Origin of the sequence: Janthinobacterium sp. AD80, from assembly GCF_002878455.1 — a bacterium.
GTDB lineage: Bacteria > Pseudomonadota > Gammaproteobacteria > Burkholderiales > Burkholderiaceae_D > Janthinobacterium.
This window is the reverse complement of sequence record NZ_NRDQ01000059.1, coordinates 1-57,671: the sequence shown is the minus strand read 5'-3', so window position 1 is coordinate 57,671 and position 57,671 is coordinate 1. Positions and strand designations below refer to the sequence as shown.

49 protein-coding genes, 1 tRNA gene and 1 pseudogene (1 of these 51 running past the window's edge) are annotated in these 57,671 nt (G+C 63.4%); 13 read left to right on the top strand and 38 right to left on the bottom strand.

The features are described from left to right. The 4 genes from queF to rapZ all read left to right on the top strand — a co-directional run. Positions 1–653, top strand: partial view of an NADPH-dependent 7-cyano-7-deazaguanine reductase QueF gene (queF, locus tag JaAD80_RS12900; protein ID WP_102294523.1) — the 3' portion only. It extends 190 nt beyond the left edge of the window; 653 of the gene's 843 nt are visible here — the last part of the coding sequence; the start codon falls outside the window, past its left edge; it ends in the stop codon at positions 651–653. A 358-nt stretch (positions 654–1,011) separates the two neighbouring features. Beyond that, entirely contained in the window at positions 1,012–1,494 is a 483-nt protein-coding gene (locus JaAD80_RS12895) for a PTS sugar transporter subunit IIA (RefSeq protein ID WP_071079718.1), read from the top strand. Positions 1,495–1,530: 36 nt separating this feature from the next. Further along, positions 1,531–2,466, top strand: coding sequence for an HPr(Ser) kinase/phosphatase (hprK, locus tag JaAD80_RS12890; RefSeq protein WP_034753337.1), 936 nt, complete (start codon positions 1,531–1,533; stop codon positions 2,464–2,466). Between the two features lie 258 nt (positions 2,467–2,724). Then, positions 2,725–3,588 (top strand): RNase adapter RapZ, encoded by an 864-nt coding sequence (rapZ, locus tag JaAD80_RS12885; protein WP_102294521.1) that lies wholly within the window; start codon positions 2,725–2,727, stop codon positions 3,586–3,588. Here rapZ and JaAD80_RS12880 read toward each other — a convergent pair. The 8 genes from JaAD80_RS12880 to JaAD80_RS12845 all read right to left on the bottom strand — a co-directional run bounded on the left by JaAD80_RS12880 (position 3,585) and on the right by JaAD80_RS12845 (position 10,309). Beyond that, positions 3,585–4,670 carry an enoyl-CoA hydratase/isomerase family protein gene (locus tag JaAD80_RS12880; protein ID WP_102294545.1) on the bottom strand — a complete coding sequence of 362 codons (1,086 nt, stop codon included), beginning with the start codon at positions 4,668–4,670 and terminating at the stop codon, positions 3,585–3,587. The genes rapZ and JaAD80_RS12880 overlap by 4 nt on opposite strands. Before the next feature lie 153 nt (positions 4,671–4,823). Continuing rightward, on the bottom strand, positions 4,824–5,183 hold the full coding sequence (gene hpf / locus JaAD80_RS12875; protein ID WP_102294519.1) for a ribosome hibernation-promoting factor, HPF/YfiA family: 360 nt from the start codon (positions 5,181–5,183) through the stop codon (positions 4,824–4,826). 69 nt (positions 5,184–5,252) lie between these two features. Further along, positions 5,253–6,731 carry an RNA polymerase factor sigma-54 gene (locus JaAD80_RS12870; RefSeq protein WP_102294517.1) on the bottom strand — a complete coding sequence of 493 codons (1,479 nt, stop codon included), beginning with the start codon at positions 6,729–6,731 and terminating at the stop codon, positions 5,253–5,255. A 4-nt stretch (positions 6,732–6,735) separates the two neighbouring features. Then, positions 6,736–7,491 (bottom strand): LPS export ABC transporter ATP-binding protein, encoded by a 756-nt coding sequence (gene lptB, locus JaAD80_RS12865; protein ID WP_102294515.1) that lies wholly within the window; start codon positions 7,489–7,491, stop codon positions 6,736–6,738. After that, complete coding sequence (lptA, locus tag JaAD80_RS12860) at positions 7,491–8,084, bottom strand: lipopolysaccharide transport periplasmic protein LptA (RefSeq protein ID WP_102294514.1); 594 nt, start codon at positions 8,082–8,084, stop codon at positions 7,491–7,493. The genes lptB and lptA overlap by 1 nt, the downstream gene beginning before the upstream one ends. 25 nt (positions 8,085–8,109) lie before the next feature. After that, positions 8,110–8,721 carry an LPS export ABC transporter periplasmic protein LptC gene (gene lptC / locus JaAD80_RS12855; protein ID WP_258002963.1) on the bottom strand — a complete coding sequence of 204 codons (612 nt, stop codon included), beginning with the start codon at positions 8,719–8,721 and terminating at the stop codon, positions 8,110–8,112. A 44-nt stretch (positions 8,722–8,765) separates the two neighbouring features. After that, on the bottom strand, positions 8,766–9,299 hold the full coding sequence (locus JaAD80_RS12850; protein WP_102294512.1) for an HAD family hydrolase: 534 nt from the start codon (positions 9,297–9,299) through the stop codon (positions 8,766–8,768). After that, a complete protein-coding gene (locus JaAD80_RS12845; protein ID WP_102294510.1) occupies positions 9,299–10,309 on the bottom strand; it encodes an SIS domain-containing protein in 1,011 nt (336 codons plus the stop codon). Before JaAD80_RS12845 ends, JaAD80_RS12850 begins: the two co-directional genes overlap by 1 nt. Before the next feature lie 108 nt (positions 10,310–10,417). Between JaAD80_RS12845 and JaAD80_RS12840 the strand changes: the two genes are divergently transcribed. Then, a complete protein-coding gene (locus JaAD80_RS12840) occupies positions 10,418–12,397 on the top strand; it encodes a monovalent cation:proton antiporter family protein (protein WP_102294508.1) in 1,980 nt (659 codons plus the stop codon). Here JaAD80_RS12840 and JaAD80_RS12835 read toward each other — a convergent pair whose 3' ends face one another. The 3 genes from JaAD80_RS12835 to JaAD80_RS12825 all read right to left on the bottom strand — a co-directional run bounded on the left by JaAD80_RS12835 (position 12,398) and on the right by JaAD80_RS12825 (position 15,658). After that, entirely contained in the window at positions 12,398–13,594 is a 1,197-nt protein-coding gene (locus JaAD80_RS12835) for a DUF484 family protein (protein WP_374755243.1), read from the bottom strand. It abuts the gene before it with no gap. 33 nt (positions 13,595–13,627) lie between these two features. Next, on the bottom strand, positions 13,628–14,479 hold the full coding sequence (locus tag JaAD80_RS12830) for an MOSC domain-containing protein (protein ID WP_102294507.1): 852 nt from the start codon (positions 14,477–14,479) through the stop codon (positions 13,628–13,630). Between the two features lie 120 nt (positions 14,480–14,599). Then, positions 14,600–15,658: a type II asparaginase gene (locus JaAD80_RS12825; RefSeq protein ID WP_180979408.1), complete on the bottom strand. Its 1,059-nt coding sequence runs from the start codon at positions 15,656–15,658 to the stop codon at positions 14,600–14,602. A gap of 192 nt (positions 15,659–15,850) precedes the next feature. On the opposite strand from JaAD80_RS12825, the gene JaAD80_RS12820 reads away from it, so the two are divergent. Beyond that, complete coding sequence (locus JaAD80_RS12820; protein WP_146012378.1) at positions 15,851–16,327, top strand: hypothetical protein; 477 nt, start codon at positions 15,851–15,853, stop codon at positions 16,325–16,327. Positions 16,328–16,362: 35 nt separating this feature from the next. Continuing rightward, positions 16,363–17,208 carry a MipA/OmpV family protein gene (locus tag JaAD80_RS12815; protein ID WP_258002962.1) on the top strand — a complete coding sequence of 282 codons (846 nt, stop codon included), beginning with the start codon at positions 16,363–16,365 and terminating at the stop codon, positions 17,206–17,208. A 12-nt stretch (positions 17,209–17,220) separates the two neighbouring features. On the opposite strand, the gene JaAD80_RS12810 is transcribed toward JaAD80_RS12815, so the two are convergent. The 12 genes from JaAD80_RS12810 to JaAD80_RS12755 all read right to left on the bottom strand — a co-directional run bounded on the left by JaAD80_RS12810 (position 17,221) and on the right by JaAD80_RS12755 (position 30,863). After that, positions 17,221–19,680, bottom strand: coding sequence for a TonB-dependent receptor (locus JaAD80_RS12810; protein ID WP_102294503.1), 2,460 nt, complete (start codon positions 19,678–19,680; stop codon positions 17,221–17,223). Between the two features lie 105 nt (positions 19,681–19,785). Then, positions 19,786–20,685: a siderophore ABC transporter substrate-binding protein gene (locus JaAD80_RS12805; protein ID WP_219726820.1), complete on the bottom strand. Its 900-nt coding sequence runs from the start codon at positions 20,683–20,685 to the stop codon at positions 19,786–19,788. An 85-nt stretch (positions 20,686–20,770) separates the two neighbouring features. Then, positions 20,771–21,541 carry an ABC transporter ATP-binding protein gene (locus JaAD80_RS12800; RefSeq protein WP_102294501.1) on the bottom strand — a complete coding sequence of 257 codons (771 nt, stop codon included), beginning with the start codon at positions 21,539–21,541 and terminating at the stop codon, positions 20,771–20,773. Continuing rightward, positions 21,538–22,488: an iron chelate uptake ABC transporter family permease subunit gene (locus JaAD80_RS12795; RefSeq protein WP_102294500.1), complete on the bottom strand. Its 951-nt coding sequence runs from the start codon at positions 22,486–22,488 to the stop codon at positions 21,538–21,540. Before JaAD80_RS12795 ends, JaAD80_RS12800 begins: the two co-directional genes overlap by 4 nt. Then, on the bottom strand, positions 22,485–23,423 hold the full coding sequence (locus tag JaAD80_RS12790; RefSeq protein WP_102294539.1) for an ABC transporter permease: 939 nt from the start codon (positions 23,421–23,423) through the stop codon (positions 22,485–22,487). The genes JaAD80_RS12795 and JaAD80_RS12790 overlap by 4 nt, the downstream gene beginning before the upstream one ends. Before the next feature lie 26 nt (positions 23,424–23,449). After that, positions 23,450–25,240: an ABC transporter ATP-binding protein gene (locus tag JaAD80_RS12785; protein WP_102294499.1), complete on the bottom strand. Its 1,791-nt coding sequence runs from the start codon at positions 25,238–25,240 to the stop codon at positions 23,450–23,452. Continuing rightward, entirely contained in the window at positions 25,234–27,006 is a 1,773-nt protein-coding gene (locus JaAD80_RS12780) for an ABC transporter ATP-binding protein (protein ID WP_102294498.1), read from the bottom strand. Before JaAD80_RS12780 ends, JaAD80_RS12785 begins: the two co-directional genes overlap by 7 nt. Positions 27,007–27,122: 116 nt before the next feature. Continuing rightward, positions 27,123–28,091: a FecR domain-containing protein gene (locus JaAD80_RS12775; RefSeq protein ID WP_102294497.1), complete on the bottom strand. Its 969-nt coding sequence runs from the start codon at positions 28,089–28,091 to the stop codon at positions 27,123–27,125. 3 nt (positions 28,092–28,094) lie between these two features. Then, positions 28,095–28,613: a sigma-70 family RNA polymerase sigma factor gene (locus JaAD80_RS12770; protein ID WP_102294538.1), complete on the bottom strand. Its 519-nt coding sequence runs from the start codon at positions 28,611–28,613 to the stop codon at positions 28,095–28,097. A gap of 193 nt (positions 28,614–28,806) precedes the next feature. Then, complete coding sequence (gene ychF / locus JaAD80_RS12765) at positions 28,807–29,898, bottom strand: redox-regulated ATPase YchF (RefSeq protein ID WP_102294496.1); 1,092 nt, start codon at positions 29,896–29,898, stop codon at positions 28,807–28,809. Between the two features lie 156 nt (positions 29,899–30,054). Beyond that, complete coding sequence (locus tag JaAD80_RS12760) at positions 30,055–30,288, bottom strand: helix-turn-helix transcriptional regulator (protein ID WP_102294495.1); 234 nt, start codon at positions 30,286–30,288, stop codon at positions 30,055–30,057. Continuing rightward, on the bottom strand, positions 30,288–30,863 hold the full coding sequence (locus JaAD80_RS12755) for a DUF2975 domain-containing protein (protein WP_102294494.1): 576 nt from the start codon (positions 30,861–30,863) through the stop codon (positions 30,288–30,290). Before JaAD80_RS12755 ends, JaAD80_RS12760 begins: the two co-directional genes overlap by 1 nt. A 117-nt stretch (positions 30,864–30,980) precedes the next feature. Here JaAD80_RS12755 and JaAD80_RS12750 point away from each other — a divergent pair, with 117 nt between their 5' ends. Further along, positions 30,981–32,084, top strand: a complete 1,104-nt coding sequence (locus JaAD80_RS12750; RefSeq protein WP_102294493.1) for a serine hydrolase — start codon at positions 30,981–30,983, stop codon at positions 32,082–32,084. A 13-nt stretch (positions 32,085–32,097) separates the two neighbouring features. Here JaAD80_RS12750 and pth read toward each other — a convergent pair whose 3' ends face one another. The 7 genes from pth to JaAD80_RS12715 all read right to left on the bottom strand — a co-directional run bounded on the left by pth (position 32,098) and on the right by JaAD80_RS12715 (position 38,280). Then, positions 32,098–32,682: an aminoacyl-tRNA hydrolase gene (gene pth, locus JaAD80_RS12745; protein WP_102294492.1), complete on the bottom strand. Its 585-nt coding sequence runs from the start codon at positions 32,680–32,682 to the stop codon at positions 32,098–32,100. 115 nt (positions 32,683–32,797) lie between these two features. Beyond that, the gene (locus JaAD80_RS12740) at positions 32,798–33,403 is read right to left on the bottom strand and encodes a 50S ribosomal protein L25/general stress protein Ctc (protein WP_102294491.1); all 606 of its coding nucleotides are present in this window, start codon (positions 33,401–33,403) and stop codon (positions 32,798–32,800) included. Positions 33,404–33,569: 166 nt separating this feature from the next. Further along, entirely contained in the window at positions 33,570–34,520 is a 951-nt protein-coding gene (locus JaAD80_RS12735) for a ribose-phosphate pyrophosphokinase (protein ID WP_034753270.1), read from the bottom strand. Positions 34,521–34,670: 150 nt separating this feature from the next. After that, a tRNA-Gln gene (locus JaAD80_RS12730) sits at positions 34,671–34,747 on the bottom strand. Positions 34,748–34,835: 88 nt separating this feature from the next. After that, positions 34,836–35,720, bottom strand: a complete 885-nt coding sequence (gene ispE / locus JaAD80_RS12725; protein WP_102294490.1) for a 4-(cytidine 5'-diphospho)-2-C-methyl-D-erythritol kinase — start codon at positions 35,718–35,720, stop codon at positions 34,836–34,838. Continuing rightward, positions 35,717–36,370, bottom strand: coding sequence for an outer membrane lipoprotein LolB (locus JaAD80_RS12720; protein ID WP_102294489.1), 654 nt, complete (start codon positions 36,368–36,370; stop codon positions 35,717–35,719). Before JaAD80_RS12720 ends, ispE begins: the two co-directional genes overlap by 4 nt. A gap of 125 nt (positions 36,371–36,495) precedes the next feature. Next, positions 36,496–38,280, bottom strand: coding sequence for a tetratricopeptide repeat protein (locus JaAD80_RS12715; RefSeq protein WP_102294536.1), 1,785 nt, complete (start codon positions 38,278–38,280; stop codon positions 36,496–36,498). A 167-nt stretch (positions 38,281–38,447) separates the two neighbouring features. On the opposite strand from JaAD80_RS12715, the gene mutM reads away from it, so the two are divergent. The 5 genes from mutM to JaAD80_RS12690 are packed head-to-tail and all read left to right on the top strand — an operon-like array spanning position 38,448 to position 44,820. Further along, on the top strand, positions 38,448–39,284 hold the full coding sequence (gene mutM / locus JaAD80_RS12710) for a bifunctional DNA-formamidopyrimidine glycosylase/DNA-(apurinic or apyrimidinic site) lyase (protein WP_102294488.1): 837 nt from the start codon (positions 38,448–38,450) through the stop codon (positions 39,282–39,284). Positions 39,285–39,294: 10 nt separating this feature from the next. Continuing rightward, complete coding sequence (locus tag JaAD80_RS12705) at positions 39,295–41,196, top strand: dynamin family protein (RefSeq protein ID WP_102294487.1); 1,902 nt, start codon at positions 39,295–39,297, stop codon at positions 41,194–41,196. Positions 41,197–41,231: 35 nt separating this feature from the next. Further along, the gene (gene mutY / locus JaAD80_RS12700) at positions 41,232–42,407 is read left to right on the top strand and encodes an A/G-specific adenine glycosylase (protein ID WP_258002961.1); all 1,176 of its coding nucleotides are present in this window, start codon (positions 41,232–41,234) and stop codon (positions 42,405–42,407) included. Then, on the top strand, positions 42,407–44,209 hold the full coding sequence (locus tag JaAD80_RS12695; protein WP_102294486.1) for a sensor histidine kinase: 1,803 nt from the start codon (positions 42,407–42,409) through the stop codon (positions 44,207–44,209). Before mutY ends, JaAD80_RS12695 begins: the two co-directional genes overlap by 1 nt. Next, positions 44,206–44,820 (top strand): response regulator transcription factor, encoded by a 615-nt coding sequence (locus JaAD80_RS12690; RefSeq protein WP_102294485.1) that lies wholly within the window; start codon positions 44,206–44,208, stop codon positions 44,818–44,820. The genes JaAD80_RS12695 and JaAD80_RS12690 overlap by 4 nt, the downstream gene beginning before the upstream one ends. Before the next feature lie 69 nt (positions 44,821–44,889). Here the strand turns inward: JaAD80_RS12690 and JaAD80_RS12685 are convergent, their stop codons facing one another. The 8 genes and pseudogenes from JaAD80_RS12685 to JaAD80_RS12650 form a co-directional block, all read right to left on the bottom strand. Then, entirely contained in the window at positions 44,890–48,105 is a 3,216-nt protein-coding gene (locus tag JaAD80_RS12685) for a molybdopterin dinucleotide binding domain-containing protein (RefSeq protein ID WP_102294484.1), read from the bottom strand. 10 nt (positions 48,106–48,115) lie between these two features. Then, positions 48,116–49,228 carry an NrfD/PsrC family molybdoenzyme membrane anchor subunit gene (nrfD, locus tag JaAD80_RS12680; protein WP_102294483.1) on the bottom strand — a complete coding sequence of 371 codons (1,113 nt, stop codon included), beginning with the start codon at positions 49,226–49,228 and terminating at the stop codon, positions 48,116–48,118. A gap of 3 nt (positions 49,229–49,231) precedes the next feature. Then, a complete protein-coding gene (dsrO, locus tag JaAD80_RS12675; protein ID WP_102294482.1) occupies positions 49,232–49,942 on the bottom strand; it encodes a sulfate reduction electron transfer complex DsrMKJOP subunit DsrO in 711 nt (236 codons plus the stop codon). A gap of 838 nt (positions 49,943–50,780) precedes the next feature. Beyond that, positions 50,781–51,917 carry a deoxyguanosinetriphosphate triphosphohydrolase gene (locus JaAD80_RS12670; protein WP_102294481.1) on the bottom strand — a complete coding sequence of 379 codons (1,137 nt, stop codon included), beginning with the start codon at positions 51,915–51,917 and terminating at the stop codon, positions 50,781–50,783. Between the two features lie 2 nt (positions 51,918–51,919). Next, on the bottom strand, positions 51,920–53,539 hold the full coding sequence (aroKB, locus tag JaAD80_RS12665) for a bifunctional shikimate kinase/3-dehydroquinate synthase AroKB (protein WP_374755242.1): 1,620 nt from the start codon (positions 53,537–53,539) through the stop codon (positions 51,920–51,922). A 99-nt stretch (positions 53,540–53,638) separates the two neighbouring features. After that, positions 53,639–55,825 carry an Ig-like domain-containing protein gene (locus JaAD80_RS12660; protein ID WP_102294479.1) on the bottom strand — a complete coding sequence of 729 codons (2,187 nt, stop codon included), beginning with the start codon at positions 55,823–55,825 and terminating at the stop codon, positions 53,639–53,641. A gap of 112 nt (positions 55,826–55,937) precedes the next feature. Continuing rightward, a pseudogene (locus tag JaAD80_RS12655) lies at positions 55,938–57,263 on the bottom strand (type IV pilus secretin PilQ); the annotation flags it as partial. Positions 57,264–57,352: 89 nt separating this feature from the next. Continuing rightward, the coding region (locus JaAD80_RS12650) for a pilus assembly protein PilP (RefSeq protein ID WP_180979405.1) at positions 57,353–57,671 on the bottom strand (319 nt) is incomplete at its 5' end.

Here is a 57,671-nt window from a genome sequence, read left to right as displayed (position 1 = left end):
AGCGCGGCAAGCCGCAGGTGGCCATCGCCAAGGTCAGCGCGCCGGCCGATTCGCCCAACATCATCGAATCGAAATCGTTCAAGCTGTACCTGAACTCCTTCAACCAGACCAAACTGGACAGCCCTGAAGCGCTGCTGGCCTTGCTCAAACAGGACTTGTCCAACGGTTTCGGCGCGCCCGTGCAGGTGGAACTGACCTTGCAGGAAGACTTCGGCAAGCTGAAAATGGGCGAGTTCGACGGAGTGCTGCTCGACCGCCTGGACCTGGAAATCACGCAATACACGCCTTCGCCCCTGCTGCTCAAGGCGGCCTTGGACGAAGCGCCCGTGGAAGAAAAACTCGTCTCGCACTTGCTGAAATCGAATTGCCTGGTGACGGGCCAGCCGGACTGGGGCAGCGTGCAGATCGAGTATGCGGGACCGCAGATCGACCAGGAAAGCCTGCTGCGCTACCTGATCGGTTTCCGTGAACACAATGAATTCCACGAGCAGTGCGTCGAGCGCATCTTTGTCGACATCTTGCGCCAGTGCAAGCCACAAAAACTGTCCGTGTATGCGCGCTATACGCGCCGTGGCGGCCTCGATATCAATCCCTGGCGCAGCAACTTCAGCACGGGCAGCATGCCGGGCAATCTGCGCAACGCGCGCCAGTAAGCGCCAGGGCAACAGCGGCCAGGGCAACAGCGGGCGGCGCGCTGAAAATGCCAACAGGAATGTTGACTGTGTTTTAAAACAACGTTGCCGTCATGCTTTACGGCATCATCAAAGCGCTGAAAAGTCGGAAAATCCGCATTCGGCGACGGAAAAAGCGGTGCGTCCCGCGTTTTTAATCAGGAAATAGCCGATATCCGCTGGTGTTATTTTTTTGTTAAAATGAAGGCAACAAGGGCCGTAGCGCCCACTGCGCCCGCAGCGGGCGTATACTGTTGAGAATTGGCGTTACAGGCCGTTGAAACAGGCCTATAATTCGGCTCGCAAGCCCTCTGCGCATTGCACCATTTCATTGAGTGTCATGACTAATCTTAGCAAAATACTATCCCTCGAAAACGTCCTCCTGGACCTGGAAGTCTCCAGCAAAAAGCGCGCTTTCGAGCAAGCCGGCCTGATCTTCGAAAACAATTACGGCATCGCCCGCTCCACCGTGTCGGACAATCTGTTTGCCCGCGAGCGCCTGGGTTCGACGGGTCTGGGCCATGGCGTGGCTGTGCCGCACGGCAGGGTCAAGGGCAGCAAGACCCTGAAAGCGCCGCTGGGCGCCTTCGTCCGTCTGGCCGAGCCGATTCCGTTCGAGTCGCCCGATGGCAAACCCGTCAATCTGCTGTTTTTCCTGCTGATTCCCGATCATGTCACCCAGCAACATCTGGAAATCCTCTCGGAAATCGCCGAAATGTTTTCCGATGACGCCTTCCGTACGGCGCTGGCCACGGATCCGGAACCGAAATCCGTGCATTCGCGCATCGTCAATTGGCAACCTAGTCTTCAAGCGGCGGGTTAAACTTCAGGTATTCCTCCACTCCTGAAGAAGACTGCCATGTTGCAAACGCCGCTGACGATACAACGCCTGTACGACGACAATCGTGAAAGTCTGCAACTGGGCTGGTTCGCCGGCTTCCCCGGCGGCGAGCGCCTGATCTCGGGCGACGTCTCGTCGGCCGCCGACCAGGTAGGCCACTTGAACCTCATCCATCCGGGCCGCATCCAGGTCTTTGGCCACCAGGAAATCAATTACTACCAGCGCCTGAAGGTCAATACGCGCACCCACGTGATCGGCGAGCTGATCGCCGGCGGCCCGCCCGCGCTGATCATCGCGCAAGGGCTGGAAACGCCGCCCGACATTCTCGCCATTTGCGACGAGCAAAACATTCCCCTGTTCTCCACGCCGCTGCCGGCCGCGCAAGTGATCGACTTCCTGCGCGTCTACCTGTCGAAAAAACTGGCGCAGCGCATCATCATGCACGGCGTCTTCATGGACGTGCTGGGCGTGGGCGTGCTGATCACGGGCGACTCGGGCCTGGGCAAAAGCGAGCTGGGGCTGGAGCTGATCTCGCGCAGCCACGGCCTGGTGGCCGATGACGCCGTCGAGTTCTCGCGCATCGCCCCCAACATGATCGAAGGACGCTGCCCGCCCCTGCTGCAAAACCTGCTGGAAGTGCGGGGACTGGGTTTGCTCGACATCAAGGCCATCTTTGGCGAAACGGCCGTGCGCCGCAAGATGCGCTTGAAACTGATCGTCCACCTGGTGCGCCGCAATGCGCTGGAAGAAGAAGTCGAGCGCCTGCCCTTCCTGTTCCCCACGGAAGACGTGCTCGGTTTGCCCGTGCGCAAGGTCGTCATCCCCGTCGCCGCCGGCCGCAACATCGCCGTGCTGCTGGAAGCGGCCGTACGCAACACCATCCTGCAACTGCGCGGCATCGATACCTTGCAGGAGTTCATGGAGCGGCAACGACTCGCCATGAGTGGCGATTAATGTTGCCAAGGAGTTCGCCCTTGCAAGGGCGAACCGTTACGCAGGCACGCAGCAGTGCTGCGTGAATTCCCTGCTGCACCAACGACTCGCCATGAGTGGCGATTAGCAATGTAGGTCGGATTAGCGGGGCAAAGCCCCGCGTCATCCGACAACATTGTTGACGTGTGCAGCAAAGAAATACGACAGTCTAAATTGCAATAATCTGTAAAGCTCATTGCCTTGAAGGCAGAGGGCCGTTCTTTATTGTATGATCGGCCTATGCATATCGTCCTTATTACCGGAATATCCGGCTCCGGCAAATCCGTCGCGCTCAATGTGCTGGAAGATACCGGCTACTACTGTGTCGACAACCTGCCGCCCGCCTTGCTGCCCAGCCTGGTGCAAACCCTGCTCGACGAAGGTGCCCCGCAGTTGGCCGTGGCCGTCGATGCGCGCAGCGCCGAATCGCTGGCCAACTTGCCGCACAATGTGGCGCTGCTGCGCGACCAGGGGCACGACGTGAAAGTCATGTTCCTGACGGCCACCACGCATGCGCTGGTGGCGCGTTTTTCGGAAACGCGGCGCAGCCATCCGCTGTCGCATGAATTGCGTCCGAACCAGAATCCCGCCAGCCGCCGCACCCTGATCGAGTGCATTTCGGAAGAGCGCGAACGCCTGTCGGCCATCGAACAGCTGGGCCATGTGATCGACACCTCGGAGCTGAGCGCCAACAAGCTGCGCAGCTGGATCAAGGATATCGTCGCCTCCGAGCGCGCACCGCTGACCCTGTTCTTCGAGTCCTTCGCCTTCAAGCTGGGCGTGCCGCTGGACGCCGATTTCGTGTTCGATGTGCGGGCCTTGCCGAATCCCTATTACGACCTGGCGCTGCGTCCGCTCGATGGCCGCGACGCGCCCGTGATCGCCTTCCTCGACGCGCAGCCCAGCGCGCTGGAAATGCTGGCCGACATCCGTGCCTTCATCGAGAAATGGTTGCCTTCTTTCAAGTCCGACAACCGCAGCTACCTGACGGTGGCCCTGGGCTGCACGGGTGGCCAGCACCGCTCCGTGTACATGGCGGAACGGCTGACGCAGTATTTCAGCGCCCATGAGCGCGTCGTACTGCGCCACCGCGAACGCGCTTAATCCAGATAGCGTAGCGGATGCGCCTGCGCCGGCCAGACCGGCGCAAAGAAGCGCGCCACCATGGCTGTGTCGACCTCATCCAGGCTGGCAGGATTCCAGCGCGGCGCATTGTCCTTGTCGACCACCAGCGCGCGCACGCCTTCGAGCACTTCGCCATGTTCGAAATTGTGGCGCACCACCGTGCGCTCCATGCGCAGGCAGTCTGCCACGCCCAGGTGGGCGCCCCGCTGCAGCAATTCCAGAGTCACCGACATCATCAACGGCGAGCGCTGCCGCATGGCGGCCAGTGCCTTGGCGGCAAACGCACTGTCGTCCTGTGCCAGCGAGGACAGGATGGCGGCCACGCTGCCGGCGCTGAAATGGCGGTCCAGCGCCGCGCGCGCCGTGGCCAGCGTTGCCGTGCCCGCGTGCGACTGAAACGGTGCGGCCAGGGCCTTGATGGCCACCGGCAAGCCTTCGCCCGGCGTCTCGTCAAGCAGGGCCAGCAGCGCAGGCATCTGCGTTTCCGGCAAATACACATCGGCCAGGCCCGTGTACAAGGCATCGGCCGCACCGATGGTCAGGCCCGTCAAGCCCAGGTACAGGCCCAGCCGGCCGGCCAGGCGCGACAGGAAATAACTGCCGCCCACGTCCGGAAACAGGCCGATGTTCACCTCCGGCATGGCCATGCGCGTACGACCCGTCACGATGCGCAGCTGGTTGCCGGGGCCGGCTTGCGCCACGCCCATGCCGCCGCCCATCACCACGCCATCCATGACGGCAATATACGGTTTCGGGTAAAAATGAATTAGATGGTTTAAAGCATATTCTTCCGTAAAGAAGTCTTCCAGCAGCGCGCTGCCGCCCTGCGGCGTGGCCAGGCCCGCGTCATAAAAGAAACGGATGTCGCCGCCGGCGCACAGGGCTTTGTCGCTGCTCGAGCGGATGACGACGGCGTCGACCTGCGGATCGTCGCGCCAGGCCAGCAAGGCGGCGCTGAGGGCGCGCACCATCTCCAGCGAGAGGGAATTGAGGGCTTTCGGGCGGTCGAGCACGATATGCCCGGTGCGGTTGCGGATGGCAGTCTGGACGAAGTCGCTCATGGCAGGATGGAAAGAGGTGAAGATGGCGCATTCTAGCGCTTTCACCACAAACATTGCGTTCCTGTGGCATCCCCGGCGAGGGCGACGGGCGCAAAAAAGGGCGCGGTAGGCGCGCCCTTAGTTGATCACAGCGGGTTGAGAATCGCAGGCCGCTTAGGCGGCGGCGAATTCCTCGTCCGAACTGTCTGGCAGATGCTTGATCGCCTCTTTACCGTGCCCTTGCACTTTGGTTTTGTACTTCATCACTTGCCGGTCCAGCTTGTCAATCAGGCTGTCAATCGCGGCATACAGGTCTTGCGCCAGGCTTTCCACATACACAGTTTTACCACTGAGCCGCAGGTTCACTTCGGCCTTTTGACGTTTTTCTTTCTCTTTGAGGTTGTCGACGGTCAGAATCACGGCAATATCGATGACTTGATCGAAATGACGTTTTACGCGCTCCAGTTTCGTTTGTACGTATTCACGGATGGCTGGTGTCACTTCGAGATGATGTCCGCTGATGGTGAGATTCATACACACTCCTAAAGATGATCGGGTTCGTGCGGTCCATCGTATCCGGCCCGCAGAGGAACCGAAAAAAACTTACAAACACTTACGCAGGCTCACTGGCGGAATTTTCAATGCTTCCCGGTATTTGGCAACAGTACGCCGCGCAATCACCATGCCTTGTTCCCCCAGCATGTCCGCAATCTTACTGTCGGATAAAGGATTTTTAGGGTCTTCTGCTCCTGTCAGTTGCACGATCAATGCCCGTATCGCCGTCGATGACGCTTCGCCCCCCGCTTCGGTGGCGACGTGGCTACCAAAGAAATATTTCAACTCGAACATGCCATGCGGGGTCAGCATGTACTTTTGAGTTGTTACCCGCGAGATAGTACTCTCGTGTAAACCCAGTGTATCAGCTATTTCACGGAGCACAAGGGGGCGCATGGCAACGGCCCCGTGCGAGAAAAAGTTCTTTTGTCTTTCTACTATCGCCTGCGCCACGCGCAAGATGGTATCGAAGCGCTGCCGCATGTTTTTGATCAGCCACTTGGCTTCTTGCAGCTGCGCGCCCATGGCCCCTTCGCCCTTGCCCTGCTTCAATAAATTGGCATACATGGCGTTCACCCGCAGGCGCGGCATGACGTCATTGTTCAAGGTGACTTGCCAGCCATTGCGCGCGCGCTTGACGACGACGTCGGGCACCACGTAGTCGGAGACATCCGAGGCGAACACGGCACCCGGGTGCGGGTTGCACAGGCGAATTACCGTCTGCGCCTCGCGCAAGTCTTCATCGTCGCAATCGAGGGCTTTTTTCAGCTTGTTGAAATCGCGCTGGGCAAACCAGGCCAGGTGCTTTTCCACGATGACGAGGGCCATGCGGCGCGTCACCATGGCGATCTGCGGCAAGCGCCTGATTTGCAGCGCCAGGCATTCGGACGCATTGCGCGCGCCCACGCCGGGCGGGTCGAAACTTTGCAGCAGGGACAAGGCCGTGCGCAGTTCGTCGGCGTCGATTTCCAGTTCTTCGGGCAGGCGCGCCAGGATGTCGTCGAGCGACTCTTCCAGGTAGCCATTGTCGTCGAGCGCGTCGATGATCAACTCGACCAGCGCGCGGTCGCGCAACTCGAGCACCGTCACGCGCATCTGTTCCATCAGGTGTTCGCGCAGGGTGCAGTGGTGGGCTTCCAGTTGCGGACGCGCATCTTCGTCGTCGGGCGCCTTGCCGCGGCTCGCTTCGCTCCAGTCGCTGTCGGCGCCATCCATGGCGGCCGGCGCATCGCCGCCTTCGCCGTCGAACGTTTCCCCTTCAGCGGGCGCGGCCGGCGCTTCCTGGCTCGGTGGCTGCGGTGGCGCCTCGGCCGGTGCGGCCGTGGAACTGAGGGCCCCATCGGACAGCAGGCGCAACGAACGGTCGAGGGGATCGTCGAGGCGTTCGAGCAAGGGGTTGTCCGTCAGCAGTTGCTCCAATTCCTGGTGCAACTCCAGGGTAGACAATTGCAACAGGCGTATCGATTGCTGCAACTGAGGCGTCAGTGCCAAGTGCTGCGAAGTGCGCAGCTGCAATGATTGTTTCATTGGCTCACATACGGAAGTGTTCGCCCAGATAGACCCGGCGTACCGACTCGTTCGCGATGATGTCGTCGGGGCGTCCCGACGCCAGTACCGAGCCCTGGTTGATGATGTAGGCACGGTCGCAAATACCCAGCGTCTCGCGCACATTATGATCGGTGATCAGCACGCCAATATTGCGCTCCTTCAAGAAGCGCACGATACGCTGGATCTCGATCACGGCGATAGGATCGACGCCGGCGAACGGTTCGTCGAGCAGCACGAAACGGGGGTCGGTGGCCAGCGCGCGGGCGATTTCCACGCGGCGGCGCTCGCCGCCGGACAGGGACAGCGCCTGGTTTTCGCGCAGCTTCTCGATCTGCAAGTCGGCCAGCAATTTATCCAGCCGCTCTTCGATCTCGGCCTTCTTCAAGGGACGCCCTTCGATGGTCTGGATTTCCAGCACGGCGCGGATATTGTCTTCCACCGTCAGCTTGCGGAAGACGGACGCTTCCTGCGGCAGATATGACAAACCCATCTGCGCGCGGCGGTGGATCGGCAGGCTGGAAATGTCCACGCCGCTGATATCGATGCTGCCGCCATCGGACGGCACCAGGCCGACGATCATGTAGAACGAGGTGGTCTTGCCGGCGCCGTTCGGTCCCAGCAGGCCCACCACTTCGCCGCATTCGACTTGCAGCGAGACATCATGTACGACTTGGCGCTTGCCATAGGTTTTCTGCAGTCCGCGAACGATCAGGGTACTGCCGCAACGTGTATTTTCCATTATTTCTTTCCTGGCGCAGGCGTCGCCGGCGCTTTCTCCGCCGCCGGGGCCTTGGTCTTCGGCTGGATCACCATGCGCACGCTGCCGGCGCCCGGGGTGTTGGTGCCGTTGTCGGAATTTTCCATCGTAAAGACTTCCTTGCGGCTGTCATACGAGATGAAGGCGCCATTGGCCACGTCGGTCACTTTCGTGCCCTCCAGGCGTGTCAGCTTGGCCTTGGAAAACAGTTTCACCACTTCCGTCTTGTTGTCGTATTCGACGCGCTCCGCTTCGCCTTCCACCCACAGGTCGCCCGCGCCATCGCGCTTCTGACGGAAGGTGGCCAGCTTGCCGGGATCGGCCCAGAAGGTGATGAATTGGTAGCCTTGCGGATCTTCCGTGATCAGGGCGCGGCCCGCCTTCATGGTCAGGGTGCCTTTCACCAGCACGACGTCGCCCGTGAGGGTGCGCACTTGCTTGACATCATCAACCTGGCCACGCTGGGCGGTGATGACGGCTTCCTTCTCGGAATCGGCCTTTTCGGCATGCGCCGGGCCCATCACTGCCAGCGAGCAGACGGTGGACAACAGGGTCAACAGCAAGACGTTTTTCATATTATGGTTTCCTTGTTTCATTCTGTCATTGTGCCGCGGCGGCTGGCCGTGGCTTCGGCGGGAGCACGATGCGCAAGGCGTTCTGCACTTCCACCACGCCGGTGGCGTTATTGGCCTTCATGCCGACGCCGTTGATGCGCGAGGCGCCCGTCAGGATATCGACAGGCACATCCGTTTCCATCCGCTCTTCATCGGGAAACACCGTCAGCGCTTCCGTCTTCATGGTGAGGTTCTGCGCCGTCGGGCTGGCCGCCCGGTCGATGACGACCTTACGGTGCAGCTGCAGGCGGGTATTGTCCTGGTCGATATGCGCCAGCTCCGCATTCATGTTCAGCGGCGGCATGCCCGGCGTGAGCTTGCGCACGAAAGGCTGGTCGATATCGGACGAATCGTCGGCAGGATAATGCGTGAGCTTGGTACCCGAGACGATATAGCTGGGCTTGCCCGTCAAGTCCATGCGCACCATGCTGAAATTGGTGATGAAATAATCGGGCTCATCCAGATGTTTGCTGGCCTCGATATCCTGGCCATTCTTGTTCATCACCTCGAGCAGCCAAAAGCTGCCCAGCGCGACGACAACCGCGCCCAGCATGGTAAATATGATGCGCCAACGGTGGGCGCCTCCTGGCTTTTGCATAGTGCTTCACTCTCTTCAATGATACTGGCGGCAAGGCAGGTGCCTCACTCCAGGAACGGCGCCATGACGCGCGCATAGTTGTCCTGGGCGCGCAGCAGGAATTCGCAGATCTCGCGCACCGCGCCGCGGCCGCCGCCGGCCTGCGTCACGTAATGCGCCAGATCCTGCGCTTCCGCACGCCCGCCCGGCACGCTGACGGCAAAGCCCACGCGGCGCAGGATGGGCGCGTCGATGACATCGTCGCCGATATAGCCGCATTGCTCTTCCGTCAAGCCCGTCAGCGCCAGCAGTTCGCGGAACGGCGTCAGCTTGTCATGGCCGCCCTGGTGCACATGGGTAATGCCCAGGTCCTGCGCGCGACGCGCCGTGATGGGCGAACGGCGCGCGCTGATGATGGCCGTCTGCACGCCCGATTCCTGCAGCAGCTTGATGCCCAGGCCATCATACACATTAAACGTTTTCATCATTTCGCCGTCCGGGCCGAAATGCAGGCTGCCGTCGGTGAGCACGCCGTCGACATCAAAAATCATCAGTTTGACCTTGGCCGCGCGTGCCAGGTTGTCCGCCACGCTGTCCATCAGATCACCTTCGCTTGCGTCAGGTCATGGATATGCAGCGCACCGACCAGCTTGCCGTCGGCATCGACCACCAGCATCTGGTTGATGCGGTACTGCTCCATCACGGCCACGGCATCGACGGCCAGGCGTTCGGGCGCGATGCTGCGCGGCTGCGCATGCATGACGTCGCGGATCGCCACTTTCGTGAAATCCTGCACGCGCTCGAACATGCGGCGCAGGTCGCCATCCGTAAACACGCCCACGGGACGGTTGTCCGCATCGACGACGGCCGTCATGCCCATGCCCTTCTTCGTCATTTCTTCCAGCGCCTGCAGCAGCGACGCCTCGACGGGCACTTTCGGCACCTGCTCGCCGCTGCGCATGACGTCATGCACGTGGGTCAGCAGGCGGCGGCCCAGGGCGCCGCCCGGATGCGAGCGGGCAAAATCTTCTTCCTTGAAGCCGCGCAAGTCCAGCAAGGCGACGGCAATCGCGTCGCCCAGCGCCAGCGTGACGGTAGTGCTGGCCGTCGGCGCCAGGTTCAGCGGGCAGGCTTCTTTTTCAACGGAGATATCCAGATGCACGTCGGCCAACTGGGCCAGGCTGGAGTTCGGTTTGCCCGTCATGGCGATCAGCACGCCACCCATGCGCTTGACGACAGGCATGATGGCCATCAGTTCCGACGATTCGCCGGAGTACGATATGGCAATAAAGGCATCGTCCGAGGTGACCATGCCCAGGTCGCCATGGGCCGCCTCGGCCGGATGCACGAACAGGGCCGGCGTGCCGGTGGACGAGAGGGTGGCGGCAATCTTGCGCGCGATGTGGCCGGACTTGCCGATACCGGAAACGACGACACGTCCTTTACACTCCAGCAACATCGCCACGGCGCGGCCGACGCTGTCGTCCGTTTCCAGGCGCGCATGCAGCGCATTGATGGCGTCGGACTCGATCTGCAAGGTGGTGCGGGCCAGCGCGACAGCGCGCTCGCTTGTCGCTTTCATGTCAATTCGATCAAAAGCTTTCAGCATTGTTTTTTCATGGGTTACACTCATGCCCAAAGTATAAACGAATTAGGAAAGCAAAAAACTTGCCAGTCGCAACAAACAACGATTTCCACTGAGCTCCCCGGGCAACCCATGTTTTCCTCGCTTGAACTGACCCTGATGTTACTCGGCAGCGCCGTACTGGGCGTGGTCGCTTTCAGAATGTTGCATTTGCCGCCCATGCTGGGCTACCTGGCCGTCGGCATTGTCATCGGGCCCCATGCGCTGGGCCTGGCGGCGGAAAACGAAGCGAGCCATACCCTGGCCGAGTTCGGCGTCGTCTTCCTGATGTTTTCCATCGGACTGGAATTTTCTCTACCCAAATTCCTCGCCATGCGGCGCATCGTCTTCGGCCTCGGCATGGCGCAGGTGGTCACCACCATCGTCGCCACCGTCGTCTTCGGCTGGTTCGTCGGGCGCTACCTGTCCGCCTACATCCACCTGAGCTGGCAGGCCGCGTTCGCCCTCGGCGGCGCGCTGGCCATGTCGTCGACGGCCATCGTCTCGAAAATGCTCACGGAGCGGCTGGAACTGGAAAGCGAACACGGCCGCAAGATCATCGGCATCCTGCTGTTCCAGGACCTGGCCGTGGTGCCCCTGCTGATCCTGATTCCCGCCCTCACCCGCGACTCCGACAACCTGGCCGAAACTCTGGCCTGGGCGGGCGGCAAGGCGCTGGTCGTGCTGATCCTGCTGCTGTTCATCGGCCAGAAGCTGGTGCGCGGCTGGCTGACCATCGTCGCCAAGCGCCGCTCGCAGGAATTGTTCATGCTCAACCTGCTGCTGATCACCCTGGGCGCGGCATGGATCACGGAGCGGGCCGGCCTGTCGCTGGCCCTGGGGGCTTTCGTGGCGGGCATGCTCATTTCCGAGACGGAATTCAAGCACCAGGTGGAAGAAGACATCAAGCCGTTCCGCGACGTGCTGCTGGGCCTGTTCTTCATCACCGTCGGCATGCTGCTCAATATCCGCGTGGTGTTTGAGAACTGGTGGCTCGTCCTGCTGCTGCTGTGCGGCCCCGTGCTGCTGAAATTTGCCCTGATCGCCGGCCTGGCGCGGCTGTTCGGTTCCAGCAACGGCGTGGCCCTGCGCACGGGGCTGGGACTGGCGCAGGCGGGCGAATTCGGCTTCGTGCTGCTGAACCTGGCAGGCGGCATCAAGCTGATGGACCCGTTCGTCGTGCAGGTGGTGCTGGCCTCGATGGTGCTGTCGATGCTGGTGGCGCCCTTCCTCATCGCCAAGTCCGACGCCATCGTCATGAAACTGGCGGCCAATGACTGGATGATGCAATCGCTGGCGCTGACGAAGATTGCCACGCGCACCATGGCCTCGCAAAAGCACGTGCTGATCGCCGGTTTCGGCCGCAGCGGGCAAAGCCTGGCCACCCTGCTGGCGGAAGAAAAGATCGAATACCACGCGCTGGACCTGGATCCGGAACGGGTGCAGGAAGCGCAGCTGGCCGGCGCGCACGTCTCCTACGGCGACGCGGGGCGGCGCGAAAGCCTGGTGGCGGCCGGTATCTACCGGGCCAGCGCAGTGGTGATCACCTATGCGAGCACGCCGTCGGCGCTGCGCCTATTGCATTTGCTCAATGAGATGGCGCCGACTCTGCCCGTCATCGTGCGCAGCCATGACGACAGCGACCTCGACCTGCTGAAAAACGCGGGCGCGGCCGAAGTGGTGCCGGAATTGATGGAAGGCAGCCTGATGCTCGCTTCGCACGCGCTGATCATGATGGGCGTGCCCCTGCGCCGCGTGGTGCACCGCGTGCAGGCGGCGCGCGAGGAACGCTACGCCTCGCTGCGCGGCTATTTCCACGGCACCAGCGACGCCGGCGACGAGGCCGAGCTGGAGCGCCTGCATACCGTCACCGTGGGCGAGGACGCGCATTGCGTGGGCTTACCCCTGAGCACGCTCGACGTGGCAGGATGCGGCGCTTTTGTGACGGCCATCCGCCGCGGCCGGGGCCGCCTGGAAGTCACACCAGAGACGCAGCTGGCCAGCGGCGACGTGGTGGTGCTGCGCGGCAGTGCCGACGCCGTGGCAAAAGCGGAAACCTTGCTTCTTAAGTAATCAGTGTGCCGCTGCCTGCCAGCTGACAACCTTGTTGCGCCCATCCGCCTTGGCCTGGTACAGGGCCTGGTCGGCATGCGCCACCAGTTGCTGCGCCACCGCTTCGATGGGCAGCAGCGCCGCGTCCGCTTCAAGGCTGGCCACGCCGATCGACACGCTGACCCACGCCTGCGCGCTGCCGGGCAAGTCGAACATGGTGCCGGCGATGCTGGCGCGGATGCGTTCGGCCACGAACGTGGCGCTGGCCAGGTCGGCATCGATCAGCAGCACGACGAATTCCTCGCCGCCAAAGCGTCCCAGCGCATCGGAGCGGCGCAATTCCTTGCGGATGCGCATGGCCACTTCGCGCAGCACTTCATCGCCACCCTGGTGTCCATGGGTGTCATTGACCAGCTTGAAATGGTCGATGTCGATATACATGCATGAAATGCAATAATTCTGGCGCCGCGCGCGGGCGATTTCTTCCAGCAAACGCCGGTCGATATAGCGCCGGTTGTAGACGCCCGTCAAGGAGTCGGTCAGGCCGATGTACTTGAGCATTTCATTGCTGATCACGTTTTCCAGGCAGATGGCGATGATGGACGCCATGTGCTTGATGAAATCCGTGCCCAGCACAGGCGTAAAGCGCGCGGCGTCGCTGCTGGCCAGGTTCAGGCTGCCGATCAGGCGCTTGTTGCGCAGCAAGGGCACCAGGGCCACGCTGCGCAGGGGGGCGTGGATTTCCGGAAAGCGCGGGCCATGCACGGCAGCATCGAACGGTCCCAGCAGCGGCAGCGGCGGCAAGGCCGCTTCGCCATCGGCCGCTGGCACTGGCGGCGCAAAGCCCAGCTGCGCCACTGCGTGCACGAACAGCAGCTGCGGGAAGGCGCTGAAGTCGACGCCCAGCTTTTCCATCACCAGCACGATATCGTCATCCTCGTCGAGCAGGCTCAGGGTGACGCCGTCGAGGTCGGAAATCACGGGCAAGGTGCGGAAGATGGTGCCGATCAATTCGGGAAAGGTGGACGCGCCGACAATTTCCAGGTCGAACGCCTGGTGGCGGCACATGATGTCGTGGTTGCGCTCGACCTGCTCGAGCAGGAAGGCCATGCGGGCGCGCAAGGCCTGGTTCTCGGCTTCGAGGCTGGCAATGCGCTGGGCCGGCGAGGCGGCATCGCTCCCCTGCTGGCCTGGCTCTGGCGGTATTGCTTGATTCATAGAAACTTAAACCCTTCTGTGCGGGCGCCGCGCTTAAAATGCCAGTTCGAAACCGATTTCCTGCCCCACCACGATACGCTCATCCCCACCGGCCGTGACGATGGCATTCATGCCAAAGCAGATGGCGCCATCGAGCTCGGGTTTGGCCCGGTAGCTTTGCATGACGTCGAGCGGGTCCGGTCCCGGCACGCCGGTGGCCTGGTCGACCGAGGGAATCGGGCAGCGCGAGCATGGCTTGACGGGTTTTAAAGTGGTGGCGCCGAACTGCAGGAAGTCGGCGTAGTCTTCCTCGAAGGCGCCGATGTCGCCGATGACCAGGTTGGGACGGAAGCGGTTCATCGGCAGCGGCTCGCGGCCGGCGGCGCGTAGTTTCTCATTGACATCGTCAAGCGAGGCGCTGCCCGCGAGCAGCACCGGGTAGCCATCGGCAAACATGGTCTCGGCGGCAACACCGTCCGTCCAGGTGGTGCTGGTGGCGCGCACCACGTCCGGATGGAAACGCGCGAGCCGGCACGGCACGCCGATGGCCTGCGAAAACCAGGTGGCCGTGACGTCGTCGCAGTCATAGGCGCGCACGGTATCGTCCCACACTTGCACGTCGAGCATCGGCGCCAGCTGCGGATGCGGCAAGCCCAGTTCGATTTCCAGGCGCAACATGCCGGGCGCGCGCAGTTCCAGGGTGGTGGCCTTGATGCGAGGCACGATCAGCGCCATGCGCGGATATTCGCGCTGGGTCAGGAAGCGCCCCTGCGCATCGACCACCATCCACTCGCGGTCAAACACCTGTTCGCTCATCAGACCCGAATGCGTCAGGACCGCCTCGCGCAAGTGGATGCCGGCGCAGGATTTGATGGGGTACAAAATGATGTCGGACAGGATAGCCATGGGCCGGGGCAGTATCGCAGCTTCTGCCAGGAAATTATTCAGAAGCGAAGTATGGCAGCAAAGCGGGCAAGCGTAAATCCGCCAGGCCCAGCCCGTGTGGCTGGCCTGGCGCAACAAGCATCAATAAGTGTAGAAGATGCGCTGGATTTCTTGCGTGCTGTTGGTTTTGGTCAAGGCCAGCATCAGCAGGATGCGGGCTTTTTGCGGGTTCAAAGTGTCGGAGACAACACTATCGAGTTCATCGTCATTGGCTTCGCCATTGCGCGCCACGATGCCCTGGCCGACGCGGCTCGAGCGCACGATCAGCACGCCTTTCTGGCGCGCTTCCACCAGGGCCGGCTTCATTTGCGCGGCCACGCTGCCATCGCCCACGCCCGCGTGGATGATGCCCTTGGCGCCGGCGGCAATGAAGGCGTCCATGCCGACCCGGTTCATATTCGCATAGCCGTACACGATGTCCACTTGCGGCAAGGCATCGAGCTTGCTGATGTCAAATTCCGATTCCAAGGTGTGCTTGCGCGTCGACTGGCGGTAGAAGAAAGCCTTGCTGCCCTGGATGTAGCCGAGCATGCCCAGTTCCGGCGACTTGAAGGTGTCGGTGGTCGAGGTGTTGGTTTTCGTCACTTCGCGCGCCGCGTTGATCTGATCGTTCAAGGCCACCAGCACGCCCTTGCCCACGGCTTCCTTGCTGCCTGCCAGCATGACGGCGTTGTACAGGTTGATGGGGCCGTCGGCGGAAATGGCTGTCGAAGGACGCATGGCGCCCACGACAACGACCGGTTTGTGGCTTTTCACGGTCAGGTTCAGGAAATATGCCGTCTCTTCGATGGTGTCCGTGCCGTGCGTAACGACCACGCCATCGACGTCGGGCGAGGCCAGCAGCACGTTGATGCGCTTGGCCAGGGTCAGCCAGTGGGTGTTGCCCATGCTTTCGCTGGCGATCTGGAACACTTGCTCGCCCGTCACGTTAGCCACTTTCTTGAGTTCCGGCACGGCGGCGATCAGCCGCTCGACGCCCACGGTGGCCGAGGTGTAGCCCACGGTGGTAGTGCTGTCGGCGCCGCTGCCGGCGATGGTGCCGCCCGTGGCCAGGATCACCACGTTCGGCAATTTGACGGCCGCTTGCTGCGCGCGCGCGGGAGCGGTGGCGATAAAGCCCGTCAGCACGGTGGCCAGCATCAGCTGTACACAAGAATGGAATTGGCGTGAAAACATGGTGCTCCTGTTTGGTGATAGGGCAAAGATAACAAAGTCGTGTGCAAATTATATGTCATCCATGCCCAGGATTTCCCCAATTCATGCGTATCGCGCAAACGTGCGCGCCCGTCCGTGCGCTACAGTGGCGCTATCTCCACACTCCTGCCCCTGACCATGCGGCCTGGCTTCGTTTTCACGCTTGTATCGATATTGCTCACTGCCTGCGGTACGCAGGTGGAACTGCGCACGGCGGCGCAGCAGGAGCAGCTCGGCCGCGAATCGGCCAGCCAGGGCGACTGGGCGCAAGCCATGCGCGCCTACGCCGACGCTGCGCAAAATGCCGAGCTGGGCCATGGAGACGCCGCCTGGCAAGCCCGTTTGCACCACGCGGCGGGACGCGCCGCCAGCGCCGCTTGCCGCTACGACGCGGCAGCATTCCATTTCCGTAGCGCCATCGCGCTGGCAAAGCAGGGCCGGCAATCGAGCGCCCTCAGCTACCAGGCGCTGATCGAGCTGTACCAGCGCCAGGGCAAGACGGCGGAAGCGCTGGCCGTGCGCAATGAACCGGGCTGGGACGGGTCGCGGGCGCTGGACGCGTTCGCCGATATCGAGTCGTTGCCGGTGTGCAAGCCTTGCGGCCCGCAACCTTAGCCACTGTCCTTAGCCACTGTCATGGGAGTTCGCCGATGCGCATCGCACGCACACTGTTGGCAGCACCTGTTTTCCTCGCCTGCATGGCGCCCGCGTGGGGTGCCGCGCCAGCCTTGCCCGCTTTGCCATTGTGGGAGGCGGGTGTCTTCGGCGGCACGGCCGTCACCCCTGCCTATCCGGGCGCCAGCGAGCGCTCGACGCGCACCTTGGCCCTGCCCTTCCTGATTTATCGCGGCGACGTGCTGCGCGCCGACCGCTCCGGCGTGGGCGCGCGCCTGCTCAATACGGACCGGCTCGATGGCGACATCGGTTTCGCCCTGTCCCTGCCGGCCCGCTCCAGCGACGTGCCGGCGCGGCGCGGCATGCCGGACCTGGGCACCCTGGTGGAATTTGGCCCGCGCCTGAAAATCAAGCTGGCCGAACCGACACCGCAGGGCCGGCTGAGCCTGGAACTGCCCTTGCGCGCCGTCATCGAAGCGCGCGGCGGCCTGCGGCGCCAGGGCGCCACGTTCGAGCCGCGCCTGATCTACCGCCTGAACGATGCAGGCCAGGCATGGCATGTGGACGCCAGCCTGGGCGCCGTGCTGGGCAATGCTTCCATCAACGACTACTTTTATGGCGTGGCCCCCGCCTTTGCCACCGATCAACGCCCGGCGTATGCGGCAAAAAGCGGGCTGATGCTCACCCGCCTGGGCCTCGGCGGTGCATACTTGCTGCACCCGGACTGGCGCGCCTTTGCCTTCCTGCGCTACGACAACTACACGGGCGCCGCCAACCGCGCCAGCCCCCTGCTACGCCAGAACAGCGGCACCTCGGCCGGCATCGGGCTGCTGTGGACGTGGCGCCGCTCCAGCCTGCCGGCGCGGGGGACGGACGAGTAGCGGCAAGCTGGCTTAAAACGCCGTCGTGGCCGACAACATGACGGTGCGCGGCGCGCCCAGGCCCAGACTGGTCCATTGCGGCAGCGCCCAATACGCCTTGTTGCCGACGTTCGTCACGCTGGCGCGCACAGTCAGCGGCCGACCCGCCACACTGGTGGCATAGCGGGCGCCCAGGTCAAACACGGTGCGGCCCGGTACGGACAGCGAGTTCTCGGCATTGATATATTGCTTCGATGCCGCCGTCGCATTCGCCGTCAGGGTCACGCCGGGGATGGCGGGCGTATCCCACTCCACGCCCAGCTTGGCTTGCAGCTTGGGCACGCCCGTTGCCTGCCTGCCCTGGTTCATGCCGCCCACGGTCTTGCTCAATACCGGATCGACATAGGCCACGCCGCCCATCAGGCGCACGTCGCGCAAGGGGGAACCAAAGAAGCCCCAGTCGACGCCACGGTTGCGCTGCTCGCCGCCAAAGGAAAAGACATTGCTGAGCGGATCGACATAGCTGCTGGGGCGCTTGATTTCATATACGCTAAGCGTATGCGCGAACTCGCCCAGGTCGACCTTGACGCCAAGCTCGGCCTGCTTCGACTTGTAGGGCGCGAAGACCTCGCCCGCATTGGCCGCCGTCAACGGCGCCGTGGCACCCTGGCTCAAGCCTTCGATGTAATTGCCGTACAGCGAGATCGTCTTGCTGGCCTTGACCAGCAGCGCGACGGCCGGCGTGGTAGCGCTTTCGTCGTAGCGCGAGGTGCGCGCGCCCGTCCTGATGTTGAAGCTGTCGCTGAGCACTTCCTGGCGGCGCAAGCCCACCGTCAGCTGCACGGTGTCTTGCGCAAAGGACAGTGTGTCGACCAGGCCGATACTGGCCAGGCGCAGTTCCGCCTTGGAAATTTGCGGCGCCTCGAAGCGCGTCGCCGGACCCCAGACGGGGTGATAGATATTCGTGATCCAGTCTTTCGCCAGGGTATTGCGGCGTCCGTACTGCTTGTCCGTGTGGTGGTAATACGTGGCGTTCACGGCCCATTGATGGCCGATCGCCCCCGTGCGCAGCTTGCCGCGCAAGCCCAGCTCCGCCGACTGCTTTTCCACGTCGAAGCCCAGGTCGGCCACGTTGGTGCGGTAGTCGCCGGCCGTGTTGAATACCTGGATCAGATAGGCGCCCGTCGACTGGTAGTCAGCCTGGCTGGCGCCGACGGCGGCGTAGGCCATCACTTGTTCGTTCACGTCCAGTTCGCCGCGCAGCATGGCGCCCTTGTCCTTGGTATCGTAGAACGCCCAACTGGGATTGAGCAGGGTTTGCGCTTTCGGCGGACGCGGCACGGGCAAGCCGGGGGCCAGGTTGACGCCCCGGTTCAAGCCATCCGTGCGGTCCTCGCTGTGATACAGGTCGGCGGACAGGCGCGCGCCATTGCCGCGCCAGTCCAGGCCCACGGAAATGAGCCGGGTCTTTTTTTTCTGCTGGTCGATGGCGCCGTCGCCGTCGCGGTAGACGCCGTTGACACGGATGCCGAATTGTCTGTTTTCGCCAAAGCGCTGGCCCAGGTCCACGTGGCCGCCCCATTGCGCGTCGGACATGTACGAGGCCGTCACGCGCGCCAGCGGCACATCGCCCGCGCGCTTGGGCACGAGGTTGATGCTGCCGCCCACCGAGCCGCCCGGCGGCATGCCGTTGAGCAAGGCCGATGGCCCTTTCAGCACGTCGATGCGTTCGAACATTTCAGGCGAGGTGCGGTAGTACGGCGAGATGCCGTACAGGCCGCCAAACGCGACGTCGCCGATATTCGAGCTGAAGCCGCGGATGGAATAATTCTCGCCGATGATGCCCGTCATGCCGCTGCTGAAGACGGTGGGATCGGTGGCGGAAATCACATCGGTTATGTCGCGCGCCTGGCGGTCCTCGATGAATTTATCCGTATAGCTGATGGTGTTGAAGGGCGTCTCCATGAAGTCCTTGTCACCCAAAAAACCCACGCGCCCGCCGGACGCCACCTGGCCGCCCGCATAGGCATCGGTGACGGCATTGCCCTTGCCCCACACCGTCACGGCCGGCATGGTGGCGGCGGCGTCCGCTGCCGCGCCGTGTGCCGGTTCGCGGCGCAAGGTGTAGCTGCCATTGCCTTCGCGCACGGCTTGCAGGCCGTGACCGCGCAGCAATTCGTAAAAGCCTTCGGGCACGCTGTAGCTGCCGGACAGGCCAGCGCTGCTCTTGCCCTGCAGCAGGCTCGCCTCGGCCGCCAGCTCGATGCCCGCCTCGGCGGCGAAGGTATTGAGCGCCAGGCCCAGGGAGCCGGCCGGTACGCTGAACGCCTGGCGCGCTTGCGCCGCTGGCACAGCTTGTGCAAAGGCCGGTGGCGCGGCCACGCCCAGGGCGCCCACGGTCAAGCCCGTGACTAGCGCCAGCTGCACGGCGGTGGCGATGCGGCTCAGGGTAAAAGTGGGAGTTGCCACGCCTCGGCGCACGATTTTTTTCATCAGGTAGTCCTCTCAGATGGATGATTGTTTGTTCTCACCCTATCTCCCGAACGAAAAGGCAAAACCCTCAATGCTAATGCGAATCATTACGAAAAATAGTGTATCTCACTGATAACCCTTGAGCACGTCGTCGATCACCACCTTGAGCGACGTCACGCTGGCACCCATGATGTACCAGGCGTCCGCATCGGCAAAGACCACGCGGCCGTTCTTCCAGGCATTCGTCTGGCGCAGCAGCGGATTGGCCATCTGCTCGGCCGTCATGACGGGACGGCGCTCCATCACGGCCGTGCGGTCGACAACATAAATAATGTCCGGATTGGCTTGCTGGATGAATTCGCTGGAAATCGGCTGTCCATGCAGGCCCGCTTCAATGGCCGAACTGGACGGCTTGACGCCCAGGGCATCGAAGACGAAAGCATAGCGCGACTGCACGCCAAAGGAACTGAAGGCGCCGTTGTTGTGCAGCACGATGAGCGCCGTCTCGGGACGCTGCTGCGTCACCTTGCGCGCCGCCGCCACTTTCGCATCGAGTTCCGTAGCCTTCTGGCTGGCGAGGTCTTCCTTGCCGAAGATGCGCCCCAGGGTCAGCAAATGTTCCTTGACCACGTCGATGTGCTTGCTCTGGCTATTCTTGAAATCCACGTCGAAATGCACGGTGGGCGCGATCTGGCTCAGTTCCTTGTAATGGTTGGCCTGGAGCGAGGTCATCAGCACCAGGTCGGGCTTCAGCGCATGGATGTGTTCCAGGTTCGGCTGCACGATGGCACCCAGGTCGCGGATGTTCGCATCGTCCTTGTAGCGCGCGAGGAAATGCGGCACGTAATCCTTCACCATGCCGGCCACGGGCACGCCCAGCTGGTCGAGGAAGTCGACCTCGTTCATGTCCAGCACGGCCACCCTCTGCGGGCGCTGTTCAATCACCGTCGTGCCCAGTTTATGCACGATGGTGATGGGAGAGTATGCCTGCTGCGATGCGGCGGCGGCAGGCGCCGGCGGCGCCATGGCCGCCTTGTCGGTGCAGCCGTTCAAGGCGGCCGTAGTGGCGAGCAGCACGGCGATTGCCAGACGGGGGGTGTTGCAGGTCATCTCAAGCTCCTGTGGGGGTAAAGTAATTGCAGACGCAGCCGCGCTCATTGCGCACGATGTCGAAATCGATGTCATACAGCGCCCGCAAGCGCTGCTCCGTCACCACCTCATGCGCGGGTCCCGCAAAGCGCACGGCGCCGGCCTGCATGGCGACGATGTGATCCGAATAATTGGCGGCGAAATTGATGTCATGGATTACCAGGATCACGGTACGGCCCTGCTCGTCGCACAGGCGGCGCAGCGCGCGCATGATCTGCACGGCGTGTTTCATGTCGAGGTTATTGAGCGGTTCGTCGAGCAGCAGAATATCCGTCTGCTGGGCAATCGTCATGGCCAGGAAAGCCATCTGGCGCTGGCCGCCGCTCAGCTCATCGACATACGCCAGGCGCAGATTGTCCAGCGACAGAAAGGCGATGGCGTCATCGATCGCCTGCCGGTCCTGCGGCGTCAGGCTGCCCCGGCTGTAGGGAAAGCGACCAAAGGCGACCAGCTCTTCCACCGTCAGGCGCAAGTGAAAATCGGGCGTCTGGCGCAAGGTCGCCACTTGCCGCGCATAGTCCTTGACCTTGATCTGCGCGATGCTGCGCCCGGCCACCGTGATGTCGCCGCTGCCCGGCTCGAGCAGGCGCGCAATGAGCATCAGCAAGGTCGTCTTGCCGGCGCCGTTCGGGCCGATCAGTGACGTTACTTGCCCCTTGGGAAAGTGGGCGCTGACGTTGTCCAGCACGCGCCGCGCGCCGTAGCTTTTTTCAATCTGTTTGACGTAAATCATGCGGTGCCCCGGGTGCGGACCATGAGCGCAAGGAAATACGCGCCGCACACCAGATTGACGAGTATGCCGACGGTGGTCCGGTAATTGAAAACGTGTTCGACCAGCAGCTGGGCGACGAGGAAGATGGCAATGGCGATGGCGCAGCCCAGCGGCAAGGTGACGCGGTGGCGCGCCGTGCGGGCCAAGGCATAGGTCGTGTTCGCCACAAAGATGCCCATGAAGGCCGTGGGACCCAGCAAGCTCGTCGACACGGCCACCAGCACGGCGATCAGCGCCAGCTGCAGCTGCACCATGCGCCGGTAATCGATGCCGAGCGACATGGCCTGTTCGCGCCCCAGCGCCAGCACGTCAAGCGCCGGCAAGGTCTTCGCCACGGCCACGCAGGCGGCGCCCGCCAGCAGGGCCGAGTACAGCAATTGTGCGGGCTGCGCCTTGTTGAACGAAGCCTGGCTGAAGCCTTGCAGGATGGCAAATTCGCCGGGACTGATGCGCAGCTGAATGAACTGGGTAAACGTGCCGATCACCATCGTCAAGACAAAACCCAGCAGCAACAGGAAATACACATTGTTCTTGCCATCCTTGAACAGCCAGGTGTGGATGGCCCAGGAATAGGCCAGCATCAACGCGATCGACAACACAAAATTGCCGTTCTGCCCCAGCAGCACCAGGCTTTGCATGCCCATCACCAGGATCAGCAGCGACTGCAACAGCAGGTATACGGCTTCATAGCCCATGACGGCCGGTGTCAGAATCCGGTTGCCGGCGATGCTCTGAAACACGATCGACGACACGGCCACGCAGACGCCGCCGATGGCGATGGCGGCCAGGCGGGAGAGGCGCTTGGGAATGATGTAATCGACGTCAAAATTCGCACCGAGGAGCAGGAAAACCACGGCCAAAGCAGGCACGGCCAGCCAAAGCGTGCGTTGATTGAATATGCGCCTCATCGCCGCCCCCGGATGATCAGGACGAGGAACAGCAGGCCTCCCACGCCGCCCGCCGTCAGGCCGATGGGTATTTCGAACGGGTAGATCAGCAGGCGCCCGGCGATGTCGCAGGCCAGCAGCAGCGACGCGCCGCACAGGGCGACCATGGGCAAGGTACGCTCCAGCTTGTCGCCGTAGCGCAGCGCCACCAGGTTCGGGATGGCCAGCCCGACAAACGGGATCGCCCCCACCGTGATCACCGTGGCGGCCACCGTGACGGCCACCAGCATCAGGCCCAGCGCCACCGTGCCCGCATAGTTCAGGCCCAGGCTGGTGGCCATTCCTTCGCCCATGCCCAGCACGGTAAAGCGCTGCGCGTACGCATACGTGAGAACGACGATGGGCAGGATCAGATAGATGATTTCGTAGTTGCCCTGCACGATGCGGGAAAAGTCACCGAGCAGCCAGCCCTGCATGCTTTGCAGAATGTTGTTGCGGTAGGCATAGAACTCGGCCACGGCGCTGAGCACGCCGCCATACACGAGGCCAATGACGGGCACCAGTATCGTGTTCTTGAAACGGATGCGGCGGATCAGCGCCACGTACACGGCGCTGGCGGCAAAGCAAAAGGCCAGCGCAAACGCCATCTTGCCGGCCGTGCCCGCCGCAGGCGCCATGGTCAGCGAGACGAGGATGCCCAGCTTGGCCGCGTCGAGGCCGCCCGAGGTGGCCGGCTCGACGAATTTGTTGCGCACGATGTGCTGCAGGATGACGCCGCAGACGGATAGTCCGACACCCGTCAGCACCAATGCCGCCAGGCGCGGCAGCCGGCTGGCTGTCAGGGTCAGCCAAATATCGGCAGACTGCGCGAGGGACAGCGCGCCGGACGATGACAACAGTCGTGCCCACTCCATGTGCCTGGCGCCCACCAGCAGCGAGGCGCAGCACAGCAGCATGAAAAGAAAAAGCAGGCGCGCGCGTGTCAACTGACGCGCTCCGTTCCCGCCTGGCGCGCAGGCGCGGCGATGCGCCAGCCCTTGGCCGCCTGGCGCTGGGCCAGGAAATGCGCATACAGGCCGCCCTGTTCCCGCAACGCAGCCGGCGCGCCGTGCTCGCCCAGAGTGCCGCCGTCGAGCACGACGATCTGGTCGGCCATGGCCACCGTCGACAACTGGTGCGCGATGACAATCAGCGTGCGCTTGCCGCGCAGCCGCGCCAGCGCGTCGGCGATGGCCGCCTGGTTTTCCGCGTCGAGCGCAGCCGTGGCTTCATCGACGAGCAAAATCGGCGCATCCTTGATCAACGCGCGCGCAATCGCGATGCGCTGGCGTTCGCCGCCGGACAGGCGCGCGCCACCCTCGCCCACGGGCGTGGCCAGCCCCTGCGGCAAACGGGCGATAATCTCGGCCACGCCGGCCTGGCGCGCCGCTTCCAGCACCTGCGCATCGGTGGCGTCCGGCTTGCCGATGCGGATGTTGTCGGCGATGCTGCCCTGGAACAGATAGCTGTCCTGGAAGATCTGGCTGATCTGGCCAGCCAACTGCTCGCTGGACATATCGCGCACGTCGACGCCGCCCACCAGCACCGTGCCCGCACTGGCGTCGAAGAAGCGCGCGACCAGGCGCACCAAGGTCGTCTTGCCGGAGCCGGACGCGCCAATCAGCGCCGTCATGCTGCCCGGCGCACAGTGCAGGTTGATGTCCGTCAAGACGTCGGGTTGTCCCTGTGCGTAGCGGAAGTGCACGCCGCGCAGCTCGACCGAACCGTCGCGCGGTGCTTGCGGCGCGGCTGCCTCCGGCAAGGGCTGCACGGCGAAAATGTCACGCGCCGCATCGAGCGGACCGCGCGCGCCGCGCAGCACTTCGCCATAGCTGGCCACTTCCTGCAGCGGGTCGACAAGGCGCACCACCAGCAGCAAGGAGACGATGACGGCGATAACGTCTGGCGCGCCGGCTGCCACGCCCGGCAAGCTGTTCAGCCACAGCGCGGCGGCGGCCAGCAAGGCGGCGAAAATGGCTTGCACGGTCCAGGCGTTGAGCACCGAGGCCAGCGCCGACAGGTAAATGAGCCGCGTGCCCGCGTGGCGCTGCGCATCGATGGCTTGCCGCAGGAAACGTGCGCTGCCGCCGTCGCCATCGCCATCACCATTGAAGGCACGCAAGACGGATTGCGCTTGCGCAAACTCCACCAGGCGCTGGCTGGTCAGGGCGAAATGGTGCTGATAGGCATCATCTGCACGCTGCCCCAGCCGCGCCGTCAGCCACATGGCGCCGGCCACGACAGGCAGCGCCAGCAAGGCAAGCACGCCCAGCGGCCAATGCAGTGCGAACAGCGCGGCCACCATCACCACGGGTGTGACGGCGCCGCAAATGACGGGCGTGAGCACGTGGGCCGGCAGTTGCGCCACGTTCATCATGCCCTGCGTGATGACATGGCCCAGCTTTGCCGTGTTCTCCGGCGTGAACCAGCCGACGGGCAGGCCCGCCACATGGTCGCCCAGGCGCTGGCGCGCGCCCTGCAACACCGTCACGCCCACGCGCACGCCCGCTTTTTCCACCTGGCGCCGCCAGGCCCAGCAAGCGACCAGCCCGGCCAGCAGCACGCTTAACCACAGGCTGGCGCCGCCCACGTCGCCGGCCAGCAGGCGGCCCAGGGCCAGCACCAGCGCCGTGATCGTCAAGCCGCTGAGCACGCCATATGCGATTGCCATGGCACAGTAGCGGCGAAACACGGGCGCGTCGTCACCCAGCAATTGAATGAAGGTCTTCAGCATGGCAACTCCGCTTTGTCGGTGGATCCCTGGTAGCCGCCAAGCCGCCACAGCTGCGCATAGCGACCGTTGTCCACCAGCAGCGCGGCATGTGTGCCCTGCTCGACGATGGCGCCGTTCTCGACCACAACGATATGATCGGCATGCATGACGGTGTCGAGCCGGTGCGCCACCACCAGCAGGGTACGGCCATGGGCAAAGCGCGACAGGGCATCCTGGATCGCCACTTCGTTTTCCGCATCGGCCGCCGCCGTCGCTTCATCGAGCACCAGCACGGCCGGATCAAGCAACACGGCGCGCGCGATGCTCACGCGCTGCAGCTCGCCGCCGGACAGCTGCGCATCCTCGCCCACGACGGAATCGTAGCCGCGTGGCAAGGCCACGATGCAGTCATGAATATTCGCCAGGCGTGCCGCCGCTTCTATCTGTTGCAAGCTGGCCGATGGCCGGCCCAGCGCGATGTTGTCGCGCACGCTGGCGTGTATCAGCCGCACTTCCTGCAGCACGAAACCGATGCGCCGGTACAGCTCGGCCGTGGCGATGTGCTGCAAGTCCACGCCGCCCAGGGTGATGCGTCCTTCGGTGGGGTCGAAAAAGCGCAGCAGCAGCCGCGCCAGGGTCGACTTGCCGGCACCGGAGGCGCCGACGATGGCCGTCACCGTGCCGGGCGGCAAGGTCAAGTTGATGTCCGACAGTACCTGGCTCTGGCCATCGTAGGCATAGCCCACGCCTTCCAGGCGGATCTCGGTACCAGCTGGCACTTGCTGCTGCGGCGGCGCCGGCTGCGCCAGCACGGGCGTATCGAGCAAGGCTTGCACGCGCTGCGCCGCGCCCGTGGCGTTGTTGAGGTCATGCGTGAGGTAATGCAGCAGCAGCATGGGCGCGGAAATGCCGGGCGCCACCAGGGCGAATGGCAGGATATCCACGGGCGCCATCCAGCCCATTGCCACGCAGGCCGTGCCGGCAAGCACCACCACGCCCAGCACGGCGACGGGCGCGATCAGCGCATTGGCGCTCGCCATCGAGCCGATCAGGGGGCGTGTAAACGCGGCGAACGCCTCGGCGAACGCATCGACGGCCGTGCGGTAGCTGCCGTGCGCGCGGCCCGTGGCGCCAAACGCCTTGACCACGGGGATGCCGTTGACGAATTCCACCACGGCATTGTTGATGCGCCCCATGCCGGCGACAAATTGTTCCATGTTGCCGCCGCTGGCTTTCATGGCGCGGCCGAAGAACAGGAAGAAGCCGGGAAAGGGCAGGATGGCGATGAGGGCAAGGCGCCAGTCCATGGCGAACAGATAGAGAACCGAAATGGCAATGGCGCCGACGGCGCGCCCCGTTGCCGTGTAGAAGTGGGCGGTGAGGCTGTGCAAGGTATTGATGTCGTCCTGCATCGCCTGCTTGACCTCGCCCGAGGCGCGGCTGGTAAACCAGCCCAGCGGTACTTGCCCCAGGCGCTGCATGGTTTGCAGGCGCAATTGATGGGTGATGCGGTTGTCGGCCAGGTGCGCGGCCAGCTCGCCCAGCGAAATCAGCGCCATGCCGGCAAACAGGCAGGCCACGCTGGCGAGGATGGTGGTCCAGATGCCAGGCTGCGCCTTCGCGATCGCAGGGTCCAGCGCGATGCCGGCGATATGCGCGATGCCGGCCAGCGGTACCAGGGTCAGCATGGAACCCGTGCCTGCCAGCACGGCGGCAAGGATCAGACGTGCGCGGATCGGCTGCAAAATCCGGCTGATCGGGCCAGCTTGTCTGCCTGGGCTACTCATGGGAAAAACGGAAAAAAACGTGCATGGTGTCGATGGATAAGGGTGGCTCTCACCCTATATCCCGAACGAAAATGCAAATCCCTCAATCCTGCCTGCGAATAGTTTCCGGATGCGCCTTAGTTGGCGGCCTGGACGGTCACCCAGTAGCGCGTGCGTGCCAGGATTTGCACGGGCAAGGCCAGCGCCAGGTTGTGCAGCGCGCGGTCCGTGTCGCGCAAGGAAAACACGCCATTGACCTTCAGGCCGGCCACGGCCGGGTCGCAGCGCAGCAGGCCCGGGCGGTAGCGGGCCAGTTCCGCGATCAACACGTCGAGGCGCATGTTGTCGGCCACCAGCACGCCTTTCGTCCAGGCCGCCGCGCTGGCCGGCACGGGCGCGGCCGACTGCACGATGTCCGCCGAGAAAACGGCGCTCTGGCCCGTGGAGATGCCGACGGCATTGCCAGGCACATGCGCCAGGCGTATCTCGACGGCGCCTTCGAACACGGCCACGCGCGAGCTGTGTTCGTCTTGCCGCACAGTAAAACACGTGCCCAGGGCCTGCACCGTGCCGTGGCGGCTTTGCACGCGCAATGGCCGCTGGGCCGGGTCGGGATCGTGAGCCGTGGTGACGAGGATTTCGCCGGCGCGCAAGACCAGCAAGCGCTCGGCGGCACTGAAGCGTACATCGATGGCCGAAGCGGAAGCGAGCACCACGCGCGTGCCATCCGGCAAGCGCATCTCGCGGATCTCGCCCGTGGCCGTGCTGTGGCCGGCCGTGGCCACCTGCCAGGCGTCCGAGCCGCGCAGCGTGTACAACATGCCGCCCACGGGCAGCAGCACGGCCAGCAACTTCAGGGCGCGGCGGCGGTTCAGGTAGGCGGCGGGCGCCGGTTCGCGCAGCACGTGGCGCGCCGCGTCGCGCGGCACACTGTGCAGCTTGCCTTCGAACGCATGCAGGCGCTGCCAGGCGAGGTCGTGGTGCGGATGTTCGGCGCGCCAGCGGGCGCAGGCGGCATAGTCTTCCTCGCTGGCATCATCGGACCACAGGCGCGCCATCCACTCGGCCGCCCGCTGCACGATGGCTGGTGCGATGATCACATCCATGGTTCAGGCGTCCTGTCCGTGCAAGGCCTGGTAGCAGGCCAGCAAGCCGGCGGCGATGTATTTTTCGACGGATGAGACGGAAACCTGAAGCTCCGCGGCGATGTCGCGGTAGCTCAAGCCGTCGAGTTTGCACAGCAGCAAGGCCTTGCGCGCCTTGGCGGGCAGCTTGTGCAGCACGGCGTCGATTTCCGCCAGCGCTTCGATCACCAGCGCGCGCTCCTCCTCGGACGGCGCCAGCGCTTCCGGCACCAGGGCCAGCACTTCCAGGTAAGCCGCTTCGATCTGGCGGCGGCGGTACAGGTCGATCACCATGCCGTTGGCGATCTGCGTCAAATGGCGGCGCGACTCCCCGGCCGGCGGCACCCTGCCCGTCTTCATCAGGTGCAGATACACATCGTGCGCCAGGTCGGCCGCATCAAAGGCATTGCCCAGCTTGCGGCGCAATAAACTGCGCAGCCAGCCATGGTGGTCGGTATACAGACTGCTGACTTGCTGCTGAAGCGCTAACTCGGCGGTGCTCACGATACCCTTCCTGTCGTCGACGGCCGGCAAGAAGCGGCACATACATATAAATGAGAATTATTCTCATTATATCGCAAAAAACAGGACAGCCGCAACCGTCCTGCTTGCCCGCTTGGCCATGCAGGCAATAAAAAACCCTGCAAATCAATGACTTGCAGGGTTCGTGGCGATTCCGTAGTGGAGCGGGTCGGAGTTAGACGTTGAACAGGAAGTTCAGCACGTCGCCATCCTTGACCACGTATTCCTTACCCTCGGCGCGCATCTTGCCCGCTTCCTTGGCGCCCGCCTCGCCCTTGTAGGCGATGAAGTCGTCATAGGCGATGGTTTGCGCGCGGATGAAGCCGCGTTCGAAGTCGGTGTGGATCACGCCTGCCGCTTGCGGTGCCGTGGCGCCGACGGGGATGGTCCAGGCGCGCACTTCCTTCACGCCAGCTGTGAAGTAGGTTTGCAGGCCCAGCAGCTTGTAGCCGGCGCGGATCAGGCGGTCCAGGCCTGGCTCTTCCATGCCCATGTCGGCCAGGAAAGCGCCCTTGTCGGCATCGTCCAGGTCGGCGATTTCCGCTTCCAGCGCGGCGCAGATGGCAACGATAGGCGCGTTCTGCGATTTCGCGTAGTCCGTCAGCTGGTCCAGCAGCGGGTTATTCGTAAAGCCCGTGTCCGAGACGTTGGCGACGAACATGGCCGGCTTGGCCGTGATCAGGCACAGCGGCTTGATCAGTTCCATTTCGTCGGCGTCCAGGCCCATGGCGCGCACCGGTTTGGCGTCGTTCAGGTAAGGCATCATGCGTTCCATGATGGCCAGCAGCTTGGCCGCGTCCTTGTCGCCCGAGCGGGCTTTCTTGTTTTCGCGGTGGATGGCTTTTTCCACGGTGCCCATGTCGGCCAGCGCCAGTTCGGTCTGGATGACTTCGATATCGTCGAGCGGGTTGATCTTGCCGGCCACGTGGATGACGTTGTCATCTTCGAAGCAGCGCACGACGTTGACGATGGCGTCCGTCTCGCGGATGTGCGACAGGAACTGGTTGCCCAGGCCCTCGCCCTTCGATGCACCGGCCACCAGGCCGGCGATGTCGACGAATTCCACGATGGCGTTGACCATGCGTTCCGGCTTGACGATGGCGGCCAGCGCATCCATGCGCGGATCCGGCACTTCGACGACGCCGACGTTCGGCTCGATGGTGCAGAACGGGTAGTTCTCAGCCGGGATGCCGGCTTTCGTCAGTGCATTGAACAGGGTGGACTTGCCGACGTTCGGCAAGCCGACGATACCGCATTGGAGACTCATGGAAAAACCTTTAAATAATCAATTTTTGCCGGCAAGCGGCTGGTGCAAAAACGGCCGGTACAGGCGTTTTCTGGATAATCTTGCTGTATAAATGCTGGTAAGGGTCAATTGTACCTCTATGCACCCTACTCTTCAAAAAAACCACCCTCTTTAACGCTAACTGTCGCTATCGCCGTCGTCCGGCTGCGACGCGTCGAATTCCAGGATGTCGCCGGGCTGGCATTCGAGCATTTCGCAAATTTTTGACAGGGTATCGAAGCGCACGCCGCGTACCTTGCCCGATTTTAAGAGCGACAGATTCTGCTCCGTGATGCCGACAAAGGCAGCCAGTTCCTTCGATTTCACTTTTTTCCTGGCCAGTACCAGGTCGAGGCGCACGATGATGCCCATCAGATGAACCCGCTGTTTTCATCGGCCAGGCGCTGGCCTTCGTGGAGGATTTGCGCCAGCGCAAAGAAAACGCAGCACAGCAGCAAGGTCCACAGATCGCCGCCCGTGATATCGATGACCAGGCGCAACTGGCTTGTCCCCTCTTCCAGCAAGCCGAACAGCATGCCGCGCACGGTCGGCTCCAGCAGGGTCAACAGCGTTCCCAGCAGCAGGCAAGCCGCGAAGCGGCGAAAGTACGCCGCCACTGGCGGCGTAAAGTACACGCCCTGCTCGAACTGGCGCAAGACCCGCCCCAGCTGGCGCACGGCATCACCCAGCACCAGCAGGGCCGGCAAGGCCAGCGCCAGGCCCAGCGCCCGTTGCCACCAGGGCATGGCCGCCAGCAAGGGGTATGGCTGGCTCTGCAGCTGCAATACCAGCTCGTACATGCCTGCGCCCGCCACGGTGCCGTGCGCGGCCGGCGCGGGTGCCAGCCAGCCCAGCACCGTCAGCAACAGATAGACGACGAAGAAGCTTGTCACGCCAAGGCGCACGCGCCGGCTCAGTACAGCTGGCCCCGCATTATTTTTTTGCATATTTAAAAGTATACGAAAAGACAAAGTGTCGTTAGAATAAATTATCGTAAAACAATAATTAAATCATGTTTTGCGACCATTTTACCATGCTCACCACCCCTATCGACCGGAGACACCATGAAAACCCTGCTTGCCACACTTGTTTGCAGCACCACCTTTTTGCTCGGCGGCACCGCCCGCGCCGATGATGTGAACACCATGCTGCGGCAGGCGCTGGCCGACAGCAGCGTGCCGGCCATGGCCATCCTCGTGATCCGCGACGGCAAGATCGATGCGCAGGCGCAGGCAGGCGTGCGGGCCAATGACGGCAAGGACGCCGTGCGCGCCGACGACGTGTGGAATATCGGCTCCAACGGCAAGGCCATGACGGCGACGCTGATCGCGCGCCTGGTGGAAAAAGGCGTGCTGTCCTGGGATGCGCCCCTGTCGCGCATGCTGCCTGGGCTGAGCGCCGGCATGCGCGCGGAATACCGCGACGTCAGCCTGGCGGACCTGCTGGCGCACCGCGCCGGCCTGCCGCCCAATCCCGATGAGGCGTGGATCAATTCCACCTACACGGATACGCGCCCGCTGCCGCTGCTGCGCCTGGAATACGCGCAACGCGCGCTGGCAGACGCGCCGATCGCCACGGCACGCGGCGAATCGCATTACTCGAACAGCGGCGCCATGATCGCCGCCGCCATCGCGGAGCGGGCAACAGGCAAGACCTACGAGGAATTGATGCAAAGTGAGGTGTTCGGCCCGCTGGGCATGCGGGCTGCCTTCGGCCCCACGGTGCGCGGGCAAAACCTGGGCCACAAGGAAGGCAAGCCGATCGCCGGCTTGATGGCGGGCAATCCGCTGATGATGGCGCCCGACGGAGAGATTAACCTGAGCATGGCCGACTGGGCCAAGTTTGCGCTCGATCAACTGCAAGGCGAGCAAGGCAAGGGCAAGCTGCTCAAGCAAGAAACGTATGTGTTCCTGCACACGGCACAGGGCGAGACGAACGCGGCACTGGGCTGGGGCGTGATGCATTTCCCGCCGCAGGCACCGCAGCGCGTACTCACGCACCTGGGTTCGAACGGCTACTGGCACGCGCTGATCGCACTGGCACCCGGCAGCGGCGACGGCTTGCTGATCACCGCCAATGCGGGCGAAGGCAGCAGCGCCCAGGCCAGCCAGCAGCAGATGGCGAAAACCATCATGGCCGGCTTCGGCAAAGCCAAGACCGGGAAATAACTAAGGCAAATAACTAGGCCGTATGCAGCTTCATGGTGGCCGCCTCGAACTTGCCCTCGACGATCAGCGGCATGACTTGCAGGGATTTGGCTATCGCCTGCTCGATCAGTTCCTGGTCTTCGCGGCGCGGGCGGTGCAGCACGAAATCGGCCACCTGCTGCTGCAGGCTCAGGGTGCGCGGGTGGCCGATACCCAGGCGCAAGCGCCAGTAATCCTGCGTGCCCAGCGCGGCCGTGATGTCCTTCAAGCCATTGTGGCCACCGGCCGAGCCGCCTTTTTTCAGGCGCGCGATGCCGGGCATCAAGTCGAGCTCATCGTGCACCACCAGCACTTCATCGGCGGCAATTTTGAAAAAGCGCGCCAGCGCGCCCACGGACTGGCCCGAGCGGTTCATGAAGGTCAGCGGTTCGAGCAGCCAGACTTCCTTGCCGCCAATCGACGTTTTCGCCAGCATGGCGTTGTAGCGCGAGTCGCGCTGCAAACGCGTGCCGGGCAAGCTGTTGGCAAGATTGTCCACCAGCCAGAAGCCGGCATTGTGGCGGGTTTGTTCGTATTCGGGTCCCGGATTGCCGAGGCCGACGATCAGGCGTATGGGCATGGCTGTGTCTGCAATGTAAAAGTAAGCATTATCGGTGAAAACAGGCGGAAAAAAACCCGCGCGGCGAACCTGGCGGGTTTTTCCTTGCAACTACCGCATTGCTGCGGCGGCAAAATTACTTCTTGTCAGCAACTTCAGCAGCAGCGGCTTCAGCAGCAACGTGGCCAGCCGGTACCGAAGCGGTAGCGATGGTCAGGTTGGCGCCGTGGGTGACAGCGGTCACGCCAGCTGGCAGGACCAGGTCGCCTACGTGCAGCGAGTGACCAACGTCGATGTTCGACAGGTCAACGTTGATGAATTCTGGCAGTTTGCCTGGCAGGCAAGCAACTTCGATTTCGTTGGCAACGTGGCTGATGGTCGCGCCGTGCAGTTTGACTGCTGGGGAAACGTCAGCGTTGATGAAGTGCAGAGCCACTTTCACGTGGATAGGCTGCGATGCGTCAACGCGCTGGAAGTCAGCGTGCAGGACCAGTTGTTTGTATGCGTGGACTTGGAAGTCGCGCAGCAGAACTTGCTGGGAAACGCCGTCGATTTCCAGATCCAGGATCGACGAGTGGAACACTTCTTTTTTCAACGCGTGGTACAGGGCGTTGTGATCCAGCGAGATCAGCACCGGGGCTTCAGCGCCACCGTAGACGATACCAGGGGTTTGGCCGGAAATGCGCAGGCGGCGGCTCGCTCCGGAACCTTGCAATTCGCGTTTAAATGCGATAACTTTCATGTGAAACTCCAAGAAGAACAAGGCTTGCGCCTTGTGTTATGAGGATGCCCGCGACCAGGAATCCTCGAAAATGGGGTGCAAAACACCCCGAAAATTAAAACACTGCGGCGCAACAGGCAAAAAGCCGGTCGCGCCGCAGGCATTACGTCTGTTACTGCTGATCGAATCAGTCGATGAACAGCGAGATGACGGAGTCACCCTTGATGATGCGTTTGAACGTCTCGGCCAGCAGCGGCGCGCACGTCAATTGACGGATCTTGCCGCAGGCCAGGGCAGCTTCGGACAGGGGAATCGTGTCCGTTACGACCAGCTCATCGAGTGGCGAGGCCGAAATACGGTCGATCGCCGGGCCCGACAGCACCGCGTGCGTGCAATACGCCACGACTTTTTTCGCGCCGCGCTCTTTGAGCACTTCGGCAGCCTTGGTCAGGGTGCCTGCCGTATCGACCATGTCATCCATGATCACGCAGTTGCGGCCTTCGACTTCGCCGATGATGTTCATCACTTCGGACACGTTCGCTTTTGGACGACGCTTGTCGATGATGGCCAGGTCGCAGCCCAGGCGTTTTGCCAGGGCGCGCGCACGTACCACACCGCCGACGTCAGGCGACACCACCAGCAGATCCTGGTAGTTTTTCTTTTGCAGGTCACCCAGCAAAATTGGCGAAGCGTAGATATTGTCGACTGGGATATCGAAGAAACCTTGAATCTGGTCAGCGTGCAAGTCCATGATCAGGACGCGCTCGACACCGGCTTCTTCCAGCATGTTCGCCACCACCTTGGCCGAAATCGCCACACGCGCGGAGCGTGGACGACGGTCTTGGCGGGCGTAGCCGAAGTAAGGAATCGCGGCGGTGATGCGGCCAGCGGAAGCACGTTTCAAGGCATCAACCATCAGCATGATTTCCATCAGGCTGTCGTTGGTTGGAGCACAGGTGGATTGCAAAACAAAAACATCCTTGCCGCGCACGTTTTCGTTAATCTCGACCATTACTTCGCCGTCGGAGAATTTCGAAACGTTTGCTTTACCGAGAGGGATGCCGAGGTTTTTTGCGACCCCCTCTGCCAACGCTGGATTCGCGTTGCCGGTAAAAACCATCAGGTTTTCGTAAGCCATGGGAGTCCCAAGAGGTGATATAGAAGTCTTGAAAAGCACTAACCGGGCATAGGCCCGGTCAGTCATTGTTTAGAATATGCCGCGTGGCGACCTATCTGCTTTTTCCCGTACTGGACGCTAACTTCGCATCGACAGACTACGGTGAAATGGTGGCAGGGGAAGAAGGATTCGAACCTTCGCATGCTGGAATCAAAATCCAGTGCCTTAACCAGCTTGGCGATTCCCCTACGTTACTGACTGCTTGCCGTCATGTTGGCCAGTATTATACCGACTATTTGACGCTAAGCAAAATCTTTTTTTTCTGCCTGCTTTTCATTACAACATCGTGAGTATCGGATGGCGACTCAGCGCTTTTGCCTTCCAGGCGACCCAGACTGGTGGCACATTGCTGAGCACCGCATCCACTTCTTCCTGACTGCCAAACGCACTGAATACACAAGCACCGGAACCAGTCATCCTGGCCTCACCGTAAGCACCCAGCCATTCTACCGCATCTGCTACCGGCTTGAAAAGACTGCATGCCACTTGCTGTAAATCATTCTTGCCAAACCCGCCCGCATCGTTTCCTTCTGCGAGGTGCCTGGAAAAGTCCGCTATTGTGACGGGTTCGGTATTCCTCGTCAAGCCTTCCGCGCAAAAAATTGCGGCGGTGGGCACTTGCACGCCCGGCTCGATCACCACGTACCAGCAATCGGGCGTGGCGACCGGCTGCAAGGCTTCGCCCACGCCTTCGGCAAAGGCGTTTTCACCAAAGATGAAAAACGGAATATCGGCCCCCAGCGGCAAGCCCAGCGCCATCAATTCCTCGCGAGTCAAGCCCGCTTGCCACAGCCGGTTCAAGGCCATCAGCGCCGTGGCCGCATCGGACGAGCCACCGCCGAGGCCGCCGCCCATGGGCAGCACCTTGTCGATGGCGATATCGACGCCGCGCGGCAAGGCGCCCGTACGGCGCAGCACTTCGGCCTGCAGCAGCTTTGCCGCGCGGATGATCAGGTCCTGCTCTTGCGGCACGCCGGCCAGTTCCGTCACGCGGCGAATCAGCGTGTCGTCGCGCAGCGCGAAGTGCAAGGTGTCGCCATGGTCGAGCAACTGGAACACCGTCTGCAGCAAATGGTAGCCGTCGGCACGGCGGCCGTTGACGTGCAAAAAGAGGTTCAGCTTGGCCGGTGCCGGGCAATTGTTCAAGGTCGTCAAGGTCATGGTGCGGGTACGGGTACGGATGGGGCGGGATCGAGCACGATGCGCAGCGACACGGCATCGGCCTGGGCGCTGGCATTGCGTTCGGCATCGATGCGCCGCGGTTGGGGCAAGGCGCCCGGTGTATTGTCGGCCGCATTTTGCCCTACTTCTTGCCACGACACATAGCGCAGGCGCCAGCCGTCTTTGGTCGTCACGCTGTCGTTGGCCGGCGAAGCGACGAAACGCTTGCCATCGGCGTCCACGGCATAGCCCTGCAGCCAGTCGCGCAAGCCCGACACGGGCAAGGACCAGCCCAGCATCTGCGCGCTCAGCGCATCGACGTCGGGCGCCCGGCGCGGCGGCTTGCCGCTTTGCGTCAGCACGGCTTCCCGCGGCGTGACGGCGATCGTCGCCAGGGTGCTGCCGACGGGCGAATACAGGGTCACGTCCGTGCGCTCGGCCGTCTGCTGCCAGTTGAAATTGACGGTGGCCGATTCCGGCTTGTCATTCTTCTGGTAGACGACGTTCAGGCGGCCCGTCAGTTCGACCTGTTCGCGGTAGGGGGCGACGCTCTGGCCCGACGGGGCGACGGACGAAAAGGGGGAAGTCAGGGTTGAGCAGGCCGAGAGGGACAGGCAAAGGGCGGTAAGAGCCAAGAGGTTTTTTGACATGGGAAATTTTTTGAGTCCACCCCAAGTGCAAAACCCGGGGTCAGTCCCTGCGGGATCGGAAGGCGTTCCATTGGAACGCCGTCCCCCATCGGGTCTGACCCCGGCATTTGCCCTTGGGTTAACAATCACAAACTGACATTCAAGCGCGCCAGGGTGCTTTTCAGCGCGTCGTTTTTCGGGTCCTTGCTGCGTGCTTCGCGCCACAGCTTTTGCGCTTCGTCCTTGTCGCCCTTCTGCCACAGCACTTCGCCCAGGTGGACGGCGATTTCCGGGTCGCTGCGCACGGCGTAGGCGCGGCGCAGGGCCGTTTCTGCGGCGGCCAGGTTACCCATGCGGAATTGCACCCAGCCCATGCTGTCCATGATGAACGGGTCGCCTGGCGCCATCTGCAGCGCCTTCTCGATCAGGGCGTGCGCTTCCGGCAGGCGGATGCCCCGCTCGGCCAGCGAGTAGCCAAGCGCGTTGTAGGCGTGCTGGTTGTCGGGTGCCAGCGCCATCACGCGGCGCAGGCTGGCCTCCATCAGGTCCATTTTATCCAGGCGTTCGGCCAGCAAGGCGTAGTCGTACAGCAGCTCGGGGTTGTTCGGGAAGCGCAGCAAGGCGTTTTCCAGCACCGTAAATGCGCTTTGCAGATAGTTCGCGTCGCGCAGGAATTGCGCATCGACCAGCAGCACCTGCGCCTGGACCGCCGGATCGGAGGTCTCGATTTCCGTCAATGCCTTGCGCGCCGCATCGAGATTGCCGCCACGGGCGATCAGCTGGGCGCGGCGCAGACGCGCATCGACATAGCCGGCCGAAGCGCTGCTGTCGACCTTGTCCAGCCAGGCGATGGCGCCGGCCATGTCGCCGCGCGTCTCGGCGATCTGCGACAGTATCATCAGGGCCTTGAACGGATCGCGCGTGTCGCCGGGGTTTTTATCCAGCACGGCCAGGAAGCGCTTGAAATACTGCTCCGCGCCCTTGGTGTCTTCCAGCTGCAGCGCCACGATCCCCAGCGCATACAGGCCGCCGACGTTGTCAGGCTGGCTTTTCAGCAGCAGCAGGAACTGGTCGCGCGCCGCTTCGAGCTGCTTTTGCTCGACCAGCAGGCGCGCATAGGCGGCGCGCACTTCGACGGCATCGGGATTCTTTTGCAAAAACGCGACCAGCACCTTGTTTGCCGCCTCGGGCTCGCCCGTCACCTGCGCCAGGGTCAGCGCGGCCAGCTCGGAATTGGGCTTGATGGCCAGCGCCTTGTTCGCTTCGCGGATGGCGCGGTCACGCTCGTCGATCGACAGGGCGCCCTGCGCCAGCACCAGGTGCGCTTCGAACATGTCCAGGTAAGGTTCCACCAGGCGCGTGAGCATGGAATAGGCATACAGCTTGTCATTCGAACGCGCCAGGATCTGCTGCATCTGGAACAGGGCCACGCCGCGCGCGCCCTGCGGCGCATTGGCCAGGCGCTGGGCGAAAATCGGCTCTGCTTCGTCGATCTTGTCCGTCAGGACGACAAAGCCGAGGAAAAACTGCGTCGCCTCGTCGGAATCGGGCGCCAGCTCGCGCCACAGGCGGATGGCGGCCAGCGCTTCGCCGCCCTGCTTGGCGGCCAGCGCCATTTCGGAAGCGCGGCGCGCCAGGCGCGGGTCGCGCGTCTGCTGCGCCGCCACCATCATCGTCACGTACGGCCCCTGCCACTGGCCGCTCTTGAATTCCATTTCCGCGCGGGTCAGCTTGTACAGCAGGTCGCTGCTCAACTCGACCTTGGGCAGCTTGTCGCCGCTGTCCCCATCCTTGGACACGGCTTCCGGCGCCTGCGGCGAACTGGCCACAGAAGGGCTGGCCGCGGCATCGGCAGGGGCGGCAGGCGTCTGCGCCATGGCATGCGTAGCCATCAGGGCGGACAAGGTTACAATGGCGAAAGCGTTTTTCAAAGGCTGATCCTGGCTGAACGGCAAAGTTTGATTCTACGCCCAACCCGTACATCGCGTACTTCACGTATGTAACGAAATATATACGTCATGGCTGCGCAATGTGTCCGGGCCAGCCACCGGCCAGCGACGCGCCTGTTTTTTACCCGGTTTTCAACCATTCGAGCCCTATGCCAGAATTGCCAGAAGTCGAAGTCACACGGCGCGGTGTCGCGCCCCATCTCGAAGGGCGCGCCGTGCGCTCCGTCGTGCTGCGCCGCGATGGCCTGCGCTGGCCCTTTCCCCCTGCCCTGGGCGAACAGCTGTCCGGCCAGACCATCGGCCTGACGGGGCGGCGCGGCAAATACCTGCTGATCCACTTCCGCCATGGCACCCTGATCATCCACCTGGGCATGTCGGGCCATTTGCGCGTGCTGCCACCGGGAACGCAGGCGCAAAAGCACGACCATTTCGACCTGATCGTGGACGACGCCGACGGCGCGCAGCACGTGCTGCGCATGACGGACCCGCGCCGTTTCGGCGCCGTGCTGTGGCACGACGAGGCTGACGGCCCGCTCGACAGCCACGTACTGCTGCGCGGCCTGGGCACGGAACCGCTGGAAGGCGGCTTCACGGGCCAGCTGCTGTTCGAGAAAACGCGCAACAAGAACACCAACATCAAGCAGGTGCTGATGGCGGGCGACATCGTCGTCGGCGTGGGCAATATCTATTGTTCCGAAAGCCTGTTCCGCGCGGGGATCAACCCGAAGACGCCTGCCCGCCGCATCGGCCTGGCGCGCTATGAGAAACTGGCGCAGGCGATCCGCGACGTGCTGGCAGAAGCCATCGTGCAAGGCGGCAGCACCCTGCGCGACTTCATCGGCGTCAATGGCCAATCCGGCTATTTCCAGCAGACGTATTTCACGTACAACCGCGCGGGCAAGCCATGCCGCGTGTGCGGCGCGCCGATCCGGCAAATCGTGCAGGGACAGCGTTCCACGTTCTACTGCGTGAACTGTCAAAAATAAAGGGGACCTGATGGTCAGAGACTTGGAACAATACAGCGCATGGCGCCAGGACGTGCAGGCCGCCTTGCAGGCTTACCGGCAAGCCGCTGGCGCGGCGGGCCTGGTCGACGGCGCCTCCGCGCTGCGCCTGGCGCGCTGTGGTTCCCGCCTGCTGGACGACCGTCTCTCTGTCGCCTTCGTGGCGGAATTCTCGCGCGGCAAATCCGAACTGATCAACGCCATCTTCTTTGCCGACTACGGCCAGCGCATCCTGCCCTCGGGCGCCGGCCGCACCACCATGTGCCCCACCGAACTGCTGTACGACGCTGCCTGGCCGCCATCGATCCGCCTGCTGCCCATCGAGACGCGCGCGCAGAACCTGTCGACCAGCGACTACCGCGAGTTGCCCGCCGCCTGGAGCGTCCTGCCGCTGAACATCGAGGCGGGCGGCGACATGCAGGAAGCGCTGCGCCAGGTCAGCCTGACCAAGAAAGTCAGCCAGGAAGAAGCGGCCCGCTACGGCCTGTACGACGCCGACGATGCGGACGCGCCCTCGATGCTGGACGACGACGGCCAGGTGGAAATCTCGATGTGGCGCCACGCCATCATCAACTTCCCTCATCCGCTGCTGAAACAGGGCCTGGTCATCCTCGACACGCCGGGCCTGAACGCCATCGGCACGGAGCCGGAACTGACCCTGAACCTGATCCCGAACGCGCATGCGGTGCTGTTCATCCTGGCGGCCGACACGGGCGTCACGCGCAGCGACATCGAGGTATGGCGCAACCATATCGGCGCCGGCGCAGGGCGCCTGGTGGTGCTCAACAAGATCGACAGCATGTGGGATGAATTGCGCGGCGATGCCGAGGTGACGCAAGCCATTGAACGCCAGCAGGCCAGCGTGGCACATCTGTTGGCATTGGATGCCAGCCAGGTGTTTCCCGTCTCCGCGCAAAAGGCCCTGGTAGGCAAGATCAACCACGATGCGGCGCTGCTGGAAAAGAGCCGCCTGCAGGCGCTGGAAACGGCGCTGTTCGAGGGCCTGATCCCCGCGCGCAAGGACATCATCCGGCACCAGCTGGCGTTCGACCTGGACGCCATCGAAGCGGCGCAGCAGGTGCAGGCGGCGGCGCGCGCGCGCGGCATCGCCGAACAGCTGCACGAGTTGCACAGCCTGCGCGGCAAGAACCAGAGCGTGATCGCGCACATGATGCGCCGCGTGGATATCGAAAAGAAGGAATTCGACAGCAGCCTGTTCAAACTGCAGGCCACACGCGCCGTATTCACCCGCCTGTCGACGGAGCTGTACACGAGCCTGGGCATGGACATCGTGCGCGACGATATCGATGGCGTGCGCGCGGCCATGCAGCGCAGCCGCTTTTTCACGGGCTTGCGCGAAGCCGTGCGCCAGTACTTTGAACGCATCGGCCAGAACCTGGACCGCTCGGAAGGCAAGACGGCCGAGATCACGGAAATGATGAACGTGATGTACCGCAAATTCGCCACCGAACATGGCCTGGCGCTGGCCTTGCCCATGCCGTTTTCGCTGGCCCGCTACCGCCAGGAAATCGCCGATATCGAAGCCGTGTATCACAAGCAGTTCGGCACAGCGACCCTGCTCACCACCAGCCGCGTCGTGCTGATGGAAAAATTCTTCGATACCATCGCCTCGCGCGTGCGCCGCAGTTTCACGGCCGCCAACGATGACGCCAGTGCCTGGCTGAAAGTCATCATGGCGCCGCTCGAAGCGCAGATCGTCGAGTACAAGGAACAGCTGAAACTGCGCTTTGCCTCGATCCAGCGCATCCATGACGCCACGGGCAGCCTGGAACAGAAAATCGCCGGCTTCGAGGCCAGCCTGGCGGCGCTCGAACGCGACAAGGCGCAATTGGCGCAATTGCTGGCCACCTTGCGCGCCGCCAGCGCAAGCTGAGCGCAACATAAACAACAGAACACTGGAACCCCTGCATGAAACGTCTGCTGCATCCGCTCTCGCCCGCCACGGGCGCAACTCAGTTTGATAACGCATTTGAAAATTACATCGACCCGACTTTTTCCGCCACCGTCATCGCTTGGCAAAAGCAGCATGGCCGCCACGCGCTGCCATGGCAAAACACGCGCGACGCCTACCTGATCTGGCTGTCCGAAATCATGCTGCAGCAAACGCAGGTCACGGCGGTACTCGGCTACTACGCGCGCTTCCTCGAGCGCTTCCCTACCCTGCGCGACCTCGCTAGCGCGCCGGTCGAAGACGTGATGGCACAGTGGAGCGGCCTTGGCTACTACACGCGGGCGCGCAACCTGCACAAGTGCGCGCAGCGCGTGGTGGCCGAATACGATGGCGTGTTCCCCAGCGACCCCGCCCTGCTGGCCGACCTGCCCGGCATCGGCCGCTCGACGGCGGCCGCCATCTCCGCGTTTTCCAGCGGCACGCGGGCGGCCATCATGGACGGCAACGTCAAGCGCGTATTCGCGCGCACCTTCGGCATCGACGCCTATCCGGGCGAAAAACGGGTCGAGGAAGCCATGTGGCGCCGCGCCGAAGCGCTGCTGCCTGAAACCGGTATCGAAGCCTACACGCAGGGCTTGATGGACTTCGGCGCCACCCTGTGCACGCGCAGCAGCCCCGATTGCGGCCGCTGCCCGTTGCAGCCGCGCTGCGTGGCCTACGCCACCCATCGGGTTAAAGACTTACCTGTGCGCAAACCCAAAAAAACCAGCCCGGAAAAACACGCCGTCATGCTCGTCGTCATCGACAATGGCCAGGTGCTGCTGGAGCAGCGTCCCGGCTCGGGCATCTGGGGCGGCCTGCTGTCCTTGCCCGAACTCGACGGCCACGTGCTGGCCGATGCAGACTCTCCACGCGACATCGACCAGCAGGCGCTGGCGCGCGCCGTGGCGCCGTTCGGCACAATCGAAACGCAGGAGCGGCTGCTGCCCATCGTGCACGTCTTCACGCACTACAAGCTGCATATCGTCCCCTGCCGCATCACCCTGGCGCGACGCCTGGCGCTGGCCGGGGAAGCGACGCACGTCTGGTACGACGGCGCGAAGATCGCGGACGCGCCGCTGCCGGCGCCCATCAAGAAACTGCTGCTGGACCTGTTCGGCGATGCGCGTTCGGCGCAGCGCAGCATGTTCTAGTGCGCTTTTTACTGTTCGCGCTGGCGGCGCTTTGCCTGCATGGCGCGCAAGCGGATGACGCACTGCCAGAGGTCCGCATCGGCGTGCTGGCCTACAAGGGCGGCGACGCCGTGCAGCAGGACTGGTCATATGTGACGCGCCACCTGCAGGCCAGCATCCCCGGCATCCGTTTCATCCTCGCAGACTACGACCAGGCCGGCCTGACGCGCGCCGTGCAGTCGCAAGCGATTGGCTTTGCCATCACCAGCAGCGGCCATTACGTGGCGCTCGAACACAGCGATGGCGCCAGCCGCATCGCCACCCTGGAATCGCCGTGGACGGATTCGCCGCGCCAGGCCATCGGCTCGGCCATCGTCGTGCGCAGCGCATCGCCCCTGCACGACCTGGCCGACCTGGCAGGCAGGAACGTGATGGCCGTGGCGCCAGACGCGTTTGGCGGCTACCAGATCGCCGCGCGCGAACTGCGCGAAGCGGGCGTCGATCCCACGCACGATTTTGCCAGCCTGCGCTACAGCGGCTTTCCCTCGCAGCAGATCATCGACGCCGTGCGCGACGGGCGCATGGATGCGGGCATCGTGCGCACCTGTTTGCTCGAACAGATGGTGGCGCGCGGCGAGGTGCAGGCCGATGCACTGCGCGTCATCACCACGCGCCCGATACCCGGCTTCCGCTGCGCCACGTCATCGCGGCTGTATCCGGACTGGCCCTTCGTGGCCCTGCGCCAGACGCCGCCCGCGCTGGCCAAAAAAGTGGCGCAGGCCCTGCTGGCCATGCCGCGCACCAGCGAGGGCTATAGCTGGACGGTGCCCAGCGATTACCAGATCGTCGATGAACTGTTCCGCGACCTGCGCATCGGCCCCTACGCCTACCTGGACAAGCTGACGTTCGAGACGGCGCTGCGCCGCTACTGGGGCTGGATGCTACTGGTGCTGGCCCTGCTCGTTGCCTGGGCCGTGCACACGGTGCGCGTGGAATACCTGGTCAGCCGGCGCACGGAGCAGCTGCGTGCGGCCCAGCACCAGCAGCGCGCGCTGGAAGAGCAGGCACGCCAGCGCCAGGCCACGCTTGACCACACGGCGCGCCTGGCGATTTTGGGCGAGATGGCCAGCGCCATCGCGCACGAATTGAACCAGCCGCTGGCGGCCATCGGCAATTTCGCGCGCGGCATGGCGCGCCGCATCACGGCCGGGCGCATGGAGGCGGCGCCACTGCTCGACGGCGCGCAGGAAATCGCCACGCAAAGCGAGCGCGCGGGCGCCATCATCCGGCACATTCGCGCGATGGCGCAAAAGCGTCCCGCGCACAGCACCGGCTTCGCCCTGGCCGGCGCCGTGGAGCAAGCCGTGGCCCTGTTCCGCGCGGCCCATCCGCAAGCGAATATCAGCTGGCGCCACGATAGCGCCAGTCCTGACGCACGCGTGCTGGCCGACCCGCAGCAAGTGCAGCAGGTGCTGCTCAATCTGCTGAAAAATGCGCTCGATGCACAGGTGGAAAGCGACAATCCCGCACACCCCATCGGCGTGCTGCTGCACCGTGAAAACGGCGCCTGCACGGTGGCCGTGCGCGACGCCGGCTGCGGCCTGGAGGCGGCGCAGATGGCGCGATTGTTCGAACCGTTTTTCACCACCAAAGCCGAAGGCCTGGGCCTGGGCATGTCGCTCAGCAAAAGCATCATCGAGTCGTTCGGCGGCAGCCTGTCGGCGCACGCCAACGCCGATGCGCCAGGCTTGACGGTCTGGTTCCGCCTGCCCGAAGAGACGGGCATGGCGGCACCCACAGACATACAAGAGGACACACCATGAACGAAAGCGATGCGATCATCTTTGTCGTCGACGACGACGCCGCCATGCGCCGCTCGCTGGCCTATCTGTTCGATTCGGCCGGCTGGCAAGTGGAAACGTTTGAATCGGCGCGCGACTTCCTGCAGCGCTACGCGGGCCATGCGCCCGGCTGCTTGCTGCTCGACGTGCGCATGCCTCTGATGAGCGGGCTGGAGCTGCAACAGGAGCTGTCGCGGCACGCCATCGCGCTGCCCGTGATTTTCCTCAGCGGTCACGGCGACCTGGCCATGGCCGTGCAGACGATGAAGGCGGGCGCCTGCGATTTCCTGGAGAAGCCTTGCAAGGACCAGGTGTTGCTGGACGCCGTCACGCGCGCCGTGGCCCGCAGCGTGGCAGAAAGCCGCAGCGCCGCCAGCGCGAATACGGCGCAATCGGCACTGGCCAGGCTCACCGCGCGCGAACGCGAAGTGGCGCTCTTGATGGCCGAAGGCAAGGCATCGAAAGTCATCGCCCGCGAACTGGGCATCAGCGACAAGACGGTGCAGGTGCACCGCCACAACACGATGGAAAAACTGGGCCTGCATTCGGCAGCCGAGGTGGCCCGGCTGCTCATGGCGGGTGGGGAGATTTAACCGGGGTCAGACCCGCCGGGTCTGACCCCAGCCTTTACGACCTTGGGGTAAAAGGTTCGAACATGCTTCTCAGCGAATAATCCGCGCCGGCAGTCCCTGCCGCACCGACGTGCCCGACACGGGATCGACAAACACGTTCTTGTCGCCGCGGCTAGGATCCGTCAAACCCAGGTCGTTCAAATTGATGCCGGCGCCGATGGCTGGTTCATCGGGCTGGCGCAGCTTGCCGATGCGGTGGGCGCGCGCGCCGTGTTCCTTGTGGCCGAAACCGTGTTCGACGGCGATCACGCCGCGCTGCACACCATGGCGCAGCATCACCGTGGCCCTGGCCTTGCCGCCGGGCGTTTCCAAAACAATTTCATCGCCATTTTTCAGCTTCAAGCGGGCCGCATCGTCGGGGTGCACGGCGACGGGATTGTCCGGATGGATGCCGCGCAAACGCCGCGCGCCGATGCTGTACGAGTTTTGCAGCGCCGATTTATAGCTGATCAACTCGAACGGCCACTCGCTGACGGGATAGGTTTTACGCACAGGCGTGCCGTCGGCAAACGCCGCGACTCGCCACGCGGGCGTGCCGGAAAAACGCTTGCCGCTCAGGCTATTCTTGCTCACGCCCAGGCCCTCGTTGTACAGCATCATGGGTTTTAAATAACGGTGCGTGGACCAGTCCTGCGGATACGGCTTCTCGTCCATCACCGGCACGGGAGCAACCGGCGCCTTGGGGTTCGCGGGCGGCGGCAGGCGCAGGCCGAACATTTCGCCATAGCTCTGGTAGCGCCCTCCCCGCGCCAGCATGAAGGCTACCTTGCGCCACTCTTCCGGCTTCAAGGTGCGTTCCAGTTCGGGGCGGATGCGCGCCACGCCGGACAGCTCGATGTCGTCGTCGCTCGCCTCCGGCACGGCCGTCTTGCCCTGCCAGGCGATGTTGGCGCCACCGCGCAGATACCAGTCTTCCGCCCGCTGCAGGGGGAAGCGCTGGCCGTCCATGTCCTGCAAGGCTCCGGGGCCGAAGCCGGGCAAGGCCATCGTTTTGGCCAGCGCGATGAAGAACGATTCCATGCAGATGGTCTGGCCTTCCGGCGTTTTTTGCACGCGCGGCTCGACCACGGGCCAGCGCGCCGTGCTCATTTTGACGGGCATGCCGCCCCAGGCGCCGGCCCAGCCCCAGCTTTCGTACAGCAAGGTGTCGGGCAGCAGATAATCGGCAAAGGCCGAGCTTTCATTGATGAAGGGGTCGATGGCGACGATCAGGGGAATCTTCTTCGGATCGGCCAGTTCCTTGCCGATCTGCGCGCGCAATCCCGTGATGCCGTACACGGGATTGCAGCTCCACAGTATCAGCGCCTTCAAGGTGTATGGGTAGCCGTTCATGGCGCTGGTCAGCCATTCAGTGGCCAGCGCGGGCGCGTTCGGATACCACGGCGCCCTGGCCGGATACGCCTTGCCCGCTTCTTTCTTCAGCTTGAATTCCGAAGTTTTCTCGTACGGCACATTGCGTCCGATCGGCATGCCGGCCGCCTTGATCTCGCCGTCAAAACTCTCGAGGTTGTAGCGCGGGCCGGGGCCCGCATCCTTGAAGCTGCCGCCGTTGACGAGGGTGCCGCCCTTGCGGTTCAAATTGCCGATCAGGGTATTGAGCATGACCAGCGCGTACGCGTTATAAAAGCCCGCGCCCGACATCATGCCGCCGTGCGCATTGACGGCCGCGCGCTTGCCATGGCTGGTGAGTTCCTGCGCCAGGCCTTCGATGATGTCGCGCCCGATACCGCAGGCGGCCGAATACTCTTCCATGCTGTGGCGCTGCGCTTCTTCGTTGAGCATCGTCATGGCCGTCTTCAGGTGCAGCGGCGCGCCGGCCACGTCCAGCGGGCCGTCGAAGAACAGGCGCGCCTCGCCCTTGGCCGCAGTGTGCGGCACAATCGCCTGTGTGGCGGCGTCGATCACGCAAAATGCGTCGCCATCCTTGTAGCGCTCTTCTTCCGGCAGTTCCACCGCGCCGATGTCGGACGCGCGCAGGTAGCGGCCATCGCGCGGATGGCCTTTCTGGCTGATGATCAGATGCGTGGCGTTGCACCAGGCGGCCTCGCCCGCCGCTTCCGCCACCTTCAGGTTCGGCTGCGCGAGGAAGTGGCGGTCATAGCGTTCGTGCTCGATGATCCAGCGGATCATGGCCATGGCCAGCGCGCCGTCCGTGCCCGGCTTGATCGGCACCCAGCGGCTACGATCGCCCGCCGCCAGGCTGTCCGCATTCGTCAGCACGGGGTCGACCACCACATAGCTGAATTCGCGCTTGCCGGAGCGGGCCTTGGCGATCAGGGTGCCCTGGCGCTTGAACGGGTTGCCCGCATTGCCCGGCGCCGTGCCGACAAAGATGCAGAACTCCGTGTTTTCCAGGTCCACTTTCGCGTGCGGCATTTTCTTCATGTCGCCGAACATGGCGCCCGAACCGCTGCGGTAGGCGCCACCGCAATACGAGCCGTGGTTGACCAGGTTCAGGCTGCCGTACGACTGCTTGAAAAAGCGCGTGCCGAACGCCAGGCGGCCATCGTCGGTGCTGCACATCAGGCCCACCTGATTGACTTGCGGGCCCAGTTCCGGCTGTGCCGGATCGATCGGTTTTTCCAGCTCGCGCAAGGCGCGCAGTCCCTGCACATGGCCCTCGCCAAACAGGTCGCCGCCCTCTGTGACTTCCTTGACCAGCTGGTCAAAGGCGATCGGTTCCCACTGGCCGCCGCCGCGCGGACCCACGCGCTTCATGGGCGCCAGCACGCGGAACGGCGACTCCATCTGTTCCAGCACGCCGTTGCCGCGGCCGCAAGCCGTCGAGCGGCCCTTCAAGCCCTTTTCCTGGAAGCGCGACAGCGACACAAAACTGTCGCGTATCGAGGTTTGATATGGCAGCGCAGGATCGGCCGACAGGGGGCTGTACGGGTTGCCCGCCACGCGCAGCACCTTGCCGCTTTTTTTATCCAGGCGCACGCGCACGCCGCAAAAGGTGGTGCAGCCCATGCACATGGTGTAGCTCACTTGCTGGTCCGGATTGAGCGTCAGCTTGCCCGTGTCCGTATCGACGGAAAACTCGGGCTGCAGGGAATTGCCATGCAGTTTCTGCACAGGCTTGTCCTTGCCCAGCGCATGGTCGACCATGCGGCCGGCCGTGGTGGAAAAGCTGGCGGCAAAGGCGGCCAGGCCGCCGCCGATGGCGCCGTAGCGCAGCAGCTTGCGGCGCTTTTCTTCCTCGGCGCTGCGGTCTTCTTGCGGTTCTGGTGTGATGTGATCGTTCATGATTCTCTCCTTAGTGCGTGGCCATGGCGGGACGGCTGCGCATCGCAATAGCGCGTCCGGCCCATGGCAAAAATTCCAGCATCAGCAACAGTAGCGCGAGCCACAGGCCGGCAGTGCCGATGATCCCCAGCAAACCATCGTTCCCCATCGGCAGGTGGTAGTCATACAGGCCGGCCCCCGTCTTCGGGATCGTCTGGCCACCGATAAAAATCGTCCAGCGCATCATCCAGGCGCTGTGCAGCGCGATCAGGCCGTTGACCAGGCCACTGGTGGCCGGGCGCCAGATGGCCAGCGCCATCGGCACGATGGACGACAGCACGGCCCACACAGCCGTGAGCTGCCATTGCGGCATGCCGGCCACCTGCGTGAACGCCATGCTGTGGCTGGCGCTCACGCCAGAGAGACTGACGAACAGCCAGCCGCCGCCCAGGGCCAGCACCAGCGCCAGCGACAGGGCCAGCGCGCGGTTCAGCGATACTTCCAGCGCCTGCTCGCGGCCCGGCAGGAAGCGGTTGAACAGCAGCGCCAGGCCCACCGCTCCCACGAATGCCGTGGCAGCAAATTGCGCCGGCAGGAAGGGCGTAAACCACAGGGGACGGGCGCGCACCACCATCACTTCCATGCCCGTGTACAGGCCCACGACAAAGGCGGCCAGCAAGGTGAAGGCGGCAGCACTGACGATGGCCTTGCGCGAGGCGGCGCCACCGCGTCCCAGCAGGCGGTAGGCGAAGGCCAGGCGGTCCTTGCCCTGCCCCCGCGTGGCGAAGTCCACGCGCAGCGCCAGCCACGCGTACAACATCAGGCAACCGAGGTAGAGGGGAATGAAGAACGAGCCCCACGACATCCACGACTGCGGCTGGAAATAAATGTAGAAATGGTAGAAGCGCCCCGGCCCGTGCAGGTCGGCCAGCAGCGCCACGGGCGCCGTCATGCCGCAGACGAGGGACGCCAGCAGCGCGATACGTCCCAGGCGTTCATACGCCTTGCGGCCGAAAACGAAGTACGGCAGGGTCAGCATGAAGCTGCCGTAACTGAGGCCGATGAGGAAAAAATACTGCACCGCCCACGGCAGCCATGCCGCTTCGCGCGTGACGTTGAGAATTTCGGTGATGTGGCTGTCCATGGTTTATTTCCCGTGTTTGCTCGGTTGCCAAAGAGTCGCTTCGCCCTCGACATGGCCGGCGAAACGCGTGTCCAGTCCCAGGTAAAACACGTGGGGCTGGGTTCCCTGCTCGGGTTTGAGCACCTTCACCTTGTTCTCGCTGAGCAGCTGGTGCACCATGCTTTCCGGATCATTCAGGTCGCCGAAGATGCGCGCACCGCCCACGCAGGTTTCCACGCAGGCCGGCAGCAAGCCTTCGTCGACGCGGTGCGCGCAGAACGTGCATTTGTCGGCCTTGCCCGTCTCGTGGTTGATGAAGCGCGCGTCGTAGGGACAGGCCTGCACGCAGTAGGCGCAGCCCACGCAGCGGTCGCCATCGACGACGACGACGCCATCCTTGCGCTGGAAGGTCGCACCCACGGGGCAGACGGGAATGCAGGGGGGATTGGCGCAGTGGTTGCACAGGCGCGGCAGCATGTAGGTGCCGCAGCGGTTCTCTTCCTTGACTTCATAGGTGGAGACGACGGTGCGGAAGCTGTTCTCCGGCGCGGCGTTTTCCATGATGCAGGAGACGGTGCACGCCTGGCAGCCGATGCACTTCTGCACATCGACCACCATCGCCCAGCGCTGGCCGCCCTCGCCTTTGGTGGCCGCTTTACCGGGCAGCGGCGCGACGGCCGCCCCGACGGTAATGGCGGGCAAGGCGCGCAAAAAACTGCGGCGCGATTCAATCATGACACTCTCCTTGACGATGGGCGGCAAGCCCTTGTTGACTTGCTGCCATGATAGAAAAGAAGGTGACGCGCGGGTATTGGGGTGATCGGGTGGAGACCTAGATGATCATGCCAATTGACAGGATGGACAATGCGGAGTAACGGGGCTGCGCCAACGATGTTGTCGGATTACGGCCTGCATCAGACTCCGCATGACCACTTGCAGTGGTAGGTCGGGTTAGCGCGCCGGCGCGTAACCCGACAACCTTGTTGGCACGGAATGTGGTGGTATTGCGCAGACATGTCGGATTACGCTGCGCTAATGCGACCTACATCAGACTGCGCATGACCACTTGCAGTGGCAGGTCGGTTAGCGCGCCAGCGCGTAACCCGACAACCCTGTTGGCACGGAGTGTGGTGGTATCGCGCAGACATGTCGGATTACGCTGCGCTAATCCGGCCTACATCAGACTTCGCATCACCACTTGCAGTGGTAGGTCGGGTTAGCGCGCCGGCGCGTAACCCGACAACCCTGTTGGCACGGAGTGTGGTGGTATCGCGCAGGCATGCCGGATTACGCTGCGCTAATCCGGCCTACATCAGACTTCGCATCACCACTTGCAGTGGTAGGTCGGGTTAGCGCGCCGGCGCGTAACCCGACAACCCTGTTGGCACGGAGTGCGGTGGTATCGCGCAGGCATGTCGGATTACGCTGCGCTAATCCGACCTACATCAGACTGCGCATGACCACTTGCAGTGGCAGGTCGGGTTAGCGCGCCGGCGCGTAACCCGACAACCTTGTTGGCACGGAGTGTGGTGGTATCGCGCAGACATGCCGGATTACGCTGCGCTAATCCGACCTAGAATTCATCCAGAGAATACAGCCTGCGGTGTTCGCGGATCGCGTAGCGGTCCGTCATGCCGGCGATGTAGTCGGCGATCTTGCGCGCCTGCTTCGTCACTTCATCGCCATTGATCTGATAATCGGGCGGCAGCAGGGCCGGTTCGGCCACGAAGCTGTCATACAGTTCGCGCACGATGCGGCTGGCCTTTACGCGCATGCGGTTGACCTGGTAGTGGCGGTACAGGTTCGCGCGTAAAAAGCGTTTCAGATCCGTGGCATCCTTGCGCATGGCGTCCGAAAAACGGATCAGCGGGGCACTGGCGCGCACTTCGTTGACATCGCGCGGGGCGGCGTCGGCGAGCAGCTGCGTCGAGGTGACGATCAGGTCGTCGGCCAGGGCCGTGATCAGGCGGCGCAGGGTTTCGTAGATGGCGCGCCGGCCTGACAGGCCGGGAAACGCCTGCTGCACGTCGCGCCACAGGCGGCCAAAGAACTCGACTTCTTCCAGCTGGGCGATAGTGATCAGGCCGGAACGCAGGCCATCGTCGATATCGTGGCTGTTGTAGGCGATTTCGTCGGCCAGGTTGGTCAGCTGCGCTTCCAGCGTCGGCTGCGTACGGTCGATGAAGCGCTGGGCCACGGGGCCCAGTTCGCGCGCGTGCGCCAGCGAGCAGTGTTTCAAGATGCCCTCGCGCGTCTCGAACATCAGGTTCAGGCCATCGAAGGCGCCGTAGTGCTCTTCCAGCGTATCGACCACGCGCAGGCTTTGCAGGTTGTGCTCGAAGCCGCCGTGCTCGCGCATGCATTCATTGAGCACGTCCTGGCCCACGTGGCCGAACGGCGTGTGGCCCAGGTCATGCGCCAGCGCGATGGCTTCCACCAGGTCTTCGTTCAAACGCAGGTTGCGCGCGATCGAACGCCCCACCTGCGCCACTTCCAGGCTGTGCGTCAGGCGCGTGCGGAACAAATCTCCCTCGTGATTGAGGAAGACCTGGGTCTTGTATTCAAGGCGGCGGAAGGCCGAGGAATGGATGATGCGGTCGCGGTCGCGCTGGAACTGGCTGCGCGACGCGTGTGCCGCTTCATCAAAGCGACGTCCCTGGCCCTGTGCCGAGTGGGCCGCGTAGGGGGCAAGGAAGTCTTCAGGCGTCATGGCTATTGCACTCCGGCGGCCAGGGTGGCCAGCACCAGTTCGTGCGGCGCGGCCGTGATGCATGGGCTGCCCAACGGTTTCAAGAGGATGAACTTGATGGCCCCGCCCTCATTCTTCTTGTCCACTTCCATCAGCTCCAGCCAGCGCGCCACGCCGAGGTCCGGCGCTTTCACGGGCAGGCCGGCGGCGGCTACCAGCGCGCGCACGCGCTCGACGGCAGCCTGGTCGATATAGCCCATGCGGCAAGACAGGTCGGCCGCCATCACCATGCCGCAGCCGACGGCTTCGCCGTGCAGCCAGTGGCCATAGCCCAGGCCGGCCTCGATGGCGTGGCCGAAGGTGTGACCGAAATTCAGGATGGCACGCAAGCCGCCTTCGCGCTCGTCCTGGCGCACCACGTCAGCCTTGATTTCGCACGAGCGGGCGATCGCATACGCGAGCGCGCCCTTGTCGCGCGCCATCAGCTTGGGCATGTTCGCCTCGATCCAGTCGAAGAAGGCAGCGTCGATGATGGCGCCATGCTTGATCACTTCGGCCAGGCCGGCCGACAGCTCGCGCGCCGGCAGGGTTTCCAGGGTCGAGGTGTCGGCGATCACGGCGCGCGGCTGATAGAAGGCGCCGATCATGTTCTTGCCCAGCGGGTGGTTGATGCCCGTCTTGCCGCCGACGGAGGAATCGACCTGCGCCAGCAGCGTGGTGGGCACCTGCACGAAGCCGATGCCGCGCATGTAGCTCGCTGCCGCATAGCCGGTCAGGTCGCCGATCACGCCGCCGCCCAGCGCCACCAGGGTGGTCTTGCGGTCGCATTTATTGGCCAGCAGCGCGTCGAAGATCTGCATCAGGCTGGCCCAGTTTTTATATTCTTCGCCGTCCGGCAGGACGATGCTGATCACTTCGCGGCCATCGCTGGCCAGCGCCGCCTGCAGGCGGCCCAGGTACAGCGGGGCGACCGTGGTATTGGTGACGATGGCCACCTTGTGGCCGCTGATATGGCGCAGCAGCGCATCGGCGTCGGCCAGCAGGCCGGGACCGATGGCGATCGGGTAGCTGCGTTCGTCGAGGTCTACGCTCAACAACATTTTGGATTGCTCGTTCATCGAAGGCTCTGCATGAATGACGCAGTTGGGCGAGGCCTCGCATTCGAGGCTGGCCAGCTGCATCAGGATAGTCTGAACCATCGATTGTACGTTAGGACGGCCCGTGTCGATCACAATGTCGGCCACGTCCATGTAATGGGGTTCGCGCTGCGCCGTCAATTCTTCCAGCTTCCTGCGCGGGTCGGCCGTCTGCAGCAGGGGGCGGTTCTTGTCATGGCTGGTGCGCGTGAGGATGTTGCTGACGCTGGCGCGCAGGTACACCACCGTGCCCCGCTCCTTCAGGTAGGCGCGGCTGTCGGCATTGAGAATGGCGCCGCCGCCGGTGGCCATGACGATGCCTTGCTGGGCGCTCAGGTCGCGGATGACCTCGGCCTCGCGCCGGCGAAAGCTCGCTTCCCCCTCGATTTCAAAGATCCACGGGATGGTCGCTCCCGTGCGTGCCTCGATTTCGTGGTCGGAATCGACAAAGCGCAAGCCCAGCTTGCGGGCCAGGATGCGCCCGATCGTGGTTTTGCCTGCGCCCATGAGGCCGACAAGAAAGATATTACTGTTAGAAATTTCGGACACTATTTGCATTTCACTCAGGCGACAACCCTGTCTTGCTGCTGTCGCCCTGTGGCTCCATTATTGGCATGTGAACGTCAGTTTAAACGGATAGCTGGTAGTTAGTAAATGTGGCGTGGTGATATTGACATTGAATGTCGCCACACCGGCAGCACATGCCTGACCCGACGGACTGGTGATCGTGACGAGATGGCTCGTCCCCTGATACATGGGCGGCAGGCTGGAAGCGCTGGGGAAGGTCTTTTGCACGGTCGCTGGCGAAACACCGCCATTCGTGGCACGCACGATATTGGCAACTTCCACAATTGTTCCGCTTGGCATCGGATTATTGTTGACATCATTGATCTGCAACGTAAAGACTTCCGGCACATTCCAGCTCACGACGCCCAGGTCCGTCACCGCATCCGTGCGCAAGGAGGCGCCGCCGCCATTCAGGAAAGCCGTGGCCGGACGGCTACCGCTGATAAAGAAATTGATTTTGGCAAAGATAGGGACAGCACTGCCATCGCTGGTGCTGGCACAGATCGTGCCGACGCCAGGACGGGTGCTGTCACTGCTGCCGAGCGGACCGTTGCAGACGGTGGCCGGCGTATTCGGTGTCGGTACGCGTGGCTCCTGGGCGCGGAAGTCCACCGAGCAAGCGCCGTTGACTGAGTTGCAGCCGCCCTTGCTTGCGCTGCCCACCACGCCCACGTTGCTCTGGAACGCAACGGGCGTGCCATCGGCCACAGGATTGCCAAACTTGTCACCCATAGCAACCGTCACGGAAGCGGAAATCGCGCTGCCGTTGGCATCGACGTTCAAGCCTTCGACGTTGCTGTCACTGATGGCCAGCGAGAACGCTTTCTGCACTGGCGTTCCCGTCGAGACAACGATGGAGTCCGACAAGGTCGACACGCCCTTGCCGTCGAGCGTGGCGCGGATACGGAAAGACAACGGGGTGGAGCGGGAACTGACGCTGGTGGTCACCTCACCATTGGCATCGGTGGTGCCGGACACGGGATTGAGGTCAACTTCCGCATTCGGATCCGCCTTCGAGAACGACACCTTCAAGCCCGGCAAGGGATTATTGAAGGTATCGAACACACGGAATTTCAAGCTGGCCGTTTCGCTGCGCAAGAGTCCACCCTCGCCTTTGATGACGATGGATTTGTCTGCCGGCAAAGCTGAATAGAACTGGATCGATGCCGCTTGTGGCGCCGCAATTTGTAGCACTGCGCTGCGGCTGCCCGAGACACCACTGGCAGTAGCCGAGATCACATCGTTGACGCCACAACCAAGATCGCGGTAGACCGCACGCGCGCTGCCGTTGGCCGTTTGCACCACGGAGGCAAAGGTGGCCTTGCCGGCTGCCACGCAGGAAGAAGTAAAATTCACCGCCAGGCTCTGATCCGTATATTTCACGCTGCCAGACAGCACGTCCAGCGCAACCTGAGTCGAGCCATACGCCTCCAGCGCAGGCGATTCAAAGACGATATTGCCAAATGCCAGGGTTGTTGCACCCACGATATAATTAATGGCGCTGGTCGAGGTCGTGCCATTCATGACGACGGCCGCGGTCAAGGTACCCGCGCCGCCCACTGCCAGGCTGACAGGCCGCAGGATCACGCGCGCCTCGCCCTTGGCATCGCTCAGGGTCGTGCCGGCCGAAGGCGACATGATCGCCAGCGCATTGTCCGTTGCGAACACCACCAAAGCATCCGGCAACGGCTTGCCGTCCTGGTCCTTGATGGTGGCCACCGCCGTCAAGGGGGCGGAACTCGACAAGGCGTTGCTGGCGCTGCCGGAAGCTGTCAGCAAGGCGACGCCGATGCTCGCTTTCGAAGTCACGGTGGAAGAAATCTGGTAGTTGGCTTCGCCGCTGATGGTAGCCGTGGCAGTGGTCACGCTGGCTGTCACCTTGCCCGCACCGCTGGCAGCGTTACTGGCAGGGCGCATGGTCACGCTGGCGATGCCCTTGGCATCGGTCAGGGCGGTACCGGGCACCAGCGTGGCCAGCGAGGCATCCACGCCGAATGCCACCAGTGCATTGGCGACGCCTGCGCCATTTTTGTCGAGCACTTGCGCCCGGACAGTCAAGGGAGCGTTGGCGCTGACGGTATTGCTGGGCTGTCCATTCGCATTGAGCAAACTGACGCCGACCGTTGCGGCCACCCCGCCCGTCGCGCCGCCACTGCCGCCGCCGTCCAGGGTGGGATCGCCGCCACCGCCGCCACATGCGGCCAGCAAGGCGCCCAGCGCCAGCAAGGCCAGCCAATTCGATACCCTACTCCAACAAGTGTTGCCAAATGAAAAATTCCGCATAGTCGCCATCAGTCCGCTTTCGTCTGCATTGTTACTTAAACGTAAAGATGTGACATTAACGTGTTGCTGGCCGATCTGCCACTATTTTCGGCGTAATGAACACCATCAGTTCGGTTTTTTCTTGACTGCGGCCCGTACTGCGAAAAAAAACACCGAGCACGGGGATGTCGCCCAGCAATGGCACCTTGCTGTCCGTACCCCGTTCGGACTGCTGATAAATACCGCCCAGCACCACCGTGCCGCCATCTTCCACCATCACCTGCGTGCGCACGTGCTTGGTGTCGATGGCAAAGCCGGAACGCGTTTCCTGGCCCACGCTATCCTTGTTGACATCCACTTCCAGCACCACGTTGCCGTCGGGCGTGATCTGCGGCGTCACTTCCAGGCGCAGATTGGCCTTGCGAAAAGTGATCGAGGTGGCGCCGCTGCTGGTGGCCACCTGGTAGGGCAATTCAATGCCTTGCTCGATCAGCGCCAGCACCTTGTCCGCCGTCACCACGCGGGGACTGGAAATGATCTTGCCCTTGCCGTCCGCTTCCAGCGCGGACAGTTCCAGGTTTAAAAACCGGTTGGCGGCCGCCGAAAACAGGCTCAGGGCGAAACTGGCCGGCTGCAAGCCATTGATGCTGGCGGCCGGCAAGTTGACGAATTGCGAGTTCGGCACGAAGGCGCCGGCACCGGCCACCGCCTGCCCCGTCGCCTCGCCCACGCCCTGGTAGCTGCCGCCGACGGCCGCGCGGCGCCCGCTGCCACCGAGGGAAAAACCGGGCAGCTGGCCCGCCGCCAGGCGCTGGTCCGTAAAACCCAGACGCGCGCCCAGGTTGCGGCTGAAACTGTCGTTCGCCTCGACGATGCGCGCCTCGATCATGACTTGCCGCGTGGCGATATCCGTCCTGGCGATCAGCAGGCGGATCTGCTCCAGGCGCGCCGGCACGTCGCTGACGAACAGCTGGTTCGTGCGCGGCTCGATCAGCACGCTGCCACGCCGCGACAGCAGCCGGCTGCGCCCCTCGCCCGCATCGAGGCCAAATACCGTGCGGAACGCTTCGGCCTTCTGGTAATTGAGCTGGAAGATGGCCGACTGCAGCGGTTCCAGCTCCGCGATCTGCGCGCGCGTTTCGAGCTCCAGCTTTTCGCGCGCGAGGATTTCCTCGCGCGGCGCAACCCACAGCACATTGCCCGTGCGCCGCATGTCCAGGCCCTTCGCTTGCAGCACGACATCGAGCGCCTGGTCCCACGGCATGTCGCGCAGGCGCATGGTCAGGGTGCCCGTCACGCTGTCGCTGGCGATGATGTTGTGGCCCGATACATCGGCCAGGATGTGCAGGGCGGCGCGCACCGTCACGCTCTGGAAATCCACGGAAATTTTCTCGCCGGCATACAGGCGCGGTGCCGGCCCCGGCACTACCGCCGCGTCCTGGGCCATGGCAAAGCCCTGCAGCAAGACCAGGCACAGCCATCCCCAAGGCTTCATGGCGCCTCCTCCGCTGGTGCATCCTGCGGCGCGCTGGCCCTGGCGGCGGCACCCGATTTTTGCAGCGCCAGGCTGCCGCGCCGTTCGCGCCAGCCACCGCCCGGTTCGCGCAGCACTTCCCGGTACTCGAGCGCCTGCTCGCTGACCTGCGTCACGCGGCCATGGTCCGGTCCCAGATACTGGCCGGCGGCCACGCGGTACACGCGCTCGCCGGCCAGCAACAGCGCGCTCAGGCGCCCGTCTTGGCGCACGCTGCCCACCATGCGCATGGCAGGCACGGCCACGCTTTCCAGCGCTTCGCGGGGACGGCGCAGG

Coding starts and splice junctions, on each gene's coding strand:
- JaAD80_RS12895 (WP_071079718.1), top strand. CDS start 1,012: ATGACTAATCTTAGCAAAATACTATCCCTCGAAAACGTCCTCCTGGAC.
- hprK (WP_034753337.1), top strand. CDS start 1,531: ATGTTGCAAACGCCGCTGACGATACAACGCCTGTACGACGACAATCGT.
- rapZ (WP_102294521.1), top strand. CDS start 2,725: ATGCATATCGTCCTTATTACCGGAATATCCGGCTCCGGCAAATCCGTC.
- JaAD80_RS12880 (WP_102294545.1), bottom strand. CDS start 4,670: ATGAGCGACTTCGTCCAGACTGCCATCCGCAACCGCACCGGGCATATC.
- hpf (WP_102294519.1), bottom strand. CDS start 5,183: ATGAATCTCACCATCAGCGGACATCATCTCGAAGTGACACCAGCCATC.
- JaAD80_RS12870 (WP_102294517.1), bottom strand. CDS start 6,731: ATGAAACAATCATTGCAGCTGCGCACTTCGCAGCACTTGGCACTGACG.
- lptB (WP_102294515.1), bottom strand. CDS start 7,491: ATGGAAAATACACGTTGCGGCAGTACCCTGATCGTTCGCGGACTGCAG.
- lptA (WP_102294514.1), bottom strand. CDS start 8,084: ATGAAAAACGTCTTGCTGTTGACCCTGTTGTCCACCGTCTGCTCGCTG.
- lptC (WP_258002963.1), bottom strand. CDS start 8,721: ATGCAAAAGCCAGGAGGCGCCCACCGTTGGCGCATCATATTTACCATG.
- JaAD80_RS12850 (WP_102294512.1), bottom strand. CDS start 9,299: ATGGACAGCGTGGCGGACAACCTGGCACGCGCGGCCAAGGTCAAACTG.
- JaAD80_RS12845 (WP_102294510.1), bottom strand. CDS start 10,309: ATGCTGAAAGCTTTTGATCGAATTGACATGAAAGCGACAAGCGAGCGC.
- JaAD80_RS12840 (WP_102294508.1), top strand. CDS start 10,418: ATGTTTTCCTCGCTTGAACTGACCCTGATGTTACTCGGCAGCGCCGTA.
- JaAD80_RS12835 (WP_374755243.1), bottom strand. CDS start 13,594: ATGAATCAAGCAATACCGCCAGAGCCAGGCCAGCAGGGGAGCGATGCC.
- JaAD80_RS12830 (WP_102294507.1), bottom strand. CDS start 14,479: ATGGCTATCCTGTCCGACATCATTTTGTACCCCATCAAATCCTGCGCC.
- JaAD80_RS12825 (WP_180979408.1), bottom strand. CDS start 15,658: ATGCTGGCCACCGTGCTGACGGGCTTTATCGCCACCGCTCCCGCGCGC.
- JaAD80_RS12820 (WP_146012378.1), top strand. CDS start 15,851: ATGCGGCCTGGCTTCGTTTTCACGCTTGTATCGATATTGCTCACTGCC.
- JaAD80_RS12815 (WP_258002962.1), top strand. CDS start 16,363: ATGCGCATCGCACGCACACTGTTGGCAGCACCTGTTTTCCTCGCCTGC.
- JaAD80_RS12810 (WP_102294503.1), bottom strand. CDS start 19,680: ATGAAAAAAATCGTGCGCCGAGGCGTGGCAACTCCCACTTTTACCCTG.
- JaAD80_RS12805 (WP_219726820.1), bottom strand. CDS start 20,685: ATGGCGCCGCCGGCGCCTGCCGCCGCCGCATCGCAGCAGGCATACTCT.
- JaAD80_RS12800 (WP_102294501.1), bottom strand. CDS start 21,541: ATGATTTACGTCAAACAGATTGAAAAAAGCTACGGCGCGCGGCGCGTG.
- JaAD80_RS12795 (WP_102294500.1), bottom strand. CDS start 22,488: ATGAGGCGCATATTCAATCAACGCACGCTTTGGCTGGCCGTGCCTGCT.
- JaAD80_RS12790 (WP_102294539.1), bottom strand. CDS start 23,423: ATGCTGCTGTGCTGCGCCTCGCTGCTGGTGGGCGCCAGGCACATGGAG.
- JaAD80_RS12785 (WP_102294499.1), bottom strand. CDS start 25,240: ATGCTGAAGACCTTCATTCAATTGCTGGGTGACGACGCGCCCGTGTTT.
- JaAD80_RS12780 (WP_102294498.1), bottom strand. CDS start 27,006: ATGAGTAGCCCAGGCAGACAAGCTGGCCCGATCAGCCGGATTTTGCAG.
- JaAD80_RS12775 (WP_102294497.1), bottom strand. CDS start 28,091: ATGGATGTGATCATCGCACCAGCCATCGTGCAGCGGGCGGCCGAGTGG.
- ychF (WP_102294496.1), bottom strand. CDS start 29,898: ATGAGTCTCCAATGCGGTATCGTCGGCTTGCCGAACGTCGGCAAGTCC.
- JaAD80_RS12760 (WP_102294495.1), bottom strand. CDS start 30,288: ATGGGCATCATCGTGCGCCTCGACCTGGTACTGGCCAGGAAAAAAGTG.
- JaAD80_RS12755 (WP_102294494.1), bottom strand. CDS start 30,863: ATGCAAAAAAATAATGCGGGGCCAGCTGTACTGAGCCGGCGCGTGCGC.
- JaAD80_RS12750 (WP_102294493.1), top strand. CDS start 30,981: ATGAAAACCCTGCTTGCCACACTTGTTTGCAGCACCACCTTTTTGCTC.
- pth (WP_102294492.1), bottom strand. CDS start 32,682: ATGCCCATACGCCTGATCGTCGGCCTCGGCAATCCGGGACCCGAATAC.
- JaAD80_RS12740 (WP_102294491.1), bottom strand. CDS start 33,403: ATGAAAGTTATCGCATTTAAACGCGAATTGCAAGGTTCCGGAGCGAGC.
- JaAD80_RS12735 (WP_034753270.1), bottom strand. CDS start 34,520: ATGGCTTACGAAAACCTGATGGTTTTTACCGGCAACGCGAATCCAGCG.
- ispE (WP_102294490.1), bottom strand. CDS start 35,720: ATGACCTTGACGACCTTGAACAATTGCCCGGCACCGGCCAAGCTGAAC.
- JaAD80_RS12720 (WP_102294489.1), bottom strand. CDS start 36,370: ATGTCAAAAAACCTCTTGGCTCTTACCGCCCTTTGCCTGTCCCTCTCG.
- mutM (WP_102294488.1), top strand. CDS start 38,448: ATGCCAGAATTGCCAGAAGTCGAAGTCACACGGCGCGGTGTCGCGCCC.
- JaAD80_RS12705 (WP_102294487.1), top strand. CDS start 39,295: ATGGTCAGAGACTTGGAACAATACAGCGCATGGCGCCAGGACGTGCAG.
- mutY (WP_258002961.1), top strand. CDS start 41,232: ATGAAACGTCTGCTGCATCCGCTCTCGCCCGCCACGGGCGCAACTCAG.
- JaAD80_RS12690 (WP_102294485.1), top strand. CDS start 44,206: ATGAACGAAAGCGATGCGATCATCTTTGTCGTCGACGACGACGCCGCC.
- JaAD80_RS12685 (WP_102294484.1), bottom strand. CDS start 48,105: ATGAACGATCACATCACACCAGAACCGCAAGAAGACCGCAGCGCCGAG.
- nrfD (WP_102294483.1), bottom strand. CDS start 49,228: ATGGACAGCCACATCACCGAAATTCTCAACGTCACGCGCGAAGCGGCA.
- dsrO (WP_102294482.1), bottom strand. CDS start 49,942: ATGATTGAATCGCGCCGCAGTTTTTTGCGCGCCTTGCCCGCCATTACC.
- JaAD80_RS12670 (WP_102294481.1), bottom strand. CDS start 51,917: ATGACGCCTGAAGACTTCCTTGCCCCCTACGCGGCCCACTCGGCACAG.
- aroKB (WP_374755242.1), bottom strand. CDS start 53,539: ATGGGCGCAGGCAAAACCACGATCGGGCGCATCCTGGCCCGCAAGCTG.